This is a genomic window from Nocardioides campestrisoli (genome assembly GCF_013624435.2).
GTDB classification, from domain to species: domain Bacteria; phylum Actinomycetota; class Actinomycetes; order Propionibacteriales; family Nocardioidaceae; genus Nocardioides; species Nocardioides campestrisoli.
This window is the reverse complement of sequence record NZ_CP061768.1, coordinates 2,287,157-2,344,827: the sequence shown is the minus strand read 5'-3', so window position 1 is coordinate 2,344,827 and position 57,671 is coordinate 2,287,157. Positions and strand designations below refer to the sequence as shown.

46 protein-coding genes and 1 pseudogene (2 of these 47 running past the window's edge) are annotated in these 57,671 nt (G+C 71.0%); 31 read left to right on the top strand and 16 right to left on the bottom strand.

Translation table 11 applies throughout. From position 1 onward, the window contains the following. Window positions 1-1,414 carry the 3' portion of a Helicase associated domain protein gene (locus H8838_RS11045; RefSeq protein WP_191465626.1) on the top strand. It extends 1,202 nt beyond the left edge of the window, so 1,414 of the gene's 2,616 nt are visible here — the last part of the coding sequence; its start codon lies beyond the left edge, outside the window; its stop codon occupies window positions 1,412-1,414. A gap of 175 nt (window positions 1,415-1,589) precedes the next feature. Here the strand turns inward: H8838_RS11045 and H8838_RS11040 are convergent. The 5 genes and pseudogenes from H8838_RS11040 to H8838_RS11020 all read right to left on the bottom strand — a co-directional run. Continuing rightward, a pseudogene (locus tag H8838_RS11040) lies at window positions 1,590-2,736 on the bottom strand (IS256 family transposase); the annotation flags it as partial. A gap of 64 nt (window positions 2,737-2,800) precedes the next feature. Then, complete coding sequence (istB, locus tag H8838_RS11035) at window positions 2,801-3,619, bottom strand: IS21-like element helper ATPase IstB (protein WP_185996701.1); 819 nt, start codon at window positions 3,617-3,619, stop codon at window positions 2,801-2,803. Continuing rightward, window positions 3,619-4,863, bottom strand: coding sequence for an IS21 family transposase (gene istA / locus H8838_RS11030; protein ID WP_185996702.1), 1,245 nt, complete (start codon window positions 4,861-4,863; stop codon window positions 3,619-3,621). Before istA ends, istB begins: the two co-directional genes overlap by 1 nt. Window positions 4,864-5,342: 479 nt before the next feature. Continuing rightward, window positions 5,343-9,416 carry an SIR2 family NAD-dependent protein deacylase gene (locus tag H8838_RS11025; RefSeq protein ID WP_185996477.1) on the bottom strand — a complete coding sequence of 1,358 codons (4,074 nt, stop codon included), beginning with the start codon at window positions 9,414-9,416 and terminating at the stop codon, window positions 5,343-5,345. A 190-nt stretch (window positions 9,417-9,606) separates the two neighbouring features. Continuing rightward, entirely contained in the window at window positions 9,607-10,509 is a 903-nt protein-coding gene (locus H8838_RS11020; RefSeq protein WP_185996478.1) for a hypothetical protein, read from the bottom strand. A gap of 176 nt (window positions 10,510-10,685) precedes the next feature. Between H8838_RS11020 and H8838_RS11015 the strand changes: the two genes are divergently transcribed. Both H8838_RS11015 and H8838_RS11010 read left to right on the top strand, forming a co-directional pair. Next, entirely contained in the window at window positions 10,686-10,973 is a 288-nt protein-coding gene (locus H8838_RS11015; protein WP_185996479.1) for a hypothetical protein, read from the top strand. A 618-nt stretch (window positions 10,974-11,591) separates the two neighbouring features. Continuing rightward, window positions 11,592-13,091, top strand: coding sequence for a hypothetical protein (locus tag H8838_RS11010; RefSeq protein WP_185996480.1), 1,500 nt, complete (start codon window positions 11,592-11,594; stop codon window positions 13,089-13,091). Between the two features lie 341 nt (window positions 13,092-13,432). On the opposite strand, the gene H8838_RS11005 is transcribed toward H8838_RS11010, so the two are convergent. Next, window positions 13,433-14,668, bottom strand: coding sequence for a tyrosine-type recombinase/integrase (locus tag H8838_RS11005; protein ID WP_185996481.1), 1,236 nt, complete (start codon window positions 14,666-14,668; stop codon window positions 13,433-13,435). Window positions 14,669-15,041: 373 nt separating this feature from the next. Here H8838_RS11005 and H8838_RS11000 point away from each other — a divergent pair, with 373 nt between their 5' ends. Together H8838_RS11000 and H8838_RS20330 are read left to right on the top strand one after the other, a co-directional pair. Beyond that, window positions 15,042-17,519, top strand: a complete 2,478-nt coding sequence (locus tag H8838_RS11000) for an AAA family ATPase (RefSeq protein WP_224766073.1) — start codon at window positions 15,042-15,044, stop codon at window positions 17,517-17,519. Beyond that, complete coding sequence (locus H8838_RS20330) at window positions 17,471-17,611, top strand: LuxR C-terminal-related transcriptional regulator (RefSeq protein WP_397180576.1); 141 nt, start codon at window positions 17,471-17,473, stop codon at window positions 17,609-17,611. Before H8838_RS11000 ends, H8838_RS20330 begins: the two co-directional genes overlap by 49 nt. On the opposite strand, the gene H8838_RS10995 is transcribed toward H8838_RS20330, so the two are convergent. The 3 genes from H8838_RS10995 to H8838_RS10985 form a co-directional block, all read right to left on the bottom strand. Continuing rightward, entirely contained in the window at window positions 17,584-18,348 is a 765-nt protein-coding gene (locus tag H8838_RS10995) for a YqjF family protein (protein WP_224766072.1), read from the bottom strand. The two genes, H8838_RS20330 and H8838_RS10995, sit on opposite strands and share 28 nt — an antisense overlap. A 214-nt stretch (window positions 18,349-18,562) precedes the next feature. After that, on the bottom strand, window positions 18,563-20,527 hold the full coding sequence (locus H8838_RS10990) for a GMC family oxidoreductase (RefSeq protein ID WP_224766071.1): 1,965 nt from the start codon (window positions 20,525-20,527) through the stop codon (window positions 18,563-18,565). Between the two features lie 102 nt (window positions 20,528-20,629). Further along, entirely contained in the window at window positions 20,630-21,313 is a 684-nt protein-coding gene (locus H8838_RS10985) for a TetR/AcrR family transcriptional regulator (protein ID WP_185996482.1), read from the bottom strand. Window positions 21,314-21,491: 178 nt separating this feature from the next. Between H8838_RS10985 and H8838_RS10980 the strand changes: the two genes are divergently transcribed. The 6 genes from H8838_RS10980 to ctaD all read left to right on the top strand — a co-directional run bounded on the left by H8838_RS10980 (window position 21,492) and on the right by ctaD (window position 29,074). Further along, window positions 21,492-22,739 (top strand): ABC transporter substrate-binding protein, encoded by a 1,248-nt coding sequence (locus H8838_RS10980; RefSeq protein ID WP_181311171.1) that lies wholly within the window; start codon window positions 21,492-21,494, stop codon window positions 22,737-22,739. A 9-nt stretch (window positions 22,740-22,748) separates the two neighbouring features. Further along, the gene (locus tag H8838_RS10975) at window positions 22,749-24,731 is read left to right on the top strand and encodes an ABC transporter permease (protein WP_185996483.1); all 1,983 of its coding nucleotides are present in this window, start codon (window positions 22,749-22,751) and stop codon (window positions 24,729-24,731) included. Next, window positions 24,721-25,485: an ABC transporter ATP-binding protein gene (locus tag H8838_RS10970; RefSeq protein ID WP_181311169.1), complete on the top strand. Its 765-nt coding sequence runs from the start codon at window positions 24,721-24,723 to the stop codon at window positions 25,483-25,485. The genes H8838_RS10975 and H8838_RS10970 overlap by 11 nt, the downstream gene beginning before the upstream one ends. Then, window positions 25,482-26,216 carry an ABC transporter ATP-binding protein gene (locus tag H8838_RS10965; RefSeq protein WP_185996484.1) on the top strand — a complete coding sequence of 245 codons (735 nt, stop codon included), beginning with the start codon at window positions 25,482-25,484 and terminating at the stop codon, window positions 26,214-26,216. Before H8838_RS10970 ends, H8838_RS10965 begins: the two co-directional genes overlap by 4 nt. 178 nt (window positions 26,217-26,394) lie before the next feature. After that, window positions 26,395-27,099 (top strand): GAF and ANTAR domain-containing protein, encoded by a 705-nt coding sequence (locus H8838_RS10960; protein WP_181311167.1) that lies wholly within the window; start codon window positions 26,395-26,397, stop codon window positions 27,097-27,099. A 103-nt stretch (window positions 27,100-27,202) separates the two neighbouring features. Further along, window positions 27,203-29,074 (top strand): aa3-type cytochrome oxidase subunit I, encoded by a 1,872-nt coding sequence (gene ctaD / locus H8838_RS10955; RefSeq protein ID WP_185996523.1) that lies wholly within the window; start codon window positions 27,203-27,205, stop codon window positions 29,072-29,074. On the opposite strand, the gene H8838_RS10950 is transcribed toward ctaD, so the two are convergent. Continuing rightward, complete coding sequence (locus H8838_RS10950; protein ID WP_263458207.1) at window positions 29,071-30,606, bottom strand: long-chain-fatty-acid--CoA ligase; 1,536 nt, start codon at window positions 30,604-30,606, stop codon at window positions 29,071-29,073. The genes ctaD and H8838_RS10950 overlap by 4 nt on opposite strands. Window positions 30,607-30,874: 268 nt before the next feature. On the opposite strand from H8838_RS10950, the gene H8838_RS10945 reads away from it, so the two are divergent. Further along, window positions 30,875-32,047 (top strand): TetR/AcrR family transcriptional regulator, encoded by a 1,173-nt coding sequence (locus tag H8838_RS10945; RefSeq protein WP_181311165.1) that lies wholly within the window; start codon window positions 30,875-30,877, stop codon window positions 32,045-32,047. Between the two features lie 69 nt (window positions 32,048-32,116). Here the strand turns inward: H8838_RS10945 and H8838_RS10940 are convergent, their stop codons facing one another. Beyond that, window positions 32,117-33,322 (bottom strand): oxygenase MpaB family protein, encoded by a 1,206-nt coding sequence (locus tag H8838_RS10940; protein WP_181311164.1) that lies wholly within the window; start codon window positions 33,320-33,322, stop codon window positions 32,117-32,119. A gap of 237 nt (window positions 33,323-33,559) precedes the next feature. Between H8838_RS10940 and H8838_RS10935 the strand changes: the two genes are divergently transcribed. Together H8838_RS10935 and H8838_RS10930 are read left to right on the top strand one after the other, a co-directional pair. Further along, window positions 33,560-35,179, top strand: a complete 1,620-nt coding sequence (locus H8838_RS10935; protein WP_185996486.1) for a succinic semialdehyde dehydrogenase — start codon at window positions 33,560-33,562, stop codon at window positions 35,177-35,179. After that, entirely contained in the window at window positions 35,176-36,336 is a 1,161-nt protein-coding gene (locus H8838_RS10930; RefSeq protein ID WP_181311162.1) for an acyl-CoA dehydrogenase family protein, read from the top strand. The genes H8838_RS10935 and H8838_RS10930 overlap by 4 nt, the downstream gene beginning before the upstream one ends. A 97-nt stretch (window positions 36,337-36,433) precedes the next feature. Here H8838_RS10930 and H8838_RS10925 read toward each other — a convergent pair whose 3' ends face one another. Continuing rightward, window positions 36,434-37,975, bottom strand: a complete 1,542-nt coding sequence (locus tag H8838_RS10925) for an MFS transporter (protein ID WP_219924129.1) — start codon at window positions 37,973-37,975, stop codon at window positions 36,434-36,436. A 64-nt stretch (window positions 37,976-38,039) separates the two neighbouring features. On the opposite strand from H8838_RS10925, the gene H8838_RS10920 reads away from it, so the two are divergent. The 3 genes from H8838_RS10920 to H8838_RS10910 are packed head-to-tail and all read left to right on the top strand — an operon-like array spanning window position 38,040 to window position 41,419. Beyond that, complete coding sequence (locus H8838_RS10920) at window positions 38,040-38,486, top strand: MarR family winged helix-turn-helix transcriptional regulator (protein ID WP_181311161.1); 447 nt, start codon at window positions 38,040-38,042, stop codon at window positions 38,484-38,486. 12 nt (window positions 38,487-38,498) lie between these two features. Beyond that, window positions 38,499-40,694, top strand: coding sequence for a DEAD/DEAH box helicase (locus H8838_RS10915; RefSeq protein WP_224766069.1), 2,196 nt, complete (start codon window positions 38,499-38,501; stop codon window positions 40,692-40,694). Beyond that, window positions 40,631-41,419 (top strand): hypothetical protein, encoded by a 789-nt coding sequence (locus H8838_RS10910; protein WP_185996487.1) that lies wholly within the window; start codon window positions 40,631-40,633, stop codon window positions 41,417-41,419. The genes H8838_RS10915 and H8838_RS10910 overlap by 64 nt, the downstream gene beginning before the upstream one ends. Before the next feature lie 28 nt (window positions 41,420-41,447). On the opposite strand, the gene H8838_RS10905 is transcribed toward H8838_RS10910, so the two are convergent. Continuing rightward, the gene (locus H8838_RS10905; RefSeq protein ID WP_181311160.1) at window positions 41,448-42,608 is read right to left on the bottom strand and encodes an AI-2E family transporter; all 1,161 of its coding nucleotides are present in this window, start codon (window positions 42,606-42,608) and stop codon (window positions 41,448-41,450) included. 121 nt (window positions 42,609-42,729) lie between these two features. On the opposite strand from H8838_RS10905, the gene thrS reads away from it, so the two are divergent. The 6 genes from thrS (at window position 42,730) to pdxS (ending at window position 48,574) form a co-directional block, all read left to right on the top strand. Continuing rightward, complete coding sequence (gene thrS / locus H8838_RS10900) at window positions 42,730-44,754, top strand: threonine--tRNA ligase (RefSeq protein ID WP_181311159.1); 2,025 nt, start codon at window positions 42,730-42,732, stop codon at window positions 44,752-44,754. Continuing rightward, window positions 44,754-45,299 carry an HIT family protein gene (locus H8838_RS10895; RefSeq protein ID WP_185996488.1) on the top strand — a complete coding sequence of 182 codons (546 nt, stop codon included), beginning with the start codon at window positions 44,754-44,756 and terminating at the stop codon, window positions 45,297-45,299. The genes thrS and H8838_RS10895 overlap by 1 nt, the downstream gene beginning before the upstream one ends. Window positions 45,300-45,323: 24 nt before the next feature. Continuing rightward, window positions 45,324-46,121 carry an inositol monophosphatase family protein gene (locus tag H8838_RS10890; protein WP_185996489.1) on the top strand — a complete coding sequence of 266 codons (798 nt, stop codon included), beginning with the start codon at window positions 45,324-45,326 and terminating at the stop codon, window positions 46,119-46,121. 12 nt (window positions 46,122-46,133) lie between these two features. Further along, a complete protein-coding gene (pgsA, locus tag H8838_RS10885; RefSeq protein ID WP_185996490.1) occupies window positions 46,134-46,757 on the top strand; it encodes a phosphatidylinositol phosphate synthase in 624 nt (207 codons plus the stop codon). 5 nt (window positions 46,758-46,762) lie between these two features. Beyond that, window positions 46,763-47,566, top strand: coding sequence for a spermidine synthase (locus H8838_RS10880; RefSeq protein ID WP_185996491.1), 804 nt, complete (start codon window positions 46,763-46,765; stop codon window positions 47,564-47,566). 96 nt (window positions 47,567-47,662) lie between these two features. After that, on the top strand, window positions 47,663-48,574 hold the full coding sequence (gene pdxS, locus H8838_RS10875; RefSeq protein ID WP_181311154.1) for a pyridoxal 5'-phosphate synthase lyase subunit PdxS: 912 nt from the start codon (window positions 47,663-47,665) through the stop codon (window positions 48,572-48,574). 15 nt (window positions 48,575-48,589) lie between these two features. Here the strand turns inward: pdxS and H8838_RS10870 are convergent, their stop codons facing one another. Both H8838_RS10870 and H8838_RS10865 read right to left on the bottom strand, forming a co-directional pair. Continuing rightward, the gene (locus H8838_RS10870; RefSeq protein ID WP_181311153.1) at window positions 48,590-48,988 is read right to left on the bottom strand and encodes a VOC family protein; all 399 of its coding nucleotides are present in this window, start codon (window positions 48,986-48,988) and stop codon (window positions 48,590-48,592) included. 4 nt (window positions 48,989-48,992) lie between these two features. Further along, complete coding sequence (locus H8838_RS10865) at window positions 48,993-49,877, bottom strand: AraC family transcriptional regulator (protein WP_185996492.1); 885 nt, start codon at window positions 49,875-49,877, stop codon at window positions 48,993-48,995. A 124-nt stretch (window positions 49,878-50,001) separates the two neighbouring features. On the opposite strand from H8838_RS10865, the gene pdxT reads away from it, so the two are divergent. From pdxT to H8838_RS10825, 8 genes are all read left to right on the top strand, one after another. Next, window positions 50,002-50,598: a pyridoxal 5'-phosphate synthase glutaminase subunit PdxT gene (gene pdxT, locus H8838_RS10860; protein ID WP_224766068.1), complete on the top strand. Its 597-nt coding sequence runs from the start codon at window positions 50,002-50,004 to the stop codon at window positions 50,596-50,598. Between the two features lie 59 nt (window positions 50,599-50,657). Continuing rightward, window positions 50,658-51,422: a YebC/PmpR family DNA-binding transcriptional regulator gene (locus H8838_RS10855; protein WP_181311151.1), complete on the top strand. Its 765-nt coding sequence runs from the start codon at window positions 50,658-50,660 to the stop codon at window positions 51,420-51,422. A 119-nt stretch (window positions 51,423-51,541) separates the two neighbouring features. Then, on the top strand, window positions 51,542-52,150 hold the full coding sequence (gene ruvC / locus H8838_RS10850; protein ID WP_185996493.1) for a crossover junction endodeoxyribonuclease RuvC: 609 nt from the start codon (window positions 51,542-51,544) through the stop codon (window positions 52,148-52,150). Continuing rightward, window positions 52,147-52,746 carry a Holliday junction branch migration protein RuvA gene (gene ruvA / locus H8838_RS10845; RefSeq protein WP_185996494.1) on the top strand — a complete coding sequence of 200 codons (600 nt, stop codon included), beginning with the start codon at window positions 52,147-52,149 and terminating at the stop codon, window positions 52,744-52,746. The genes ruvC and ruvA overlap by 4 nt, the downstream gene beginning before the upstream one ends. Window position 52,747: 1 nt before the next feature. Continuing rightward, window positions 52,748-53,824, top strand: a complete 1,077-nt coding sequence (gene ruvB / locus H8838_RS10840) for a Holliday junction branch migration DNA helicase RuvB (RefSeq protein ID WP_185996495.1) — start codon at window positions 52,748-52,750, stop codon at window positions 53,822-53,824. A 50-nt stretch (window positions 53,825-53,874) separates the two neighbouring features. Next, the gene (yajC, locus tag H8838_RS10835; protein WP_185996496.1) at window positions 53,875-54,198 is read left to right on the top strand and encodes a preprotein translocase subunit YajC; all 324 of its coding nucleotides are present in this window, start codon (window positions 53,875-53,877) and stop codon (window positions 54,196-54,198) included. A gap of 39 nt (window positions 54,199-54,237) precedes the next feature. Then, window positions 54,238-54,756: an adenine phosphoribosyltransferase gene (locus H8838_RS10830; RefSeq protein ID WP_185996526.1), complete on the top strand. Its 519-nt coding sequence runs from the start codon at window positions 54,238-54,240 to the stop codon at window positions 54,754-54,756. A gap of 85 nt (window positions 54,757-54,841) precedes the next feature. Further along, complete coding sequence (locus tag H8838_RS10825; RefSeq protein ID WP_181311381.1) at window positions 54,842-57,076, top strand: RelA/SpoT family protein; 2,235 nt, start codon at window positions 54,842-54,844, stop codon at window positions 57,074-57,076. A gap of 69 nt (window positions 57,077-57,145) precedes the next feature. Here H8838_RS10825 and H8838_RS10820 read toward each other — a convergent pair whose 3' ends face one another. Next, a protein-coding gene (locus tag H8838_RS10820) for a DUF349 domain-containing protein (protein ID WP_181311146.1) crosses the window boundary here: on the bottom strand, window positions 57,146-57,671 show its final stretch. 713 nt of this gene lie beyond the right edge of the window; the window shows 526 of its 1,239 coding nt (coding positions 714-1,239); its start codon lies beyond the right edge, outside the window — the gene reads right to left on this strand; it ends in the stop codon at window positions 57,146-57,148.

Genomic DNA, 57,671 nt, shown 5'->3' with positions numbered 1-57,671 from the left:
CCGCGAAGGCCACGCCAACGTGCCGTGGGAGCACATCGAGGACGGCTTCCTGCTCGGCAAGTGGGTTGGCGCGAAGCGCGCCCAGCGCCGGCGAGGCCGGATGGCGCCCGACCGGGAGGCGACCCTGACCGCCTTCTCGAGATGGACCTGGGACGCCGTTCAGGACCAGTGGGAAGACGGCTACCTGGCGCTGCTGGCCTTTCTGGACCGGGAGGGCCACATCACCGTCCCGGCGGAGCACCGCACCGACGACGGGTTCCCCCTCGGCTCTTGGGTGCGCTCCCATCGCCGGCCCGGCGGCGGCCGGCGCACCATCACTGTCGAGCAGGCCGCCCGACTCGAAGCCGTACCCGGGTGGACCTACGCATCCAGCAATGACGCTTTCTGGGAGAAGGCCGTGTCGGCGTTCGAGACCTTTGCCTTCCGCGAAGGACACTGCCAGACACCGCGGCACCACCGCGAGGACGGCGTCAACATCGATGCCTGGTCCAAGCAGCAGCGCGCCAAGTTCCACCGCGGTGAGCTACCCCAGGACAGGGTTGCCCGACTGGAGGCCATCTCCAGCTGGTCCTGGTCACCGCAGGCGGACGCCTGGGAGCGGGGGTACGCCGCGCTCGAGAGCCACGTGAACGCCACCGGGTCCGCGCGCGTGGGCCGCGACGGCGTCTGCGCCGCAGTCCCGCTCGGCGCGTGGGTCGGGGAGCAACGGCAGCGGTACACCCGTGGTGCCCTGCCCGACGAACGGCGGGCGCGGCTCGAGGCCCTCCCCGGTTGGAGCTGGGATCCGCACCGCGAATCCTGGGACCGCCACTTCGCCGCACTCACCGGGTTCGTCGATCGAGAGGGCCACGCCAGAGTCCCGACCGACCATGATGAGGAGGGTCTGCTGCTGGGCGCCTGGGTCATCCGGCACCGACAGGACCACAAGGCCGGCACGTTGTCCGTGGACCGCGCGGGATGCCTGGAGGCGTTCCCTGGATGGACGTGGGACGTCCGGGTGGCCCGCTGGCACGCCCACTACGACGCGCTGGCCCGGTACGCCGACCGGAAGGGGCACGCTCGTGCTCCCGGGGACCACCGCGAAGGCGACCTCAAGCTAGGGACCTGGGTGCTCGCGCAGCGACAGCGTCGCCGCAACGGCACCCTGACCGCCGAACGCGCCGCCCTCCTGGCCGCGCTTCCCGGGTGGACGTGGGACATGCGAGAGGCAGCCTGGGAGGCCGGCTTCGAGGCATTGCGCCAGTACCAAAGCCGCACCGGCCACGGTGATGTGCCCCGCGACTGGGTCGAGAAGGGATATCGGCTCGGCCAGTGGGTGGGTGTTCAGCGGGCACTGCTGAAGGCAGGGAAGTTATCCGAGGAGAGGGTCGCCAAGCTGGCCGCCATGCCGGGCTGGGGCGGCGTCAATCGGTGATACCTCGCCCTTCGGGCAGCAGAGCCCGCCTGGATGCAAGGACCATGCGGTTGCGCTAGCAGCCGCCGTGCGACTGGCCGAGGTCCTGGAAGCGACCCCCGCAGGTGGATGTTTCGTTCCTGCCTCTTGGTCAAGTCCCGGGTAGTGGTGTAGCGCTGCGTTCCTTCTCTTGGGTCTAGGCGGTCAGGGCGGGCAGTTGATCAGCTCCGATCTCGGTGTCGATGTCGGGGACGAGGTTGACGCGGCAGCGGGCCAGGAGGTCGAGTCCGAGGTAGCGGCGGCCTTCGGCCCATTCGTCGGTCTGCTCGGCCAGGACGGCTCCGACCAGGCGGACGATGGCTGCGCGGGTGGGGAAGATGCCTACGGCGTCGGTGCGGCGCCGGATCTCGCGGTTGAGCCGCTCGGCGGGGTTGTTGGACCAGATCTGGGTCCATACGTCCTTGGGGAACTCGGTGAAGGCGAGGATGTCGCCGCGGGCGGCGTCGAGGTGGTCGTGGACCTCGGGCAGCTCTGCCGTGGACGTAGTCCAGGAGCCGGTCGAACTGGGCGTGCACCGCGGGACGGTCGGGCTGGTCGTAGACCGAGTGCAGCATCGCCTTGACCGCCGGCCACATCGCTTTCGGGGTCACGCTCATGAGGTTCGCGGCGTAGTGGGTGCGGCAGCGTTGCCAGGCGGCTCCGGGCAGGTTCGCTGCGACCGCTTCGACCAGGCCCTGGTGGGCGTCACTGGTGACCAGACGGACACCGGTCAGGCCGCGGGCGACGAGGTCGGCGAAGAACTCGTTCCACGCCGCCCCGGTCTCACTCGTGGCCACGCGCATGCCGAGGACCTCGCGGTGTCCGTCGCCGTTGACGCCGGTGGCCAGCAGGACCACCGCGTTGATCACTCGGCCGCCCTCTCGGACCTTCATGGTGAGCGCGTCAGCAGCGACGAAGGTGAACGGGCCCGCAGCATCGAGGGGGCGGTGGCGGAACTGCTCGACGTGCTCATCCAGCTCGGCGGCCATCCGGGAGACCTGCGACTTCGACAGGGAGTCGATTCCCAGGGTCTTGACCAGCTTGTCCATCCGCCGGGTGCTGACGCCGGCGAGATAGCAGTCGGCCACCACCGTGATCAGCGCGGACTCCGAGCGCTTGCGGCGCTCCAGGAGCCACTCGGGGAAGTAGGTGCCCTTCCGCAGCTTCGGGATCGCCACGTCGATGGTGCCGACCCGGGTGTCCAACGGGCGGCGGCGGTAGCCGTTGCGCTGCGCCGTGCGGCCCGGCGTGGGCTGCCCGTACTCGGCGCCCACGACGGCGTCGGCATCCGCGGACAGCAGGGCTGTCGACGCTCCCCGAATGTTGGGCCGGTTCTGCTCTTTGGAAGTTAGGCCACTTCGGTGTTGGTCATTGTGCCGTGTTCTCGGCTCGTGCTGAGGGAAGTGTCGCGATGCCGGTGTCCTTGAGTCGGTAGGAGCTGCCCTTCAGCGTGAGGACGTCGGCGTGGTGGACGATGCGGTCGATCATGGCCGCGGCGACGACTTGGTCGCCGAATACGTCGCCCCAGCGGGCGAAGGGCAGGTTGCTGGTCAGGATCAGTGAGGCGTGTTCGTAGCGTGAGGACACGAGCTGGAAGAAGAGGTTCGCGGCGTCTTGCTCGAAGGGGATGTAGCCGACCTCGTCGACGATGATCAGCCCGTAGCGGCGTAGCCGGGCCAGCTCGTTGCCGAGTCGTCCGGTGGCGTGGGCTTCTTGGAGTCGGGTGACCCAGTCGGTGGCGGTTGCGAACAGCACCCGGTGTCCGGCGTGGGCGGCCTTGATGCCCAGTCCGATGGCCAGGTGGGTTTTCCCGGTCCCGGGCGGGCCGAGGAGCACCAGGTTCTGGGCGGCGTCGATGAACGTCGCGGTGGCCAGGTGGGCCACGACGTCACGTTTGAGGGCGGGTTGGTGCTCAAGGTTGAAGTCCTCGAGCGACTTGCGTCCGGGGAACCCGGCGGCACGGATGCGGTGCTCTGCCCCGGCGGCGTCGCGGGCCGACACCTCTCGTGACAGCACCGCTGCCAAGTACTCCTCGTGGGTCCAGGACGCCTCCCTCGCTTGGTCGGCCAGCCGGGTGGCGGCTTCCCGGATCCGGGGCGCCTTCAACGCCCGGGACAGATACTCGATCTGCTTGACCGACTCCACGGACGCGCTCGTCGCGGCGGCGGAGCTCTTCTTGGTGGGCATCAGGCCACCTCGCCGTTGGTGTCGTCCAGTCCGCCCTGGTCGGGCAGGTCGACACCGAAGGCGGTGTCGTAGTCGGCCAGGTCGCGCAGCAGGTCACTACCGGTCGGTGCCGCCGGACGCCCGTAGTCCTCACGCATCCGTCGAGCGGTGTCCACGTGGGCCGGGTCGGTGATGGTCGCGGCAGTGCCCCAGCTGCGGGCATGGTTGGCCACGACCTGGTCCTGGCAGGTGACCTGCACGGTGGACAGGTCGGCATGGACCTCGACCATCCGTCCGATCACGGTCGGGTCGACGGAGTAGTCGTTGCCGGCGACCCGGACGTAGTAGTCGCGTGGCAGCCGGACCCGGGTGTGGAACCCGGTCGCGGGTGGCATCGGGGGCAGAGCCAGCATCGCGGCCCGGTCGATCGCTGCCAGCTCGGCGGGGCGGCCCCCGAGTCGCCGCACGGTGCGGGCGTTGGCGACCGGGAGCCAGGCGGTGAGTTGGGTGTTGAAGTCCGCGGGGCTGGTGAAGGTCCGCCCGGGCAGGAACGAGGTTTCCAGGTAGCGATTGGCGCGTTCCACGATCCCCTTGGACTCAGGGTCGAACGGTTTGAGCTGCACGATCCGGGTGGCCAGGGTGCCGCAGAACCCGGCCACCCCTTCGGCGTAGCGGTTCCGGCGCCCGATGCCTGCCTCGTTGTCCCAGATCAACCTGTGCGGCACCGCACCGAGCTGGGTCAACAACAGCTCCCACATGCCGGCCAGCAGGTCACCGGTCGTACGCGAGGGCAGCATGGTCGCGGTGATGAACCGGGAATACGAGGACACGATCACCAGCACCGGCGGGGCACCAGATTGTCCTGGACCCAGCGGGATCATGACCGGTGGGAACCACAGGTCGCACTGGGCCTGATCGCCGGGCCGGTACTCCAACCGGTCCGCAGGGTCGCGGGGTGCGTAGTCGACCCGCAGCACCGCGACCTGTTTGCGGAACCACGACGTCGACCCTTGCCAGCCCACCCGTTCGGCCAGCACTGAGGCCGGCATCGTCGGGAACTCCTTCAACAGTTCCCGCACCCGCGGCTCGTAGACGTCGAACACCGAGGGCGCCTTCGGTCGGACGTACCGCGGCGGGGCAGGGGAGTTCACCGCCCTCGTGACCGTGTCCCGGGCGATCCCCAGATGCCTGGCTATCGCCCGGATCGACATCTGCTCCTGCGCATGCAGACGCCGGATCTCAGCCCAGTCCTCCACTGTCATCACCCAATCCATCGTGGTCGGGTGGCCTACTTTTCGGAGAGCGCTACTGGCCTAGATTTCGAGGAGCGTCGACACAGGGCGTTGATGATCGTCTGCAGCAGCGAACGCATCAGATCCGGACTCGCCTCGGCCAGGGCTTCACCCAGCAGGCCGGCAGGGTCGAGAATGTGTGGTGCGGTCATCGTGATGACTCCGTTCGAGGGTTCTGTGAGAGGTTCACTCGAAGGATCACGCGGTGGCCGCATCTACGTCTTCCGTACACGCCGGTGACGATCTCGGCGGCCGCGCTACACCACTATCGGGGACTCAACTTGCCTCTTGGCGCGTTGAGTCTGGCGGCCACGGCAGTCGTCCACGCCGGCCTGTCCATTTCCGCCGATGGGCTGGGGTTGGACGTGCTGGTCGCCGGGACGACCTGGCCAGACTCAATCGCTGACGAGAACCTCTCTTGTCTGCAGGAGGCGGCTACCAGGAGCCCCCCGCTACCTGTGGTGAGTCAGTCGCACCGCGTCGACCACTCGACGCGTGAGCTCCTCGTCGGTGATCGCAGCGGGTGGAGAGTGCTGCTCCAGTTGCGCAGCAAGGGCAACGCGTCGTTCGTAGTAGAGAAACGAGGCGCTGGGGATCTCCGGGTCGCGGGAGAGTCGCTCCCAGATGCGTAGTGAGCGCGGGCCGGCAGTCCGGTCCAGCGCTCGGCACAGGGGTTCGAGCTCGTTGGTGGAGACACCCTCCTGCAGGGCTGCCTTGATGAGGTCCGCTAGTGACGATGCTGACTCTGGGCAACGGATGCTGGAGAACCACTCCTCGTCGTAGGCGTTTGGGTGGCGCCTAATGCTGGCCGGGGCCGCGGCCTGTCGTGTGATCATCCGCGCCTCGGCGGCGCAGTCACCCAGGCGAAGAAGGACAGTGTCGGCCCAGACAGTTCCGTGGTGGTCGCGGAGGCTATCGCGGAGCGGGTCTTCGCCCATGCGCTCACCAACAGCGAGGGCGAGGGACGACTTTCTTCCGCTTCTCTCGTCGCTGGTAGCAACGGCCTGCAGAACGCGCTCACCGAGGTCGGGCGCCCACGGTCCTGGCAGAAGCTCGGCCAAGCGAGGCAGGTGTCGAGCGTCCATCTCCGCGATGACCGCCTCGATTCGCTCGCGAGCCGCTTCGGACCACTGGTCGGCCAACCAGGCCTCAAGCTCGGCATCCGACCAGTCGAGGAGGAATCTGAACAGTTGACCGGCTTTCTCGGCGTCCAACGTGAATTCGCGCTCGGCGCCGGCGCGAAGGATGAGCCACAAGCGTTGGCTCACCGCCTTGGTCTCTGGGTTGAAGGCGCGCGCCACGCCCTCGTCCTCGAAGGCAGATCGCAACTCGTCGTCTGACACCTCAGAAGCGGTCTCGGGTTTGCCTCCATCCTCGTGTTGGGTTCGGACACGCCTGGTCGAGGGGAAGGCTGGTGGGTTCCGGCGGGCGTTGAGGGTGCCGCTCAACAGTTCGATCGCGACCTCGACGGTGTCGGCGTCCCACGTCGAGGGGTCGATGGGGACGTCGAGGTCTCCAAGGTGCTCGGAGTCGCGTGAATTCAGGACACCAAGGAGACGTTCGATCTGGGGTTCGTCCATCGCCATGACGAGCCGGCCGCCCAGCTCGTAGCGGAGTTCTTCACCCACAGGATGATCGAGGAAGGCCTGAAAAGCCACGACCGGCTGCTCAGCCAGCACGTCCTGAGCGTCGTGGTGCCAATAGGTGTCGTCATGGCGCTCGGCCACTATGTGGGCAAGTTCGGCGATGTCCGGACTGGCCCAGGGTTGACGGCGGCCAAGAGTGCGATCCTCGACGAGTTCATCGAGCAGGTCGCCGTCGACACTCTCGGCACTCCGCAGCAACGCGAGGAGCCTGCTCCGCGTGACCCTGCGAGCCAACGACATCACAGCGTGACGGCGTAGCTTGCCCGTGGAGGACAAAGCGATCTCCACCGCGCGACCCTCCTGGGCCAGGTCAACCGCGACGCCGATGAGTGTCTCGGCCGCCATCTTGTCGGTGTCGGAGACGGCCTGGTCAGCCATGGCCTCCACGTAGTTCTCCATCAGGGTGCTGTCGGAGAGCAGATCCGGATAGAGGGCAGCCATTGTCCAACCGGCTGCGGCCGCGCGGCGCCGCACCACGTCATCCTCATCGCGAACCGCCGTGACGAGGAGCTGCAGCGCCTCGTCGCGCGGCAGCACATGCGGGACCAGTTCCAGCGCGTTGCCGCGCACGGTGCGTTCCTCGGCGGTAGTGGCAGCGCGAAGTGTGTCGTCAAAGCCAACGGGTACCTCGAGCGATACCAGCCGAACCAGCGCATCGCCATCGCTGGACCCGTTCCCGACGCTGGCTCTACGCTCCAGCCACACACGACGGGCGACGTAGGTTTTCCACAGCAGGTGCACCGCCCAAGCTCGTTGTTCGCTGGTGGCCGCCGGTCCGGTTGCGCGGGCGACGAGACAGGGGTCGAAAGGCACGATCTCCTCGCGCCACCGATCATCGGCGGCGGGAAGTAACAGCTCAAGGACGTTGACCCAGGCCGGGTGAACCGCGCGCACGGGCTGGCCTTCGAGGTCTCGCACCTCAAGCTCGATCAAGACATGGTGGCGCAGGATCTCGAGCCCACGCTCTCCGGCGTCAAGAAGCGCCCGTGCTGCTCGCGCCTCCTTCATGACGTTGGCAGGGAACCTGATGACCCCGGCGCTGTCGCGCAAGAGCGCTCGAGCGGCTAGCTCACCCAACGTCTCCTGGGTCGGCTCCAACTGGTCTAGGTCGGCGTGCAGTCCGCTGTTGACCAGCTCGTCCACTCTCAGTTCGGAAATGCCGCACCTCTGCAGTGCGAGAGCCAAGCGGTCGAGCCATACCCGAACCGTCTCCGGCGCGGCTTGGATGCGGGTGTCGATTCCGAGTCGCCGATCGGCAAGGTCGCAGACGAGTTCCAGGGCGGTGCTTGGTAGCGGCGTGCCGGCGTACACCCGGCTCACGGCTGCAGCTGCGTAGATCGGGATGACGATGAGGTCGCTGACATCGCCGGTGTGGGGGAGAGCCTCTAGGAGTTGGGGCTCGGACACTCCGCGGGTCTCCGCGTATCGGGTCACCCAGGCCATGTCGGTCATCGGTGTCCACCGAACGAAGGTCTCCTGGTCGGTGAGTTCAGGTAGAGGACGTGACGCGATGACGATCCGATGCTGCGGGTAGGTACGCGCGATCTCGGCGAGTAACTGAAGCAGGCGTGGCCTGTTCGCAGCAGGGACTTCGTCCAGACCGTCGAGGAGCAGTGTGTAGCTGGCGTCGCGAAGTCCCTCGAGCGTCAGCTTCGGTACCCCCACCCGGGTTGCGCGGGCGCTGGCCATCCCAGCGACGAATCGTGGACCAGCGTCCGTCCAGCCCGGATCGATCTGGATGTTGACCACGTGCTGCACCAGCGCTGGCTTCGTTGACCGATGCGCGATCTGCAAGAGTTCCTGGCTCTTTCCTGCGCCTCCCTCGGCCTCGATGACGATGTGCAGCTCGGCGTCGTCCAGGTCGGTGCTCAGGATCTGGCCTTCCTGCCAAATCTTTGCCGTGTAGGCACCCAACCCGCCGGCTTCACTCACGAGGCTTGCCTCGGCCATGGGGAGCGGTAGGTAGTTGGCGTCCAACTCGGCAGGGTCAATGAGGGGTGCCTGGTCGGCGGTCTCGACTACCGGGGGCCGCGCGATGGCGTGAGCAGCCCGGACGGCGGCCTGATACTCCTTCTTGGGGTCGGCGAACTGAACGACTTCGATGCGCGCGCTGTTTTCGAGTTCCGCCTTGAACTCGGTCGCCTGCGGATCCGTAGCGGATGCGTTGGTGATCAGGAGATGTGGCTTGCGGGCAGAACTCGCCGCGTCCATGGTCCAGGCCAGGTCACGACGGATGTGCTCTTCTCGTACGTCCAGGCTGTGGCCGAGAAAGACGAACCGGTGCGTGGTTCCAAGAGCGCGCAGAAGCAGCCTCGACTGCTCGCTCGCCAAGATCCTGGCGTAGGAGTCGTTCGTCAGAACAATGGTCCCTGGCAGGGTGCACACGCCGTGAAGATGCAGAACGCGAAGCGCGCCAGAGTCTGACTTCATAGCGATGTCGAATCGGTCGAGAGTCAGGCTTTCGGCCACCATTCCGATGGACCGGGCAGCGACTTCTACGGATAGGTCGTAGTTGGTGGTGATGATGAGTCCCGAGGCCACCTTGGACAGCGCCTGAAGTGCGGGGGTCGTTGCCAGCTCGCATTCCCTGTAGTAGTCGGCTGTCTGTTGCTGAACCCATTCTTCGCCTAGCTCGGCGGCAATGGCATCCACGACGTCGAATGGCGGATCAGGAGCTGAGACGGTGAGATTTGCCGTCATGGCCGCCGCCTGGGTGATCAGGTGCTCGATCAGGGCCGGGAAGCCAGGGGCGCCAGCTGCCTTGGACATTCCTGAGCCGACGACAGGGACGAACGAGGCGTGCTCGTCACGAAGTTCGCTGAAGAAGGTACGTTCGTCCGGTTGCTCGAAAGCCGGCGCCTTTGCCTCGGTCGTGACCACGCCCACCATTCTCGGCTGTTCAGGGGCGCTGTGCGCCGGTATCGGTTTGTCATCACACCTCGACCCTGGTCCAAGGCCGAACTTCTGCGCCGCCGCCCCGTGCGCGGCGCGTCAGAGGGTCGCTCGATGATTCGAACGATGTCCATCTACTGACGAGTCATCCGGACCGGTTGACGCCGTGCGCCTGTCATCACGTGCGTGGGCCGGGCGCACGAGATGGAGGCCGGATCAGCTCCATCCCGTACAGGTCCGAGCTCAGCACCTCACCGTCGCCCAGGTCGACGTCGAAACGGAAGTGAGTGATCTCGTGGCCTTGCGACTTGAAGGCAGTGTGGAACCACCCGAACGTCGCAATCGCGAACATCCAGGTTGCCGACTCTCCACCCTCAATCCGCTTAGGGATGCGTGGGTTCGTACCCACGTAGTCGTCGCGTCCCATTAGCTTGCTCTCGACCGACGGGTCCCCGTTCAGGCGCCAGTAGAGCGAGATGCCCTCGACGGTGATGGGGAGCTCTCCGGTCGACCGAACGGTCAGCGACACAGACTTCTCGACTTCGGAGGTGGTTGCAGGGTAACTACCGAGCGGCACCATGATCAGGCTCGTGCCATTCTCGATCAGCACACTGCTGCGGACCTCGATTGTGGCTGCACGCTCGGCTCGAGCCGAGCGGACTGCGGCCTCCATCAGAGCGCCCAGCCACTCGTCGGTGATGCCGTTCAACTCGATCAGGTCAGCGCCGGTAGCCGACTCCCGAGCAGCCTTCCACTCGCGCAGGACGTCAACGCTGTAGCCGTCCGGCTCCTTGTGGTCAATCAAGTCGTGGTGCGGAACACAGAGAAGGATGAGGTTCGGGAATGAGCGGCGCTCCTCATTGGTCATGTCCGCGCGGTAGCGAGCTGATCCGGGCTCGGCGCCTTCGATGTGAGCGATGTGGACGTTGACCGACGGCTGACCCGGTTTCACGAAGACGGTGGTCTTGGTCCGGCATTCGGGGAAGTAGCACGTTCCCTTCGCCATCTCGAAGAGCGCACTCCTTGTCCCCGAGCGGTACGCGTGAGGGTCCACTGGATCGACGCCTTCCTCAGTGCTCACGATCGGCAGGTTACGCATCCATGCGCGCCTTGTCCGCAATGCTGTCTCCAGGACTCCGCTCGACCTTGCCGTGCGGAGAGCTCCCTCGGCCTGTGTCATCTCACCGCGAAGGTCGCACTCGCCCGGACTTGCCCGCCGCGGGTCACGAGGTGGGTGGGTCGTGGCAGTCTGCGGCTGTGACCGAGCCGAATCCCTGGGCAGACGCTGCCACCTACACCTGGGAGCAGGACATGCGACGGGGGAGTTGGCCGACTCCTCGAACGGCGAAGATGCCTGAGCCGCCGTGGCCAAGCCCCGACAATCCGATGCTCGCGGCGCTGCTGTCCGACGCGCGCAAGAACATCGACTCGCTCGGCATCGACACCGCACTCATTCAACTGGCGCCCCGCTCTTGGTTCGGGGGCGGCATTGAGGCCTACGACCGTGGCCAGCGCGATGCTCGTGGAGGGCCCGGCGAAGACTGACAGGGGGATTCGACCCGGTACCGCTTACGGTCCACATTGGGCCCGCGCTACTCGGTGCCAGGCCGGGTATCCTGAGATCGGAAGCGTGGGCGCATCCCTCATCGCACCGTGCGAATCGGTAGTTTCCAACGCAGGACCACAGTAGGTCGCGACGCCCGTGACGGCGCCCAGAGGGGCTAGGTTCAAGTCCCCAGCCTTCGGGCCACAACCTTCGCCCCGACCTGCCTGCTTCCGAGGCGACCCGGCAACGGAAGACTCAGTCGTGTGCGGGTGCTCCGTTCTGGTGCCTTTCGTCGGCGGGGGAGTGCCAGCCCTTTTGACGCGAGCCTCGAATGCACTCCACGCGCTGCGGCCGTTTGCGACCGTCGGCAGGAGGGCTCGGATTGGGCTCCCTTTCATTCGCAAAGCCCCGCAACGAGGTGCCGCTGTCACCAGACGTTCAAAACGGCATCGCAGCAGGTCACGGGCTCGTTCGGCCCCGTGAGCGCAGGCGCACGCAAGCGATCGCCCCTTCGCTCAGGGCCATGAACGTCTTCCCGATGACGCACCACGCCGAATGCGTCGCGTTGCTGGAGCGAACCGGCCCCGGGCCGTCCTGACCTCCACTAGGATCGAGGTGTGCGTCTGGTCTCGGCAGTCCTGGGCTTCGCGCTCAGGAAGGCAGGGTCGCTGCTCGCCGTCGTGCTCGCCTTGTTCGTCGGGCTTCTGCTCGTCCAGGCCGCGGTTCCCGCGATCAAGGACGCGGTGATCGACCGCGACCGCCTGCGGCAGGTGGCCGAGGAGCGCGCCGCGCTCGAGGATGAGCTCACCCGGCTGCGAGCCGACCTCGCGGAGGCGCAGCGCGAGGAGGTCGCCTCGCGGCTGGAGAGCATCGATGCCGAGGTCGAAGCGCTCGGCGAGCGGGTCTCGGCCAAGCGCTCCGAGGTCGCGGAGAAGGTGACGGAGAGCGAGGAATGCGGTCGCCTCCGCTCCATCGTCGAGAACCTGCCCGTTGTGCCCAACACGTGCGACCTCAAGGAGCGGGCCGCCGAGTCGGCGCAGGAGTCGCTCGAGACCCTTGAGTCGAGCCTTGCTGAAGCCGAGACCGCGGCTTCGGTGATGGGTGACCCGGACCTGACGCCCCAGCAGAAGCTCGAGCAGGTCGGTGCGGACGCCACGTTTGCCTCCTCGGCGCGGGAGATCGACGCCGCCGAGTCGGAGTTGGCCCAGAAGCAGGCGGAGGAGCGCAGCCTGGAGCAGACCCAGGGGTCGGGCATCGGGTGGGTCGTCGACCAGTGGGCGCGGTCGTGGCGCTGGCTGGCCGTCGTCGCCCTGCTCGTGCTGCTCCTGCCGCCGGTCGTCAGGACCATCGCCTACTTCGTCCTGATGCCACTGGTCCACCGCGTGCACCGGCGGATCCGCCTCGCCGGGCAGGAGGGTGAGGCCGGCGAGGTCCGGACCTCACCGGCCGAACGAACGTTGACGGTCGAGCTCGGTCCCAGCGAGTTGCTGTCCGCCCGCTCGGAGCACGTACGGCCGGTGCAAGGGCGGGTACGCAGCCACCTGCTTTACGACTGGTCCTCGCCGTTCATCAGCTTCGCCGCCGGTCTCCACGGCCTCAGCCGCGTCACGGGCGACGAGCGCGTCACGGCGGCGACGTTGTCTACGCCAGACGACCCGGACTCCTACCTGATGCGCATCGACTTCACCGACCACCCCGGCCTAGTCATGCGCCCGCGTCACGTCGTGGGCGTCATCGGCACGCCCCGGCTCGAGACGCGCTGGCGGTGGGGGATCCAGGCGTTTGCCACTTGGCAGGTGCGCTACATCCTGTTCGCCGGCACCGGGAGCCTCGTCGTGCAAGGCCACGGCGCCGTAGAGGCGACGAATCCCCGCGGCGGCACCACGCGGATGGAGCAGCACCTGCTTATGGGCTTCGACTCGCGGCTGCACGTGGGCGTCGATCGCACCGAGGTGTTCTGGCCCTACCTGTGGGGTCGGACACCGCTGGTTGACGACGAGTTCACCGGCTCGCACCCTCTCTTCTGGCAGAAGGCGAGCTCGGAGGGTGCCCGCAACCCGCTGGCGCGGGCGTTCGACGCCTTTTTCTCGGCGTTCGGCAAGCTGCTGGGTTTCTGAACTCCGAGAGTGCCGACGACCTGTTTCCGATGACGCATCACGCCAAATGCGCGTAGCTGCTGGAGGAGGTTAAGGCTACCCAGCAACGGGCGATTCGCGACTGTCGACGGCGTCAAAATTGGGCCACTTCGGTCTTGGCAGGGCCATGGGGCGCAACCGGTGTTCACGGTTGTTTGGGAACACACCCGCGACACACGCCAACGAAAGACGATCTCTGACGCTGGAGGACGTTGGGAGGTGTCTTCGCAGGTCAGGGGCCGCCTTCGGGCACCTAGCTGGTGGGCGTCGCCACGCGTGACTAGATGTCCTAGGAGGGCTCGAACCAAGGTGATGGGACGTGCTCACCCCGCATCCGCTTTCCAACCCCGGGCTTCTGCTCGCTTTCGCGCGAGCTCGGCGAGTCGGTCGGAGGCGGCCTGTTGATAACGCATGGCCGCGTGGCTGGTGGAGTGTCCGCCCAGTGCCATGAGCTCGGCAAGAGTGGCGCCGTGCCGTGCGGCTTCGGTGAGGGCGCCATGGCGCAGGTCGTGGAAGCGCAGGTCCTCGCGGCCAGCCAGTCGGCGCGCCTCGAACCAGCCGAAGCCCTGGGTGTCGGGCTTGCCGCGGCGCTTCTTGGAGACCTTGCCGTAGAACGCGCTCGGCGCCAGATGGTTACCGTTGGCGCCCGGGAACATGAGGCCCTGGTGGCCCGGGGCGGCGTGCTGGGTCTTGTGCTCCATGATGGCGTCGATGATGTCGGGGGGAATGGGGACGTCGCGGATCCCGGCTTCGCTCTTGGGCGCCTTGGCCACCACGCCGGCGGAGACCGAGCGAACGACGCTGCGGCGGACGTGGATGACGGCGTTCTTCACGTCGACGTCCATGCGGCGAAGCTCGGCGAGCTCACCGAACCGCAGGGCGCAACTGTCGGCGAGAAGAACCATGAGCCGGTGTTGCTCGGGCATGTGCGACACGATCGTGATGATCTCGTCGAGCGAGGCGGGTCGAATGTTGCGCTTCTTCCCGGAGGTGCCCCCGCCTGAGATGCCGCAGGGGTTGTAGGGGATCAGGGGAGTGCCGTTGTGCTTCGTGGGGTCGGCAGCGGTCCGCATGATGGCCCGGAGCAGTGAGTACGCGTGGGCTCGCATGGTGGGCCGGTCCGTAGCGGTGGTGTCGTACCAGTCGGCGACAGTTTCGGGGGTGATGTCGCGTAGTTGCATGGACCCGAAGGACGGTAGGAGGAACCGCTTGAGTGCGTACTGGTAGTGGTCGATGGTGCGGGCGGCCAGCGGTTGGCCCTTCACCTTGCGGTTCTTCAGCCAGCGCTCGGCGTAGACCGCGAACGTCTCGGTGGCCCGTGCGCGCTCCGCGCGCCGCACCGACGGTGCCGTCCAGGTATCTGCGACGATCAGCCGACGTTCGTCGGCCAGCCACGCCTCCGCGTCACCCTTCGTGTCGAACGTGTGAGGGGCGCTATGGCGAAGCACTTCACCATCGGCTGTCAGGCGTCCGTCGGGATCGGCGTACCGTGCTCGGTAGCGGCCGCTGGGCAGCTTGCTGATCTGTCCGAACTGCCGTCGTTCCGCTCGTCGAGGCATGGTCCCGAGACCTCATTTCGTGTCCACTACGTGTCCATAGATCCGGGTTTCGTGTCCATAAGTGCTCAGATCTGGACAAGGCTGGAAATCAGCATAACCGCAGGTCAGAGGCCATTTTGGCACGCGAAACGAGGGTGGTCCAGAACCCCTTACCTCGACTTCGAACCCAGTATCGCCCACAAGATGAACCGCCTCAGGGCTGCGAGAGCAGCGCTGAGGCGGTTCGCATTTCGGCCTTCTCTTCCCTGGCTGGCGTTTCCGGCGACGCCGTTCCCGACCCAGCAGAGTCCACGTGTGCTTCCCGTTCGTTGCCCGGCAGGTCCGCGTCTGTGAGAATCACGTGCTCCGAGTCGACCGCACAGGAGCGTTAATCGTGAAACTCGTGGGCCGGCACGCAGAGCTCACGTCGATCGACCAGTTGCTCGGCCAGGCGCGGGCTGGTCGCAGCGCGGTGCTGACGGTTCGCGGCGAAGCGGGGATCGGCAAGACCGAGCTCCTGCGCCACGCGCGCGACGTCGCGGAGGCCGGGGGGATGCAGGTGACGTCCTCAGTCGGGTCGGAGTCGGAGACGCAGTTCGCGTTCGCCGGGCTGCACCAGCTGTGTGCCCCCTTGCTGGCCCGCGCCGGCTCGCTGCCTGCGCCTCAGCAGTCGGCCCTCGGCGTGGCCTTCGGGCTCGAGGGAGGTGCCGCCCCGGACCGGTTCCTGGTGGGTCTGGCGACCCTCAACCTGTTGGCCGAGGTCGCCGAGGAGAAGCCGCTGGCGTGTCTCGTCGACGATGCGCAGTGGTTGGACCAGGCCTCGGCCCAGGTCCTCGCCTTCGTGGCCCGGAGGATGCAGGCGGAGCGCGTGGTGCTGCTCTTCGCCGTCCGGGAGCCCGGGGGAGACGCGCACCCGTTCATCGGACTGCCGGAGATGCGCGTCGCCGGGCTCACCGACCGCGATGCGCGTCAGGTGCTGTCCGCGGCGATCGGAGCGCCGGTGGACGACGGCGTGCGCGACCGGATCGTCGCCGAGGCACGAGGCAACCCGCTCGCGTTGATGGAGCTGCCCGGGAGCGTGCAGCCGGCGGCCCTGGCGGGGGGCTTCGCGACACCACACACCCAGGACATTCCGCGCCGCCTCGAGCAGAGCTTCTCGCGCAGGTCGAAGAGCCTCCCCGCCGAGACGCAGCTGCTGCTCCTCACAGCGGCGGCGGAGCCCACCGGCGAGCCGGCGCTGCTGTGGCGCGCGGCGGACCAGCTGGGCATCGCCCGCGAGGCGGTCGCCCCCGCCGAGGATGCCGGCCTGCTGGAGCTCGACACCCGCGTGCGGTTCCGGCACCCGCTCGTCCGTTCGGCGATCTACGCGGCCGCTGCACCCTCGGACCGCCGCCGCGCCCACCACGCAGTGGCCGCGGCCACGGACCCGCAGGTCGATCCCGACCGGCACGCCTGGCACCGTGCCCAGTCCGTGATGTCCACCGACGAGGAGGCCGCCCTGCAGCTCGAGCGCGCGGCCGGACGGGCGCAGGCCCGCGGCGGCGTGGCCGCGGCCGCGGCGTTCCTGCAGCGTGCGGCCGAGCTGACCCCCGATCCGGAGGACCGCGCGCACCGCGCGCTGCGTGCCGCGGCTCTGAAGCAGGAGGCTGGTGCGTGGGATGCCGCGCTGCAGCTGCTGGCCGTCGCGGAGTCCAGACCGCTCGCGCCGTTGCAGGACGCCCAGGTCAAGCTCGTGCGAGCCCAGATCGCGTTCCACCGGTCACTCGGGCGCGAGGTTCCCGCGGTCATGCTGGAAGCCGCCACCGCGCTGGCCCCACTCGACGCCGGTATGGCGCGCGGCGCCTACCTGCACGCCCTCAACGCGGCGATCATCATCGGCCCGCAGGACGGGCGAGGCTTCCGCGAGGTCGCCGAGGCGGCCCTCGCCGCACCCGCGGCCCCCGTGCCGCCGCGGCCCTTGGACCTGTTGCTGGACGGGCTGGCACGTACCTACACCGAAGGCATCGAGTCGGGCGTCCCGGAGCTGCGCCGGGCGCTTGAGTCCTTCCGCGCGGACGTCTCCCGCGCCACGTCGGTGAACGTCAGCGAGAGCCAGCTGTGGTGGTTCGCCAGTCGGACCGCCATGGTGCTGTTCGACGACGACCTCGTCGAGGTGCTCACCAGCCGCAACGTCCGGCTCGCCCGCGACTCCGGCGCCATCTTCGCGCTCCCGGCCGCACTCCTGATCCGGTCCATGGCGCTGGTGCTCGCCGGGGAGCTGTCCCAGGCCGAGGAGCTGGCTGCCGAGCAAGCGGCGATCACCCAGGCCATCGGTGGGACGCCCCTTCGCCTCGACCGGCTCATGCTGGCTGCCTGGCGCGGGCGCGAAGCCGAGACCGTCGCGCTCCACGCCGACATCGCGGCGCAGACGACGGGCCGTCCGGGGGGCACTGAGGCCATGCTGGCCAACTACATCCTCGCGGTGCTGCACAACGGCCTGGGCGACTATCCGGCCGCGGCGAAGGCGGCGGCGCAGGCGTGCGGGTCCCGCGAGCTGGGGCACAGCAGCATGGCCTTGCCCGAGCTCGTCGAGGCGGCCGCGCGAGCCGGCGACCTGGAGCTCGCGGCCGACGCGCTCGGCCAGCTGGACGAGCGTGCCCGCGCCAGTGGCACGGAGTGGGCGCTCGGCTCCGTACCGCCCACCGGATGCTCTCGGACATGGTTGCGGAGGCGTTCGCGACACGTGCGGCCCACGAGCTGTGAGCGACGGGGGAACGGCCGCGCAAGCGCACCGCTCACCCCGTCGATGCCCTCACGGCGCAGGAGCTGCAGATCGCGCGACAGGTGGCGACCGGGGCCACCTCCCGGGAAGTGGCCACGCACCTGTTCCTGAGTCCTCGCACCGTGGAGGCACACCTGCGCAGCATCTTCCGCAACCTGGAGATCAGCTCGCGCCGTCAGCTGGGGGAGATGCCCCTGGCGTGAGCCGCGTCCGTAGGCAACCCGAACCTGGTGCGCACACCGGGGCTGAACGCGACGTGGTCCGGCGGGAAGGTGGCCAGGCCGGGCAGCCCCACCGAGGCCAGCAGGTTGTCGTCGAGACTGAGCACCTCGGCGTCGTGCACCGGCCAGGGCTCGTGCTGGTTGGGGATGTAGAGGGTTCGGCCCCGGTGGCGCACGTGCAGTCCCCAGCGGGCGCTGAGGAAGTGGTCCAGCTCCGTGCCCTCGCGCCGGGCGCCCTTCCGGACCACGAGGTGGCTCTGGACGCGGGCGCCGGGGCGACGCAGCCGAGCGTCGTAGGTGTGCACGTCGCCGCTCGCCCGATGGCGCATCCGCGCCAATCGATAGGGCATCCCGAACACTGCGCGGGCAACGGCTACCACCGCGGCCCGGTCAGCGTCGAGGCTGAGGAACACCACGCCCCGCCGTCCGGTGTCGTCCACGGAGTAGAGCCGGACGTTGGTCTCCAGGAAGGAGCCGAGCCACGGGACCGCCGGCCCGCCGACGAGGCCTGAGCCGACGGTCCGGAACGGGATCATCCCGACGTAGGTGACTCCGTCCAGGGTGTCGGGCCGCACGCCCGGCGGCATCCGGTGAGCGACCTGCTCCGGGTCGATCGCCCAGTGCAGGAAGGTCACGTCCAGCCAGCTCTGGTGGAGCATCACCGGGCCCGCCAGAGCCGGGGCCTGGGAGGTGATGGGCTCCGCTGGCACGTGGCTCACCGGTCCAGCCTAGAGCGGGGGACGCGAGCCCCGCAGAAGGTCACGAGCTCACGAGAAGTCGTACCCCCGATGGTCCGTGCCGCTCAGCGTGAGGTCCATGAGCTTGTTGATCTCACCGGTGTCAGGCGTTCCAGACGTAGCGGATCCCGGGGTACCTCTCGACGCCGTCCACGACCTGCCCCCGGCGTGCTGAGCCACCGGGTCTCGCTGGGCATCACCCCAGCCGAGCCGCCAGCCGCGTCGCGTTCATGTACGCGATCGCCTGCACCGAGATCATCGGGTTGACCCCCGAGGCGGTGGGGAAGGTCGACGCGTCGGCCACGACCAGGTTGGGGACCTCCCAGGTGGCGCCGTCCGGGTCGAGGGCGGAGGTCGTCGGGTCACCGCCCATCCGCACCGAGCCCATCAGGTGGAGCGCGGCCATGGCACACCGTCCGGGGTCGTAGCCGCTGGCGAGTGCCTCTGCGGCGAAGGTCTCCAGGCTGCCGCGCCGGCCCGGCTCGAAGCCCGCGCCGGACTGGTGGCCGGAGAAGATCGTGTGCGCACCGGCGGCCTCGGCGAGACGGGCGGCACCCACCACCCCGTGGTGCAGGTGGTCGCGGTCGCGCGCGGAGAGCCGGTAGCGCACCACCGGTTCGCCGTCCTTGCCGACCTCGACGTGCCCGGAGTCGCGGTCCCGGGTGATCACGCCGATCACCCCGGCGTGCGGCAGCTGGCGCATCATGTCGAGGTGCTGGCGCCCGCCTCGCCAGTTGAGGAAGGCCAGGGCGGCGGCCGGGTTCGAGGGCCCGGTCTCGTAGATCACGCCGTACCCGTCGCCGTCGAGGTCGACGTGCTCGTCGCAGTACCGCGTCTGGAGCGCACCTTCCCAGGGGTTGATCACCTCGTGGTGCAGGGCCCAGACCGCGGTCGCCGGGTGGAGGCGCAGGTGGCGGCCGATGTTCGGGTTCTCCAGCCCCGAGCGACGCAGCAGGGCGGGGGTCTGCAGCGACCCGCCCGCAGCCACGACCGCGCGGGCCCGCACCGTCAGCGTGTGGCCGTCCGGCCCGACCGCCTCGACCCCGGTGGCGCGCCCGTGCTCGACGACGACCCGGCGGGCGCTGGCGCCCACGACCAGACGGGCGCCGTGCTCGGCGGCGTCGGCGAGCCAGGTCTTGGTGGCCGACTGCTTGGCCCCCAGCCGGCAGCCGTAGCCGCAGCGGCCGCAGTCGATCCCCTGGTCGCAGCCCTGGACGTTGCGGGGCATGGCGTCGACGTGCCAGCCGAGCACCTTGGCGCCGCGCTCGAGTGCCTCGTCGCGCGTCGAGGGCACGTTGTGGTCCCGGTTGACGCCCAGCCGGCCGGTCACCGCGGCGAGGGCGGCGGAGTACTCCTGGTCGGTGAACTGGGCAGCCCCCAGGGCGGCCCACTCCTCGCGCACCCGGTCCGGCGTGGCGAAGCTGGTCGTCCAGTTCACCACCGTGCCGCCGCCCAGGCAGGCGCCCTCCAGCAGCGAGAGCTGGCCCTCGGCGGTCGCGGTGGGGCCGCTCGCGTAGAGCCGGGTCAGGCCGGAGAGCTCGCCACCGTCGAAGTCGGCGTCGTCGTAGTAGTCCCCGCGCTCCAGCACCACCACGTCGAGGCCCGCCTGCGCCAGGACCGCCGCCGCCGTGCCGCCGCCGGACCCGGAGCCGACGACCACCACGTCGCAGTCGAGCGTGCGTTCGGCCGTGACCCGCTCCACCGTCAGGGGAGGGGGTGGTGCGTCCGGGCGGGTGCCGAGCGGCCCGGGGTAGCCGATCGCGTCCCAGACGGGGGAGTGCCCGCTCGGTCCCGGCACCAGGTAGTACGCCAGGGTGGTCGCGCCCTTGAGCGCACCGAAGGCGGTACGCCGCAGCGGCACCCGCGACTGCGACATCGCCACGAGTACGGCCTCCCGGTCGGCGGCCGTGAGCGCCGAGAAGGCGCGGGGTCTCCCGGTGAGCAGGAAGCCGCCCACCCGGGTGTCCAGCAGGTCGAGCAGTCGGGTGAACGTCGCCCGCTCGGCCGCGCGCGGGTTCCCGGCGACCAGACCGAGCACCGCCTCCGGTACGCCGAGGGCGCTGGCCGGCGGGACGGTGCCGTCCCCGGGTGCGAAGGTGTCGCAGATCAGCCGCAGGACCTGCTCCTGCCGCTCGTTGAGCTCCATCGGACCGTGGGTCATGAGGCACCTCCGCCGGACGCGTCCGCGGCCGGACGGCGCGCGGGGTGAACCGGACCCTAGGGGGTGCGCACCCGCGGGAGCCAGGGAAAGTTGAGATCTACCTCACTTTTCTTGGCCGGGACGCTGGTAGGTGCCCAGACCGAGGGCCCGCTCCCAGATCCCGTTGATCGCCGCGACCATCGCCTCCTCGTCGTAGTCGGCCCGGCCGGTCAGCCAGGCCATCGCCACGCGCTCGACCATGTAGGTGAGCGCGTGCGCCGTCAGCACGGGGTCGAGATCGGGATAGACCAGACCCTCGGCCTGCCAGCGGCGTACCGCGTCGACGGCCCGGCCCTGCAGGTGGTCCACGATCTCGTCGCCCTGGTGCCGGACCCCCTCGTCGGCCTCGCGCACCTGGTACATCAGGGTCATCAGCCTGGCGTTGCGGCGGATGGCGCGGACGTAGACCCGGTTGGCCTCGCGCAGGCGGGCGACGGGATCCTGGTTGCCGCTGACGTGGTCCGGCGTCACCCCCGTCACCTCGCGGACCACGTCGGCCATCACTGCGCCGAAGATCTCGTGCTTGGAGCTGTAGTAGCGGTAGAGGGTCCCCGAGGCGACCTTCGCCTCGTCGGTGATGTCAGCGAGCCGAGCCTCGAAGAACCCGTCCCGCTCGAAGACCACCCGAGCCGCGGCGATCAGCTTCAACGGGGTCTGCTCCCGGCGCGGGTCACGGCGGCGGCGTGGGACGGGCGTCGCGGTCGAGCCGTCGTCGGCCTCCGGCGTGGGGCTCGAGCGTGTGGGCATGGGTTCCTCCGAGGGTTGGCGGCGCCAGCCTAGGACCGGGGCGGGTGGGTCCGAGGTCGGGTCGGCGCGATCCATCAAAACTAAGGTTGACCTCAGTCTCACTTTTACCCTACGTTCCGCGAGTGAGCCACGTCACATCGTCGTGGTCCCCGAGCCCGGGTCACTCGAAAGGCACCTCATGCGATCGACACGACGTCCCACCCGAAGGGCGGTGCCGGCCCTGCTCGCGGTCGGCCTGCTGCTGACCGCCGCGGCCTGCGGCAGCTCGTCCGAGACCGACGAGGTCGCCGACGACCAGCCGACCGGCGACCCGGTCCGGATCGGCTTCTTCGATCCCTCCGCCGGCGGCTACAAGTCCCTCGGTGTGGGGGTCGGTGCCCGGGCCGCCGAGGACTACGTCAACACCGAGCTCGGCGGGATCCACGAACGACCCGTCGAGCTGGTGACCTGCGCGACCGACGGCACCCCGGAGACCACGATCTCGTGCGCGAACAAGTTCGCCGAGGAGAAGGTGGTGGCCGCGCTCGACGGGTTCAACACCACCTCCAGCGCGGCCGTCGACATCCTCACCACGGCGGGGATCCCGCTGGTCGGCGGGATCCCGTTCGACTCCGCGACCGGCGCCGAGGTGGACAACCGGGTCTTCTTCAGCGCCCCGCAGGCGGCCTTCCTGATCGGCGCGCTCCAGGCCTTCGGCGAGCAGGGCAAGAAGTCGGTCACCCTGGTCGCGGCGGACATCCCCGCGACCCACCAGAGCGTCGACCTGGTGCTCAAGCCGGTGGGGGAGGCGCTCGGCATCGAGGTGGAGGGCCTCTACTTCTCGCCCACCAACCCCAACTTCAACGCCATCGCCGCCACCATCGCCGAGAGCGACCCGGACGTCGGCGGGCTGATGGCCGCCCCCGACCCCTCAGCCTGCACCCAGCTCGTGCAGGGACTGCGCCAGCTCGGCTACGACGGGACCATCTTCACCGCCGCGTGCACCGAGTTCATCGAGCAGGCCCCCGCCGAGGCGGAGGGCGCCGCCCTCTACTCCTCGCACTGGCTCCCGCGTGCCTCGGAGTTCGCCCCCGAGGACGTCCAGGAGGAGCTGGAGGTGGCCGAGCAGGCGATCGGCGAGGAGGGCGGCACGGCCGACTACTACGCGTTCGCCCAGTTCGCGGTGACGGTCACCCTGGCCCAGGCGCTCAACGCCTCGCCGGACGCCGGGCTCGACGGGCCCACCATCCTCAAGACGCTCAAGGCGCTCGAGGGCTTCGACTCCTTCCTGGGCCCGGAGCTGTCCTGCGGCGGGAAGACCACGCCCAACTGCACCTCCCAGATGCTGCTCTTCGACGTCGACGCGCAAGGCGCCACCGAGCCGGCCACGGGCGACTGGATCACGCCGATCCCCGACGTCATGGCCAAGATCCCCGGCGCCTCCTGAGCCGCGGCCATGGACCAGGTCCTCCAGTTCGCCGCGCTCGGTCTCTCCACCGGAGCGGTCTACGCGGTGCTCGCCAGCAGCCTGGTGGGCGTCTACGCCGCCACCGGGATCATCAACTTCGCCCAGGGCTCGATCGCGCTGTGGGCGGTGTGGCAGGTGGCCGCGCTGCGGCACGACGGAACCCTGGTCCTGCCGGTCGGCAGCGTCTCCCTCGGCGAGGGGGCGCTGGCGGCCTGGCCGGCCGTGGCCATCGGGGTGGTCGCCGGGGTGACCTGGAGCCTGCTGGCCCACCTGCTGGTCTTCCGGCCGCTGCGGCGGGCGCCGGTGCTCGCCCAGGTGGTCGCCTCGATCGGACTGATGCTCCTGCTCCAGGGCCTGGTCGCGATCCGCTTCGACACCGCGGCGATCGCCTTCACCCCCGCGCTGCTGCCGGCCGGCACGGTCGAGGTGGGCGGGGCCGTCCTGGCCCGCAGCGACCTCCTGCTCGCCGGGCTCGCGCTCGTGGTCGCTGCCGCCCTGGCCGCCTACTTCCGCTTCACCCCGCTCGGAGTGGCGACCCGGGCCGCGGCCGAGTCCGAACGGGCCGCCCGGTTGACGGGTCTCTCCCCGGACCGCCTGGCCGCCGTGGTCTGGACCCTCACCGGCGCCGCCTCCAGCCTGGTGGTCGTCCTGGCTGCTCCGTCGATCGGGCTGGACCCGACCAGCTTCGCCTTCTACGTCGTCCCAGCGCTCTCGGTGGCCCTCGTCGGTCGCCTCACCTCGGTGATGACCGCCGCGGTGGCCGGGCTGGTGCTGGGCTGCCTGCAGACCGAGCTGTTCTACCTGAGCACCAAGGCGTGGTGGCCCGACTGGGCGCAGGCGGGGGTCGGGGACGCCGTCCCGTTCCTGGTCGTCGTCGTGGCCCTGTTCGTCCTCGGCGGCCGGATCCCCGCGCGCGGCGCCACCGGGGAGGTGGCCATGCCCGAGGTGGTGCCCCCGCGGATCCGCCCGGTGACGGGCAGCCTGTTCGTGGGCGCCGTGGTCGTCGCGCTGCTCCTGAGCTCGGCCACCTGGCGCTACGGCCTGATCAGCTCGATCATCATGACGCTGCTGGCCCTCTCGCTGGTGCTGCTCACCGGCTACCTCGGCCAGATCTCGCTGGCCACCATGGCCTTCGCCGGCACCGCCGGCTTCGTGCTCTCCAAGGCGGGCGCCTCGTGGGGCCTGCCGTTCCCGCTGGACGTGGTGCTGGCGGTCGCGGCGGCCACGCTGGCCGGCGTCCTGGTGGGGATCCCCGCGCTCCGCATCCGCGGCGCCCAGCTGGCGGTCGTCACCCTGGCCGCGGCGATCGCGCTGCAGAGCTTCGTCTTCGGCAACCCCGCGCTGATGCCGTACGAGGGACACCGGATCGCCGAGGTCGAGATCTTCGGCCTCTCCCTCGGCATCCGGCACGGCACCACCCTGGTCACCATGAGGTTCGCCCTCTTCGCGCTGGCCGTGGTCACCGTGCTCACCGTGGCGCTCGTGCTGGTGATGCGGGGCGCCACCGGACGCGCCTTCCTGGCGGTGCGGTCCAACGAGCGGGCGGCCGCCTCGGCCGGGATCGACGTCGCCGGCACCAAGCTCCTCGGCTTCGCCCTGGCGGCGCTGCTCGCCGGTGTCGGCGGCTGCCTGATCGGCTACAGCCGGGGGCAGCTCTCGGTGGCGTCCTTCTCGGTCCTCACCGGACTCGTGCTCCTGGCCCTGACCTACGTCGGCGGCGTCACCAGCGTCGGCGGCGCGGTGGTCGCCGGACTCGTCGCGCCGCTGGGCGTGGTGCACACCTTCCTCAACGACACCCTCGAGGTCGGCGAGTACTACCAGGTCGTCGCCGCCCTGCTGCTCGTGCTCACCGCCGTGGCCAACCCGACCGGCATCGCCGGGTCGGTGCGGGCCGCGGCCACCCACCTGCGGGGCGCCCGTGCGGGCTCACCCCGCGAGACGTCCGCGAAGGAGCCTGCCCATGTCGGCTGACGACGTGCCCGCCACCGAGCCGCTGCTCGCAGCCGAGCGGCTCACCGTGCGGTACGGCGGGGTGATTGCGAACGACGCCGTGAGCCTGCGGGTGCACGCGGGAGAGGTGGTCGGGCTGATCGGACCCAACGGTGCGGGCAAGACGACCTTCGTCGACGCGGTCACCGGCTTCACGCCGTCGACGGGCGAGGTGACCCTCGCCGGGCGCCGGCTCACGGGGGCGCCGCACCGTCGTCGCCGTGCCGGACTGGGCCGCACCTGGCAGGCCGGGGAGCTCTTCGACGACGTCAGCGTCGCCGACAACGTCGCCGTCGCGGCCCGCACCGTCGGGCTCCGCACCCTGTTGCAGGACCTGACCGGGCGCAGCGGACGCCGTCGGCCCGAGGAGGCCGAGGCGCTCGCCCTGGTGGGGCTGGGGGCCGAGGCGGACCGCCGTCCCTCGGAGCTCTCCCTGGGACAGCAGAAGCTGGTCGGCGTGGCCCGCGCCGTGGTGGGCGGCACCCGGGTGGTGCTGCTGGACGAGCCCGCGGCCGGGCTCGACACCCACGAGAGCCGCCAGCTCGGGCACGACGTACGGCGGGTGGCGGGGTCGGGCCGCGGCGTGCTGCTGATCGACCACGACATGGCTCTGGTGCTGGAGCACTGCGACCGGATCTACGTGATGGACTTCGGTGTCGTCATCGCCGCGGGGACCCCGGCGCAGGTCCGGGAGGACCCGGCGGTGCTCGCGGCCTACCTCGGCGGCGTGGCATGAGCGCCGCGCTGCGGGTGCAGGGTCTCAGCGCCGGACACCACGGACTGCTGGCCGTGCGGGACCTCTCGTTCGAGGTCGAGGCGGGCACGGTGCTCGCGCTGCTCGGGCCCAACGGCGCGGGCAAGTCCACGACCCTGCTCGCGATCGTCGGCGCGCTGCGGCGCGCGGCGGGGGAGGTGACGGCCTCCGGTCGGGTGCTGGGCCGGCGCGTGGAGGAGAACGCGCGGGCCGGCGTGACCCTGGTGCCCGACGACCGCGGCGTCTTCCACCGGCTGACCGTGGCCGAGAACCTGCGGCTGGCCCGGAATCCGGGCGGCCTGGAGTCGGTGCTGACCGACTTCCCGAGGCTGCGGGCTCTCTGGTCGCGCCGGTGCGGGCTGCTCAGCGGTGGCGAGCAGCAGATGCTGGCGCTGGCCAAGGCGCTGCTCCAGCAGCCCAAGGTGCTGCTGGTGGACGAGCTGAGCCTGGGGCTCGCCCCCCGGGCCGCCGGTGAGCTGATGCCGATCCTGCGGCGCCAGGTCGACGAGCGCGGCCTGGCCCTGGTCCTGGTCGAGCAGCACGTGGACCTCGCCCTCTCGATCGCCGACCGGGCGGCCGTGCTGCACCACGGCCGCATCGCCCTGATGGACGACGCGGCCGCGCTGCGCGAGGACCGGCCTCGGATCGAGGACGCCTACTTCGGGCGCAGCCCGCAGGACCGAGGCGACCCGTCGCCGCACCGCCGCGGGTAGGCGCGGGTGCGGCCATCGGACTGAGAACCCGCCGGGCCTCGCGCCTGGGGGTGCGCAATGCGGGCCTGCCTCCTGCTCGGCGGGGGCTAGCATGAGGAACGGCTTCAGACCGCAGGCCGTGCTCGCAGTCTCTCGTGTCCTCCGGCGCCGTGGCTGTCCCTCGTTGCCAGGAGAAGTCATGTCCACCGAGTCGCCCAGCATCGCCCGCGCCCTCACCGTCGCCGCCGAGAGCATCCACCGGCCGACCTCGCTGGAGGAGACCCTCGACACGATCGTGCAGTCCGCGGTGCTCGCCCTGCCGGCGTTCAACCACGCCGGGATCTCCATCACCCACCGGGACGGCCGGATCGAGACCATGTCGGGCACCGACCAGATGGTCTGGGAGTTCGACCAGAAGCAGTACGAGCTCCGCGAGGGGCCCTGCGTCGAGTCCATCAGGTCGGATCCGGTGGTGGTGGTCGAGCACGCTCGGCACGACCAGCGCTGGCCCCGGTACATGCCCTGGGCGGTCCAGCGGGGACTCCGCGCCCAGCTCGGGCTCCGTCTCTACCTCGAGAGCGAGACGCTCGGCGGGCTCAACCTCTACTCCACCGCGTCCGAGACGATCGACGACGAGTCCCGGGAGATGGCCGAGCTGTTCGCCACGCACGCGGCCATCGCTCTCGGTCGTGCGCGCAAGGAGGACCAGCTCAACGAGGCGATCGCGACCCGCAAGGTGATCGGGCAGGCGATCGGGATCGTCTCCGAGCGCTACCAGCTGACCGAGGACCGTGCCTTCCAGTTCCTGACGCGCGCCTCCCAGACCAGCAACATCAAGCTGCGCACCATCGCGCAGGAGATCGTGGAGTCGACCAACGAGAAGTACGACCGGACCCAGCACTAGGGACCCGGAGGGCTGGACCGGGGCAACCCGGCACCCTAGCCTGATGGGGGACGTCCAGCCTCGGCGTCCACCGGCACCACGCCCCGAGGAGCCCCTCGTGACGATGGCACTCAGGACCGACCGGACCACTCGAGGTCCCGTCGCCCGCCCCGGCAGTCTGGGACAACTCCTGCGGACGCTGCTGACCACCACCGATCACAAGGTGATCGGGAAGACGTACCTGGTCACCTCCTTCACCTGGTTCCTCCTGGGCGGCGTGATGGCGATGGTGATCCGCTCCGAGCTGGCCTTCCCGGGCCAGCAGGTGGTCAACGAGGAGCTGTACAACCAGCTGTTCACGATGCACGGCACGATCATGCTGCTGCTCTTCGCGACCCCGTTGTTCTTCGGGTTCGCCAACGTGATCATGCCGATCCAGATCGGCGCCCCGGACGTCGCGTTCCCGCGGCTGAACATGTTCAGCTACTGGCTGTTCCTCTTCGGCGGGCTGATCGCCGCCTCGGGTTTCCTCACCTCCGGGGGCGCGCCCAGCTTCGGCTGGACGGCGTACACCCCGCTGAGCGACGACGTCCGGAGCCCCGGCGTGGGTGGGGACCTGTGGGTGATGGGCCTCTACCTGGCCGGTCTGGGCACGATCCTCGGCGCGGTCAACTTCATCACCACGATCATCACGATGCGGGCGCCCGGCATGACCATGTTCCGGATGCCGATCTTCGTCTGGAACACCCTGATCACCTCGATCCTGGTGCTCTTCGCCTTTCCCATGCTCGGCGCGGGACTGCTGATGCTGGCGGCCGACCGGCTGGTCGACGCGCAGGTCTTCGACCCGTCGCACGGGGGCCCGATCCTGTGGCAGCACCTGTTCTGGTTCTTCGGCCATCCGGAGGTCTACATCATCGCGCTGCCGTTCTTCGGCATCGTCTCCGAGATCCTGCCCGTCTTCAGCCGCAAGCCGATCTTCGGCTACATCGGCCTGGTCGGTGCCACACTCGCCATCGCGCTCTACTCGGTGGCGGTCTGGGCGCACCACATGTTCGTCACCGGGGCGGTCGACCTGCCGTTCTTCTCCGGGATGACGTTCATCATCGCGATCCCCACGGGGGTGAAGTTCTTCAACTGGATCGGCACGATGTGGGGTGGGTCCCTCTCGTTCGACACCCCGATGCTCTGGTCGCTCGGCTTCCTGGCCACGTTCCTGCTCGGGGGGCTGACCGGCGTGATCCTGGCCAGCCCGCCGCTCGACTTCCACGTCCACGACTCCTACTTCGTGGTGGCGCACTTCCACTACGTGGTCTTCGGCACCGTGGTGTTCGCGATGTTCGCCGGCTTCTACTACTGGTGGCCGAAGTTCACCGGTCGGATGCTCGACGAGCGCCTGGGCAAGCTGCACTTCTGGCTGCTCTTCGTCGGGTTCCACACCACGTTCCTGGTCCAGCACTGGCTGGGTGTCGAGGGCATGCCGCGCCGGTACGCCGACTACCTGCCCGAGGACGGCTTCACCGTGCTCAACCAGGTCTCGACGGTCGGTGCGTTCCTGCTGGCCGCCTCGACGCTGCCGTTCCTGTGGAACGTCTACAAGTCCCGCAACGCGCCGCTGGTCGGTGTGGACGACCCGTGGGGCTGGGGCCGCTCGCTGGAGTGGGCCACCTCGTCCCCGCCGCCGCGGCACAACTTCACCCACCTGCCGAAGATCCGCTCGGAGTCCCCGGCGTTCGACCTCCACCACCCCGAGGTGGCCGTCCAGGAGCTTGAGGAGAACCCCCGCCAGCGCAGCGACGCGGACTCGATGATGGTCGACGCGCCGGACCAGTCGGGGCGGGCCGAGATGCTCGGCATGGAGGGCGGTGGCGAGAAGACGACCGAGGGCGGCGACGGCAAGCCCGCCACGAAGCGGCTCCTCACGGCCCTCTTCGTCCTGGTGGCGATCGGCTTCGCGCTCGGCTCGATGCTGCTCATCGCCGTGCTGGGACGCTAGGGGGCCGGGACTCCAGGAGAGGGATCCGCGCGCAGCGCCCCCTTGAGGATCTTGCCGCCGGCGTTGCGCGGCAGCTCGGGGAGCACCACCAGGTCCTTCGGCATCTTGTACGAGGCGAGTCGTCCGCCCAGGAAGCCCACCAGCTCCTCCAGGGACAAGTCGGCCTCTGGTGCGGTGGAGACGACCGCGACGGGCACCTGGCCCCACCGTTCGTCGGAGCGGCCGATCACCGCCACCTCGCGCACCGCGGGGTGGGCGGCCACGGCGTTCTCGACCTCCACGCAGTAGATGTTCTCGCCGCCCGAGATGATCATGTCCTTGAGCCGGTCGACCACCCAGACGAAGCCCTCGGCGTCCTGCCGGACCAGGTCGCCGGAGTGGAACCAGCCGCCCGCGAAGGCCTGCGCGGTCTCCGCCGGCATGTTCCAGTAGCCCCGCATCACGGTCGGGCCGCGATAGACGATCTCGCCCACCTCGCCCGGTGCGACGTCGTTCATCTCGTGGTCGACCACCCGGTACTGCAGGGTCGGGATCGGCTGCCCGACCGAGCCCAGCTTGCGCAGCGAGTCGTCGCCGCGGAGCACGCAGGTGATCGGGGAGGTCTCGGTCTGCCCGAAGACGGCCACGTTGAGGGCGTCCGGGAACGCCTTCGCCATCGCGCGCAGGGTCGCGTCCGAGGCCGGCGCCGCGCCCCAGCTGATGATCCTCAGCCTGAGGTCGCGCCGGTCGATGTCGGGCTGGGCGCAGATCAGGTCCCACTGCATCGGCACGTTGAAGACGACGGTGGCCCGCTCGGCCTCGTAGGCGTCGAGCACCGCGGCCGGGTCGAAGGCCCCCAACGGGTGGATGACCACCGTGCTGCCCACCACGATGTTGGCCACGATCGACCCGAGGCCGGCGATGTGGAAGAACGGCGCGGTCAGGAACCCGATGTCGGAGTCGTCGACCATCTCCATCGCCCGGATGCAGGTGAGCGCCTGCACCTGCATGTTGCGGTGGGAGAGCATCGCGCCCTTGGGTCGTCCGGTCGTGCCGGAGGTGTACATGACCAGCGCGGTGGACTCCTCGCTGACGTCGGGCAGCTCCATCGGCTCCTGCGCCGCCAGGAACTCCTCGTAGCCCACCACGTGCTCGGGCTCGTCCTGCAGGTCGGCCTCGCCGATCACCACCACGGTGCTGATCGCCGCCGAGGCGCCGGCGGCCCGGAGCAGCGGCAGCAGCGGCGCGTCGACGAAGACCGCCGCCGGCGCGCTGTCGCGGAGGATGTAGTCGAGCTCGGGGGCCGCCAGGCGGAAGTTGAGCGGCACCGCCATCGCGCCCAGGCTGTTGGCGGCGAAGACCGCCTCGACGAACCACGGGTGGTTCAGGGTGAGCAGCGCCACCCGGTCGCCCTCGGCCACGCCACGGGCGGCCAGGGCCGCCGCACCGCGCAGCGACCGCTCCGAGAGCTGGGCCCAGGTGGTCGTCTCGCCCCGGTACCGCAGCGCCGGCTTGTCGGGCCTCATGGCCGCGTGCGTGGCTGCCTGAGCCATCCAGTGGTGCCGGAAGGTCCAGGCAGGGGGGTGGGCTGCTGCGGTCTGCATGGTGGGCTCCAGGAGCTCTCGAGGACGTGGATGAGCGTCAGTATGCCCAGGACCGGGCCTCAGGGGAATGCTGGAAGTTAACCGGAATTCACATTCTTGTGAACGCGGATTCACTGAGACGGTGGGGACGTGGGCTGGTCGGCGGCATGGTTGACTTGCCCCTGACGCGGACAGCAGGACGCGAGGAGCCGCGAGGGCACAGACACGGGGGGCACCGATGACGGTCGACGAGGTGACCGCGCGCCGTCGTCCGCGCAACCGCCGACAGCTGATCGTCGACGCCGCCGGCCCGGTCTTCAGTGCCCGCGGCTACCACGGCGCCTCGATGGAGGAGGTCGCCGCCGAGGTGGGCATCACCGCCGCGGCGCTCTACCGGCACTTCCCGAACAAGTACGCCCTCTTCGTCGAGTGCGCCAACCTGATGGTCGACCGGCTGCTCCGCGTCCTGGAGGAGCAGTCCGACGCGGTCGGGCTGCCCGGTCTGCTCCGTGCCCTGGCGGAGGAGACGCTGGACCACCGGGCCTCGGGTGGGGTCTACCGGTGGGAGGCCCGCTACCTCGAGGCGGAGGACCGCGGCGAGCTGAGGGGCAAGTTCGCCGCCGTGGTGGACGGCGTCACCGACGCCGTCGAGCGTGAGCTGGGCGGGACGCAGCCCAGGCTGCGGGCCGCGGCGGCGCTCGGCGCCATCGGCTCGATCACGTTGCACCGCACGCCGATCGCCCGTCAGCGCGCCGAGGACCTGCTCGTCGCCGCCGCGCTGGGAGTGGCGGAGGCGGAACCGGGAGCGGCACCCGCCTCCGGCTCGCTGGTGCACCTGCCGAGCAGGCCCGAGCCCGCCAGCCGGCGCGCCGAGATCCTGCAGGCGGCGATCCCGCTGTTCGCCGAGCGCGGCTTCCCGCAGGTGAGCATGGGCCAGATCGCGAGGGCCGTGGGGCTGAGCCCGTCGGCGATCTACCGGCACTACCCGGTCAAGGCCGACATCCTCGCCGCGGCCTGTCTGCAGACCGCGGGGCTGCTCGAGCAGGCCGTCGGGCAGGCGCTGCAAGGCGTACGCGGTCCGCGGGACTCGGTGGCCGCACTGGCGGCCGCCTTCGTGGCCTACAGCTTCGAGAACACCGAGCTGATCAGCGTCGCCGAGGCGGAGATCGTCGGGCTGCCGCCCGAGCTGCAGCGGCCGGTGACGCTGGCGCAGCGCGAGCACGTCGCGGTCTGGGAACGCTGGCTGGGGCAGGTGCGCCCCGAGCTGGACGCGCGCCAGACCCGGACCCTGGTGCACGCGGGGTTCGGGGTGGTGGTCGAGGCCGGCCGCGGCCTGCACTGGCAGGACACCGGGGAGCACCGGGACGGGGTGACGGCCCTGCTGCTGGGTGCCCTCGGCGTACCGGCCTGACGCCGGCCAGGTCTCGGGTGGCCCGGCGTCAGGCCGGAGTCAGGTGGGCGCGCGCCCGGCTCGATCCTGTCAGGGCCGGTTCATGTCCGGGATCTCGATCGGCGTCGTCTTGGTGTCCTGGCCGCGGTTGAGGAAGAACATGGCGAACGCCCGGACGAACTGGTCGAACGCGTAGTAGGTGACCGGGAGGATCGGGATGGTGCCGCGCCGGAACGCCATGTAGATCGGCCACGCCGTCCTGATGAACGCGGCCGCCGCGTAGTCGCGCCGCAGGCCGAGCCAGTCGCCGACCTGGTCGCCGAGCAGGAACCGGACGAACTCGTTGAGGACGCCGCGGGTCACGCCGAAGTCGATCTGGGCGGTCAGGCCCAGCAGCTGCTCGGCGAGGTTCCGGCCCTCCTGGGTGGGGGCGAGGATGGGGGTGAGGATCTGCGCGGACTGCGCCTCGGCCGCGGCCCACGACGACGGGATGTACTCGTCGCGGACGCCGAGCTGGCTCAGCGCGACCTGCCAGGAGTGGAGGAAGGCGTAGTCGTCGTCCTTGTTCCGCAGGAACCCCCACTCCTTGAGCTTCATGTGGGCGAACGTGCCGGTGGAGTGGAAGGTGACCAGGATGTCGTGGTTGCTGATCGGGATCGTCTCGTCGGCGACCGCGCGCCAGTGCGGGGACTGGGGGAGGAGGTGCCGGACGGCGGCGTGCACGATCCGGGTCTTGTTGGCGGTCACCAGGAACTGGCCCTCGGGCTCGTAGCCTCGCAGCTCGGCCATGTCGTAGCCGAAGGTGAACGTCTTCGCGGCCCGGTCCTGCATGTCGGCCCCGCCCTTGGACCAGTAGACCGACTTCGCCTCCCGCGGGATGACGGTGCTCATGATGCCGCCGCCGACGCCGTAGAGGATGAGGAAGTGGGTGTCCAGCTTGCGGTTGACGTCACCGGAGCGCAGCAGGAGGTTGCGGTCGGCCCAGTCGGGCAGGCGGGTCTTGCGCTCCAGCCAGTCGCGCAGGTCGGACGGCAGCTCGCGGGGGACCGTCTGGCCGTTGTCGACCCAGCGGCGCAGCGCGGTGTTGGTCGAGGCGGTCTTCCCGCTGGTGATCAGGTCGGCCATGATCTGGTCGATCTCGGGGTCCCAGACCCACTGCGGATCGACCCCCGTCCCGCTGCCGGCGATCGACTGCGAAGGAGCCCAGGACCAGGCCTGCGTGGCGGGGTTCAGGGCTGTGGTCAGTCCGAGCGCGGCGCCGAGACTCAGCACGTTGCGTCTGCTCACGGTGGTCATAGGTGGTCCGCCTTCCGAGGGGCCGGACGCCTCGGAAGGCAGTGCGGCCGGCGGTGCGCCGCCGTACGGACTCCCACTCGGGCATCCACGAGTGATGTGAATTCTCATTAACATAGGAGCGTGGAGACGCCCTTGGCAAGGGGGTGGAGAAGTCATTGACTTGCGGGAGGCCAGGACCTAGCGTCCCAACAGATCGTGACGTGCGTCACGGCCTCTCGACGACCTCAGGAGCCGTCCATGACCACCGAGCTCACCCCGCCTCCGCGTCAGAGCGTGAGCCCGCCCGCGCGGGCCGCCCGGCCGCCCTGGGTGGACGCCGACGTCCTCCGCGAGTGGAGCGGCTGGGTGCGCCGCGAGACCGAGGCGGACGAGGTGCCCCTGCAGACGGCGTCCGCCCCGTTCACCCTGGAGCCGACCGCCTCGGTCCCGCAGTGCTCCGCACCCGACGTGGCCGCCGCGGTGGCCCGGGCACGGGTCGCCCAGCGGGACTGGGCGGGCGTCGCCGTCGGCGAGCGCGCCCGGCTGGTGCTCGCCTTCCACGACCTGCTGCTCGAGGCGCAGGAGCAGGTGCTCGACCTGATCCAGTGGGAGACCGGCAAGGCCCGGTTCCACGCGTGGCAGGAGGTCGGCCAGGTCGTCGCGCTGGCCCGCCACTACGGCCGGCGCGCCGAGCACTACCTCAAGCCCGCCCGGCTCCGGGGCATGGTGCCCGGGGCGACGGTGGTCAAGGAGGTCCGGGTCCCCAAGGGGGTGGTGGGCATCATCTCGCCGTGGAACTACCCGCTCTACCTGGGCGTGGGCGACGTGCTGCCGGCGCTGCTCGCCGGGAACGCGGTGGTCTCCAAGGCCGACGCCCAGACTCCGTTGACGCTGCTGTGGACCCGCGCGCTGATGGACCGCGCCGGCCTGCCGGCCGACGTGTGGCAGGTGGTCACCGGCGTCGGTGAGGTCACCGGCCCGGCGCTGGTCGACGCGGTCGACTACGTGGCGTTCACCGGCTCCACCGCGACCGGCCGCGAGGTGGCCCGACGCGCCGCTGGCCGGCTGGTCGGGGCCTCGCTCGAGCTGGGTGGGAAGAACCCGCTGGTCGTGCGGCGCGACGCCGACCTGGCGGCCGCCGCGCACGGCGCCGCGACCGCCGCCTTCGCCAACACCGGGCAGATGTGCATCCACGTCGAGCGCGTCTACGCCCACGAGGACGTGTACGACGAGTTCCGCGACGCCCTGGTCCGGGCGACCGAGGAGCTGCGGCTGGGCAGCGCGTACGACTACTCCGTCGACGTCGGGTCCCTCACCTCCCTCGACCAGCTGGAGCGGGTCACTGCCCACGTCGAGGACGCCGTCGCGCAGGGAGCCAGGGTGCTCACGGGAGGTCAGGCACGCCCCGATCTGGGACCGCTCTTCTTCGAGCCCACGGTCCTGGAGGGCGTCACCTCCGCGATGAGGATCTTCTCCGAGGAGACCTTCGGTCCGGTCGTCTCCCTCTACCCGTTCGCGAGCGACGCGGACGCCGTGGCGCTGTCCAACCAGGGGACCTACGGGCTCTCCGCCTCGGTCTGGTCCCGCGACGTCGGGAGCGCCGAGCGGCTCGCGGTCTCCCTGCGCGCCGGCGCGGTCAACATCAACGACGGCGCCGCCGCGGCCGCGGGCAGCGTCGAGGCCGGCATGGGCGGCATGGGGGAGAGCGGGCTGGGCCGGCGCCACGGCGCCGAGGGGATCCGCCGGTTCACCGACGCCCAGACCGTGGCGCGTCAGCGCCTCATGCCGTTGGGGCCGCCACCCGGCAAGCCGGTGGAGGCCTTCGTGCACCAGACCAACCGGCAGCTGGCGCTGATGCGCCGGCTGAGGCTGCGATGAGCGGCGTGGTGGGACCGCGGTCCCTCTACGACGCGGACCACGAGTACCTGCGCGAGACCGTGCGTGCGTTCGTGGCGAAGCACGCGGAGCCGAACGCCGAGCGCTGGCGCGCCGAGGGGAAGGTCGACCGCTGGCTCTTCACCGAGGCCGCCTCCGCCGGCCTGCTCGGGTTCAACATCCCCGAGGAGTACGGCGGCGGCGGGACGACCGACTTCCGGTTCAACGCGGTCATCGGCGAGGAGCTCGCCCGCCACCCCGTCTCCGACGGGATGGCCTGCGTCGGCCTCTCCAGCGACATCGTCATCCCGTACTTCACCGACCTGACCGACGACGAGCAGAAGGCGCGCTGGCTGCCGGGCATCGCGGCCGGCGAGCTGGTCGTGGCGGTGGCGATGACCGAGCCCGGCACCGGCAGCGACCTGTCCGGGATCACCACCTCGGCGGTGCGGGAGGGCGACGAGTACGTCGTCAACGGCAGCAAGGTCTTCATCTCCAACGGGCAGAACGCCGACCTCGTGGCCACCGCCGTCCGCACCGGCCCCCACCCGCACCACGGGATCAGCCTGCTCGTGATCGAGGCCGACCGGCCGGGCTTCTCGCGCGGGCGCAACCTGGAGAAGGTCGGTCTGCACGCCCAGGACACCAGCGAGCTGTTCTTCTCCGACGTACGGGTCCCGGTGGCCAACCTGCTGGGGGAGGAGGGCACGGGGTTCGCCGGGCTGATGCGCAACCTGCCCCAGGAGCGGATCGCGATCGCCGCCAACGCGGTCGCCTCGGCCGAGGGGGTGCTGGAGCGCACGCTGGCCTACGTCAAGGAGCGCACGGCGTTCGGCAAGCCGATCGGCAAGTTCCAGAACACCCGGTTCGAGCTCGCGGAGATGGTCACCGGCGTCCGGGTCTCCCGGGGCTACGTCGACGGACTGCTGGAGCGGCACACCCGCGGAGAGCTCAGCGCGGCCGACGCCGCGGCGGCCAAGTTCTGGTGCACCGAGCAGTACGTCGACGTGGTGCAGCGCTGCGTCCAGCTGCACGGCGGCTACGGCTACATGCTGGAGTACCGGATCGCGCACGACTACCTGGACTCCCGGATCTCCACGATCTACGGGGGCACCACGGAGATCATGAAGGAGATCGTGGGGCGCGACCTCGGCCTCTGAACGCACCAGGACTCTGAAAGCCCGAGGACTCTGGAAGCAGGAGGCCTCTGAGACGCACTGACCCCGGCACGTCGTGCCGGGGTCAGTGGTGCACGGGTCAGAGGTGGCCGGCCGAGCCCTCGACCGTCTCCTCGAGCACGGTGGCGACGTCGTGGTGCCGGGGCTCGCGGACCACGGTCATCACCAGGGCGGCCACGACCGCGCAGAGCACTCCTGCCACCACGAGTCCGACGTGGAGTCCGCCGACGAAGGCGGAGCTGACCTCGGGCAGCCCGTCGAAGGTGACCCCGGCGGCCGCAGCCTCCTGGGCACCCTCGGGCAGGCCCGAGGCGAGCACGGCAGGTGCGACCTTGGCCGCGATGATGGCCGAGAGCACCGCGGTGCCGACCGCGCCGCCCACCTGGATGCAGGTCGTCTGGAAGCCGCTGGCCACACCGGCGAGGTGCACCGGGGCGCCGCCCACGATCAGGTCCGCGCCGGAGGGGATGGCGAAGCCGGAGCCGAGCGCGACCAGGACGAACGGGACCGCCATCGACCAGTACGACGTGTCGACGTCGACGCGGGTGAGGAGCAGCAGGCCGACCGCCATCAGCCCGAGGCCGAGCGCGGCCACCCGGCGGGGTCCGAACCTGGCGGTCAGCAGGGCGCCCATCGGGGCGGCCGGGATCGCGACGGCGCTGAGCGGCAGCATCAGGATGCCCGCCCGGGTGGTGGAGTTCCCCAGGGTGTTGAGCAGGAAGAGGGTGATCAGGAACGTGACACCGAGCATCGCGAAGAAGTTCGCCACGAAGACCAGGCCCCCCACGCTGACGCCCGCCGAGCGGAACATCCCCAACGGGAGCAGGGGGAACTCGACGCGCGACTCGACGCGGATGAAGAGCGCGAGCAGCACGAGCGAGGCCGCGAAGATGCCGATCGTCGCGGCACTGCCCCAGCCCCAGACCTGCGCCTGGACCACGGCGAAGACGACGCCGAAGAGCACCAGGGCCAGGAGCAGCACGCCGGCCAGGTCGAGGCGTCCCTCGACCACCTTCGGGGTCTCCCGGATCACCAGGGCGCCGAAGACGAGGCCGATCAGGGCGATCGGCGCGTTGATGTAGAAGACCCACTCCCAGCCGATGCTGTCCACCAGCAGGCCGCTGACCAGCGGGCCGCCGGCGATCGCGACCGACGAGACCCCACCCCACACGCCCACGGCCATGCCGAACTTCTCGCGGGGGAAGGTGGCGCGCAGCAGGGCGATGGTCTGCGGCATCAGCATCGCGGCGCTGAGTCCCTGGAGTGCCCGGAAGACCAGGACGCCCTCGGTGCTGCCGGCCAGGCCGATCGCGACGCTGGCCACGGCGAACAGGGCGACGCCGAGCAGGTAGAGCCGCTTGCGGCCGAACCGGTCGCCGAGCTTGCCGCACGGGATCAGGAAGACCGCCAGGGCGAGGAGGTAGGAGTTGATGATCCACTGCAGCTCACCGAAGGTGGCGCCGAGATCGGCCTGGATCGCCGGGTTGGCGATGTGCACGACGGTGGAGTCGAGACCGACCATGAAGAGGCCGAAGCAGACGGCGACGAGCGTCAGTCCTGGCCGGCCGGGGGGACGGGAGGTGTCGGGTCCGGACACGGTGCCCGGAGCGGTGACTGCCACGAAGTGAATCCCTTTCAGTAACGATTATGATTTCACAACTATAACATCTGGGTAGGGTGGGAGCATGCCGACGACGTCGCCACCGACCAACGCCGACCTGGTCGAGCTCGCAGACGTGCTGCTCGACCTGGCGCACGGGTTCGACAGCCGCAACCCGGAACTGCGCGACGTCGTCCCGCTCACCGGCACGGAGGTCGCGGTGATCCGCGAGATCCACCGGCGTCCGCGATCGAGCCCGAGTCAGGTCGCCGAGGCGACGGGGCTGCAGCGCAGCAACGTGAGCGCCGCGATCCGGACGCTCGTCGCGGGCGGCCTGGTGGTCCGGGAAGAGGTCGCCGGCAACGCCCGGTCGGTGGCGCTGGTGCCCACCGAGCTGGCCGAGGAGAGCGTCGCCAACCTCCACGCGTACTGGACCAGGCGCCTGCGGCAGGTGCCCGACGAGCTGCTCCGCGAGGTCGTCCGGGCGACCCCGGCGCTGCTCGACCTCGCCGGCCGGCTCAACCGTTCCTGACCCCCGTCGTCCGTGCCCGACCCTCGAATCGCCGTGCCCGCCACCAGTCCGCCGTCTCCGCAGGACCCCGCGGAGACCGTGCCGCCCCGCCCTGACGGAGACGCCTCGCGCCCACCGCTGCGGACCCACCAGGCCCGGGCGCTGGACGCCCTGGCGCAGAGCCGGCAGGAGGGTCGGCGTCGCGCCTGGGTCGTCCTCCCGCCGGGTGCGGGCAAGACCCGCGTCGGCCTGGAGACCGTCGCCGAGGCGTACGCCGAGGGGAGCATCACCCACGCGGTGGTGCTCTCGCCGAACACCGCGATCCAGGCCCAGTGGGTCCGCGGTGCGCGCGAGCACGGCCTGAGCGCGAGCACCTCGCGTGACCTGGACGCGCAGGTCGCGTGCCTGACCTACCAGGCGCTGGCGGTCTTCGACGCCGACGCCGAGGTGGCCGACGACCCGGACGAGGCAGGCTCGGTGATCGGGCGGCTGCACCCGAACGGCGCGGCCCTGGTCGAGCGGCTGCGCGCCAGCCCCGGGCTGCTCCTGGTGCTCGACGAGTGCCACCACCTGCTCGACGCGTGGGGGCGCCTGCTCGGCGAGATCCTGCGCGAGGTCGCCGGCGCGCAGGTGCTCGGACTCACCGCCACCCCGCCCGACGCCCTCACCGGCGAGCAGCAGGAGCTGGTCGAGGAGCTCTTCGGCGGCGTGGTGTTCCGGGCGGGCGTCCCCGCGGTGGTCCGCGAGGGGCACCTCGCCCCGTTCGCCGAGCTCGCGTGGCTCACCACCCCCACGCCGTCCGAGGTCGAGTGGCTGGACGAGGAGGCCACCAGGTGGCGAGAGCTCGTCGCCTTCCTGAGCGACCCGACCTTCGGCTCGGTGCCGTTCCTGGAGTGGATGCGGCTGCGGTTCGTCGAGCCGGTCCCCGGGCAGCTCAGCTGGGCCGCGCTCGCGGCCGCCGAGCCTGCCCTGAGCGACGCCGCCCTGCGGCTGTGCCACCACGGTCTGCTGGCGCTGCCGGAGGGGGCGCGGCTGGCCGAGAAGCACCGGCGCGAGCCGGACGCCGACGACTGGGTCGCGCTGCTGGACGACTGGGCGCTGGCCCACCTGGTGCCGAGCCCGGACCCGCGGGACGCCGAGGTGCTGGACCGGGTCCGGGCGGCGCTCCCGTCGGTGGGCTACGTCCTGACCAAGCGCGGCGTGCGCCGCGGCCGGACCCCGGTGGACCGGGTGCTGGCCCGGTCCCACGCCAAGACCCTCGCGGCCGCGGACATCGTCGCCGCCGAGCACGACCTGCTGGGGGAGCGCGCCCGGCTGCTCGTGCTGTGCGACCACGAGCAGGCGTCCTCGACCCTGCCGACCGGGTTGCAGGGAGTGATCGACGTGCAGTCGGGATCGGCGTACGCCGCCCTGGAGACCCTGGTGACCGACGCCAGGACCGAGCCGCTGTCCCCGTTGCTGGTCACCGGCCGGACCGTGGCCGGCGCGCCGCTGACCCTGCTGGCGCTGGTCGACTGGGTGGGGCGCCGCGACCCCGGCCTGGCGGCGCGGCTGCAGGTCGAGGGCAACGGTCCGGTGGCACGGCTCGAAGGCCCCTGGACGTCGCGGACCTGGGTCGCGCCGGTCACCGAGTTCTTCGAGGCCGGACACACCCAGGTGCTCGTCGGCACCCGAGGTCTGCTGGGCGAGGGCTGGGATGCCCGCCGGATCAGCGGGCTGGTCGACCTGACCACGGCGACCACGCTCACCGCGGTGGTCCAGACCCGGGGCCGGGCGCTGCGCACCGACCCGTCCTGGCCGGAGAAGGTGGCGGTCAACTGGTCCGTGGCCTGCGTCAGCGAGGCGCACCCGCGCGGCGGGAACGACTGGGCCCGGCTGGTGCGCAAGCACGAGGGCTTCCACGGCGTGGACGACGACGGCGACGTCGTGGACGGCGTCTCGCACATCGACCCGACCTTCTCGCCGTACGCCCCGCCTCCCGAGCAGCTGTTCGAGGAGATCAACCGCCGGATGCGCGCCCGGGCCGCCGAGCGCGACGAGATCCGCACCCGCTGGCGGATCGGCACCCCGTACCGGGACGAGGTCGCACCGACGCTGCGCGTCCTGACCCGTGACGCTGCCGGGGCGGGGCAGGGACGGACCCAGACGGGGCCGGAGTGCTCCGGGTGGTCGCGGAACGTTCCCCGCTCACCCTCGAGCGCGAGGGGGCCGTCCTCGGACCGACCCTGACCCCGCCGGACGACGACCGGCGGGCCCGCGCCGTGCTCGTGGCGTCCGTGACGGCAGGTGCCGCGTCTGCTGCCGCTGCCCCGGCGGTCGGCTGGCCGGCAGCAGCCGGGGTGGTGGCCGGACTGGCGGGTCTCGTCGCGGTCCCCACGCTGCGGGCTCCGTACCGGCGTGCGCTCGCCCGATGGGTCTCCGAGACCGTCGCTGCCGCGGCGTCCGGCCCGACGCCGGTGCAGGTCGCGACCGCAGTGGCCGAGGCACTGCGGTCCTGCGACCTGGTCGGCGTGGGCGCCGAGGGGGTCGTGGTCGAGGTCCACCTGGGAGGCGAGCACCGGTGCCGGCTGGAAGCGTCCCAGGCCGAGGCACAGCTGTTCGCGACGGCGCTGGACGAGGCGCTCGGGCCGGTCTCGGCGCCGCGCTACCTGGTCTCGCGCTACACCCTCGACCCGGCCACGGCGTTGCCGCGGGGGCTCCGGGTCCGCACCGGGGACGACGCGCGGCGGGCGCTGCGTGCGCTCCGTCCGGCCGGCGAGGTCTGGCACCCCGTGCCGAGCGTCCTGGGCGTGAACCGCGGCCGAGCGGAGCACTACCTGGCCGCCTGGCGGCGCTGGGTCGGCGGCGGAGCGCTGGTTGCCGCCGCGAGCCCGGAGGGAGCGGGCGTGCTCGCCGCGCAACGGGGCGCCGACCCCTTCGCTGTCAGCACCGTGCTGCGACTGCACTGGCTGTGAGCCGGCCACGTCGCCGCCCGGCCGGTCCTCAGGTGGCCTCGGCGTCGGGCGGCCGCGCCGGCTCCGGCGCCGGGCTCCCGGAGATGAGGGGAACCAGCCACCGGCTGGCGGGGTCGGCGTCCACCAGGACGGAACGGGCCAGGAGCGAGAGCGGCACGGCCAGGATCGCCCCCAGCGGCCCGACCACCCAGGACCAGAACAGCACCGAGAGGAAGGTCAGGGTCGCCGAGAGCCCGACCGTGTCGCCCACGATCTTGGGCTGGATCACCGACTGGATCACGAAGTTGAGCACCGAGTAGACCACCACCACGGCGACCATCAGCCACGGACCGCCCTCGAGCAGGCCGAGCACCGCGGGCGGCACCAGCCCGATCACGAAGCCGATGTTGGGGATGTAGTTGGTCAGGAAGGCCAGCAGCCCCCACACCAGGGGCGCCGGGATCCCCATCAGCTCCAGCGCGACCGTGTCCAGGGCGGCCACGACGAACCCGAAGACGGTCGAGACCAGCAGGTACTGACGGGTTCCGGAGGCGAATCCGGTGAGGGCGTCCGCGAGGTCGGGCCGGGACCGGCGGACCACGGCCAGGTGGCCGGGGAACGAGCGTCCGTCCAGGACCATGAACAGCACCAGGGTCAGCATGAAGATCACGCTCGTCACCACGCCGTAGGCACCGGAGAGGGCGCCGGACAGCGCGTCGGTGACCAGCCCCGCGACCTTGCCCAGGTCGAGACCGTCCAGGAGCCGGTCGAACTGGTCGCCGGAGACACCCAGCCGGTGCAGCGCGGCCTCGCCCGAGCGGAGGAGATCGTGGAACTCGTCGCGGTAGCGGGGGAGCAGGCCCGCGAACCTTGCGGTCGCGACCACCAGGGCGAAGGCGAGCCCCAGCACCAGCCCGGTGACCAGCAGGACGCAGAGCGTGGCCGAGACCCAGCTCGGCATCCACCGCTCGAGCCGGACCCGGAGCGGGTGCACGGCGATGGTGAGGACCAGCGCCAGGAACGCAGAGCCGATCAGGCCCGAGGCACTGCGCATGCCGGAGATCACCAGGAAGGCCGCCGCGAGCCCGACCAGCACCACCAGGGCCCGCGGGACCACGTCCCGAGCACGGCCCGGCGGCTGCGGTGGTGGTGGCGCTGCTGCCGCCGGTGGCGTGGGGGAGTCGGGCGGCGGGATGTCGGGTTGCTCCATCGGCAGGGCTCCTCCCGGGGCAGTGCGGCGACTGCACGTGCACCGACGACCATACGGGGCGGATAGCATCGGCAGGGAGTGTCATCCGCACACCAGCCAACGCGACAAGCAGGAGTCAGCCGTGCCCGAGATCAAGGTCGTCCGCAGCCACGCCGGTGAGCGCGAGGAGCGGACCACCGCCACGGGCACCAAGGCCTGGGAGCTCTTCGCCGACGACCCGGCGGTGATCGCCGCGCGGGTCTCGACCGGCTCGGCCGACGAGGACAGCGCGCTCAAGGACCTCTCCTACGAGCTGGCCGACGGCGACGTCGTGGAGTCGGTGGTCATCGACAGCGCCGACGGCCGCGACATCCTGCGGCACTCGACCGCGCACGTGATGGCCCAGGCCGTCCAGCAGCTCTTCCCCGAGGCCAAGCTCGGCATCGGCCCGCCGGTGGAGAACGGGTTCTACTACGACTTCGACGTCGAGACCCCGTTCGTGCCCGAGGACCTGGCCAAGATCGAGACCGCGATGCGGAAGATCATCAAGGAGGGCCAGCGCTTCGAGCGCCGGGTCACCACCGACGCCGAGGCGATCGACGAGCTCCAGGACGAGCCCTACAAGATCGAGCTGATCGGGCTCAAGGGCGGCGGAGCCTCGACGGGCTCGACCAGCGAGGCGGTCGAGGGCGCCGCGGTCGAGGTCGGCGCCGGCGAGCTGACCATCTACGACAACGTGCGCCGCAACGGCGACGTGGCCTGGTCCGACCTGTGCCGCGGCCCGCACCTGCCCACCACCAAGCGGATCCCGGCGTTCAAGCTGATGCGCACCGCGGCGGCGTACTGGCGCGGCGACGAGAAGAACAAGCAGCTCCAGCGGATCTACGGCACCGCGTGGGAGTCCAAGGAGGCCCTCGAGGAGCACCTGCACCGGATCGAGGAGGCCGAGCGGCGCGACCACCGCAAGCTCGGGCGCGAGCTCGACCTGTTCAGCTTCCCCGACGAGATCGGGTCCGGACTGCCGGTCTTCCACCCCAAGGGCGGCGTGATCAAGCGGGCGATGGAGGACTACGTCCGGCAGCGGCACATCGAGGAGGGCTTCGACTACGTCGGGACGCCGCACATCGCCAAGGAAGGGCTCTTCCACACCTCCGGGCACCTGCCGTACTACGGCGAGGGGATGTTCCCCGCCCTCGACGTCGACGGCATGGACTACCGCCTCAAGGCGATGAACTGCCCGATGCACAACCTCATCTACCGCTCCCGGCAGCGCTCCTACCGGGACCTGCCGCTGCGGCTCTTCGAGTTCGGCAGCGTCTACCGCTACGAGAAGTCGGGCGTGGTGCACGGACTGACCCGCGTCCGCGGCTTCGCCCAGGACGACTCGCACTCCTACTGCACTCCCGAGCAGGCGCCCGACGAGGTCGCCCACCTGCTTGACTTCATGCTCAGCGTGCTGCGCGACTTCGGCCTCGACGACTTCTACCTCGAGCTCTCCACCCGGGACGCGGCCAAGGACAAGTTCATCGGCTCCGACGAGGACTGGGAGACCGCCACCCAGGTGCTCCAGGACGTCGCGACCCGGACCGGGCTCGAGCTGGTGCCGGACCCGGGCGGCGCGGCCTACTACGGCCCGAAGATCTCCGTGCAGGCGCGCGACGCGATCGGCCGGACCTGGCAGATGGGCACCGTCCAGTACGACTTCAACCAGCCCTCCGCGGACCGGTTCAACCTCGAGTACGTCGCCGCCGACGGCTCCCGCCAGCAGCCGGTGATGATCCACTCGGCCAAGTTCGGCTCGATCGAGCGTTTCCTCGGCGTCCTGGTCGAGCACTACGCGGGCGCCTTCCCGCCCTGGCTCGCGCCCGTGCAGGTCCAGGCGATCCCGATCGCCGAGCGGCACAACGACTACCTCTTCGAGGTGGCGAAGCGGATGAAGACGCTGGGCCTGCGCGTCGAGGTCGACGACTCCGACGACCGGATGCAGAAGAAGATCCGCAACGCGCAGCTGCAGAAGGTGCCGTTCATGATCATCGCCGGCGACCAGGACGTGGAGGCCGGAGCGGTCTCGTTCCGCTACCGCGACGGCCGCCAGGACAACGGCGTGCCGCTCGAGGAGGCCATCGAGCGGGTGGCCAGTGCCGTGACGAGCCGCGAGCAGGTCTGATGGCCCCGGCCCGGAGCGCCCACCAGGACGGGATCGGTCGGCCCGACGAGCTCGAACGGCTCTGGACGCCCTACCGGATGGCCTACATCCGCGGCGAGAACAAGCCGACCGACCCGTCGAGCCAGGAGTGCCCGTTCTGCCGGGTGCCGGGGCTCGAGGACCCGGACGGGCTGGTGGTGCACCGCGGCGAGACGGCGTACGTGGTGCTCAACCTCTACCCGTACTCGTCGGGCCACCTGATGGTCTGCCCCTACCGGCACATCGCCGACTGGACCGAGACCACCGACGAGGAGGCGGTCGAGATCGGCCGGCTGACCAAGGAGGCGATGCGGACGCTGCGTCGGGTCTCGCGCGCCGAGGGGTTCAACATCGGGATGAACCAGGGCACCGCCGGGGGTGCCGGGATCGCCGCCCACCTGCACCAGCACGTGGTGCCCCGGTGGGTCGGCGACGCCAACTTCATGCCGATCATCGGCCACACCAAGACGCTGCCCCAGCTGCTGACGGACACCCGGGAGCTGCTCGCCGGCGCCTGGGACGCGTGAGCCCGGACGCATGAGCCACGACGCATGAGCCAGGTCGCAGGGACCGCCGCAGGGACCGACGACGCCGCCCTGGCCTCCCGCCTGGTGCGCGAGGCCGCCGAGCTCGCCGCCCGGATGCGCGCCGAGGGGCTGGCAGTGGAGACCAAGACGTCGGTCTCCGACGTGGTCACCGCAGCGGACCGGGCGGCCGAGGAGCTCATCGTGCGCTCCCTGCGCCGACTGCGCCCCGACGACTCGATCCTGGGGGAGGAGGGTGCCGACCACGTCGGCACCAGCGGTCGCACCTGGGTGATCGACCCGGTCGACGGCACCTACAACTTCGCGGCCGGGCTGGACTGGTGGTGTTCCGCCCTGGCCCTGCGTGAGCGGGCCGGCGACGGCGACCGGCTGCTGCTCGGCGCCGTGCACCACGAGGCCTCGTCCTCCACGTACGTCGGTGGTCCGGACCTGGCTCCGGCGGTGAACGGCCGCCCGATGGCCCCGCTGGTGGACCGTCCGCTGGCCGAGTCGTGCCTGACCACCTACCTGCACCCGCCGTTCTACGGCGGTCCGGTGGGGGAGGCGTTCGGGCGGATGGCCAACGGTGCCGCCACGGTGCGGATGCTGGGGTCGGGCACGATGGACGCGATGGCGATCGCCTCGGGCCGGCTGCACGTGCTGTGCCAGCACTCGGTGCCGCCCTGGGACGAGCTGCCCGGGGCAGCGATCATCCGCGGGGTGGGAGGCCGGACGGTCCGGCTGAGCGTCGCCGGGGTGGAGTGGTACGTCGCGGGCGCGCCGACGGCCGTGGCCGAGGTCTGCGCCGCGCTCGAAGACCGATAGCCTGCCCACGCCATGCTCGAACATCTCCGGGGTCTCATCACGAAGATCCTCATCGCGCCCATCGCCCGTCTGCTGCTGCGCCTGGGCCTGGGCCCCGACGCGATCACCGTCATCGGGACCGTGCTCACCTGTGTCTCCGCGCTCTGGTTCGCCCCGCGCGGGCAGCTGATGACGGCGCTGGTGCTGGTCACCGTCTTCGCCCTCTTCGACCTGCTCGACGGGACGATGGCCCGGCTCAGCGGGCGCACCAGCGCCTTCGGTGCCTTCCTCGACTCCACGCTGGACCGGATCGCGGACGCGGTGGTCTTCGGCTCGGTGATGCTCTACTTCGCGGGGCCGGGCGACTCCCTCTTCGGCCAGGCGATGGCGCTGTGGTGCCTGGTCACCGGCGTCTCGACCTCCTACGCCCGGGCGCGCGCCGAGTCCGTGGGGTTCACCGCGCGGGTCGGCATCATGGAGCGCGCCGACCGGCTGGTGCTGCTCGGCCTCTCGGCGGTCGTGGCCGAGATCGCCGGCGAGCCGCTGGTCTTCGCCTGGGGGCTGGCGCTGCTCGGCGCGCTGAGCACCGTGACCGTCCTGCAGCGAATCTTCAGCGTCCGCCGCCAGGCGCTCGCCGCGACCGACGCCCCGGGCTGACCACGGTGGGCGACCCCCACGGCGGTGCCGAGATCGTCCCGACCGAGCGGCGCTCGGCGCTCGTGCTGCGCCTGGACGGCCAGGCGCAGTCCTACGTGGACCTGGACGACCCGGAGTTCCTCGCCTTCGACTACGTCCGCCGGCTCGGCGACGTGCTCGACGGGTTCGCCCCACCGGGACGCCCGGTCCGGGTCGTCCACGTCGGTGGGGCGGGGCTCACCCTGCCCCGCTACGTGGCCGCCACCCGTCCTCGCTCCCCGCAGGTCGTGCTGGAGCCGGACGAGGAGCTGACCGCACTCGTCCGCTCCCAGCTGCCACTGCCCCCGCGCAGCGGGATCAAGGTGCGGCCCCAGGACGGGCGTACCGGCCTGGCGGCGCTCCGGGACGACAGCGTCGAGGTGGTCCTGGTGGACGCCTTCGCCGACGGCCGGGTGCCCGGGGACCTGGTCACCTCGGAGTGCTTCACGGAGGCAGGACGCGTTCTGGAGCCGGGTGGGCTGCTGCTGCTCAACCTGGTTGACCGGGCTCCCTTCCCGTGGATCCGACGGGTGCTCGCCGGGCTCCACACCACGTTCGGTGCCGCCTCGGTCCACCTGGAGCAGGCGACCCGGCGGGGGCGCCGCGCGGGGAACATCCTGGTGGTCGCGGGGGAGGACCCGGGACCGGTGGACCGGGTGACGGCCCACCTCCGGACCCGTCCCAGCGACTTCGCGGTGGTGGCCGGTCGCCACGTCGGCGACACCTTCGGCGGCGGCCGGGCGTTCACCGATGCCGACACCGAGCCCTCACCGCGGCCGACCGCGTCCTAGCGGGCGCAGTCAGGCGCGTGGGCCTGCTGTCGGACGCGAGCATCCGGTCGACGGACGAGGCCACCGCCTGACCCGGGCGGCCCCTAGTGTCCTGGTATGACTGAGAACGCCACGGCGACGACTGCGAGCACCACCGGCACCACGCGCGTGAAGCGCGGCATGGCCGAGATGCTCAAGGGGGGCGTGATCATGGACGTGGTCACCCCCGAGCAGGCCAGGATCGCCGAGGACGCGGGCGCGGTGGCCGTGATGGCGCTGGAGCGGGTCCCCGCGGACATCCGCGCCCAGGGCGGGGTCTCGCGGATGAGCGACCCCGACATGATCGAGGGGATCAAGCAGGCGGTCTCGATCCCGGTGATGGCCAAGGCCCGGATCGGCCACTTCGCCGAGGCGCAGGTGCTGCAGAGCCTCGAGGTGGACTACATCGACGAGTCCGAGGTGCTCTCCCCGGCCGACTATGCCCACCACATCGACAAGTGGGCCTTCACCGTGCCCTTCGTCTGCGGTGCGACCAACCTGGGGGAGGCCCTGCGCCGGATCGCCGAGGGCGCGGCGATGATCCGGTCCAAGGGCGAGGCGGGCACCGGCGACGTCTCCAACGCGGTCACCCACATGCGTACGCTCCGCGCCGAGCTGCGTCGGTTGCACGGCCTGTCGCCCGACGAGCTCTACGTCGCGGCCAAGGAGCTGCAGGCGCCGTACGAGCTGGTCCGGGAGGTCGCCGAGGCCGGGCGACTGCCTGTGGTGCTCTTCACCGCCGGCGGCATCGCCACCCCCGCCGACGCCGCGATGCTGCGACAGCTGGGGGCCGAGGGGGTCTTCGTGGGCTCCGGCATCTTCAAGTCCGGTGACCCCGCGCGGCGCGCTGCGGCGATCGTCGAGGCGACCACCTTCTTCGACGACCCGGACGTGGTCGCCAGGGTCTCTCACGGGCTGGGTGAGGCGATGGTCGGCCTCAACGTCGACGAGGTGGCCCAGCCGCACCGGCTCTCCGAGCGCGGCTGGTGAGCCGCCGCGACCGCCTCAACGGCGTCGCGGCTCCCCGGCGTAGGTGCCGAATGACCACTGGTTCCCCTCGGGGTCGCTGAGCCGGAACTCGCGACCGCCGTAGTCCTTCTCCTCCACCTTGCCCGGCTCGAGCCCGGCGTCCACGGCGCGCTGCCAGACCGCGTCCACGTCGGTGGTCACGACGTACGCCGAGGTGGTGCCCGGCTGCTGGGTGAACGGACCCTCGGGCTTGTGGCAGCCGAGCATCACCCCGCCTCCCTCGGGCCAGTCGAGCTGGGAGTGCTGGACGATGCCGTCGTCGTCGCGGTAGACCGCGGTCTCCTCGAAGCCGAGGGCGACCAGGGTGCGGATCAGCAGGTCGGGGTCGTGGGCCTGGAAGGCCGGCCAGACAGTGGGTTCGTGGTGGTTGCTCATGCCCTCAGGCTGCCCCGTCGCCCTGCTGCCCGACTTGGAGATTCGGGAACTCCTGCGCTCCCCGCTCCGCGGCCAGCCAGGCCGTGGGACCCAGCCCGGCGAACTCGTGGAAGTCGCGCACCAGGTGCGACTGGTCGTAGTAGCCGACCCGGGCGGCGACCTGCGCGAGCGGGTCGCCTGCGCTCGAGGCACGTGCCACGGCACGCCGGGCCGCGTCAAACCTGGCCAGCCGCTGGACGGTCTTGGGGCCGTGCCCGACCTCGGCGGCGAGCAGCTGACCGAGCCGTCGACGGCTGTAGCCGACCTCCGCGGCGACGGCCTGGACCGGGCGTGCGGGCTCACGCGTGAGCAGCCGCCACGCGTGGCGGACCTCGGGACGGGGCACGGGCGGCTCGGCGCCGCGGGCGACCGCCCGCCGTCGCCGTCCGAGGAACGCCAGCACCGCGGCGTACCGGTCTGCCCAGTCGGTGGCGGCGTGCAGCTCCTCGACCACCCGGTCGACCTCGGCACCCAGGAGGTCCCGGGCGTCCCAGCTGCCCACCGGGAGCGCGGCCGCAGGCGCGCCCAGCAGCCCGCGGGCCCCGAGGGGGTGCAGGGTGAGCTGCACCCCGAGCCACCGCCCGGGGTTCTCGACCATCGCTGCCCGGGTGTGCAGGCCGCCCAGCGAGACCCACTGCGCGTCCCGGACGCCACGGGCCCAGTCCTCCTCGCTGGGGGCGGTGCGCAGCGGCTGCTCCAGGCTCAGCACCAGGGTCAGGCCGTGCGAGGGGAGACCGCGGTGGACGCCGGGCGTCAGGCCGTCCGCGGAGTAGCCGAACATCGCGTCCACGTACGGACGCAGCGACGCCGGTACCCGCGCCGCCGGAGGGTGCCCCCAGACTCCGCCCATCCCGCGAGTGTGCCGCACGTCGGCCCGCCACGTCACCAGGTGGAGGCACCGTGCCGGACAGGGTGCGGGACGCGGCTCTGGACACGGCGCGGGACAGGCCGGCGCCGCCCTAGGATCGGCGTCCGTGACCCCCACCATCGGCGTGCTGGCGCTCCAGGGCGACGTCCACGAGCACCTGACCACGCTGGGTGCCCTGGGGGCTCGCGCCCGGCCGGTCCGGCGTCCCGCCGAGCTAGCCACCTGCGACGGGCTGGTGCTGCCGGGCGGGGAGTCGACCACCATCGCCCGGCTCGCCGGCCTGACCGGTCTGCTCGAGCCGTTGCGGGAGGCGGTGCGTGCCGGCCTTCCCGTCTTCGGTACCTGTGCCGGGATGGTCCTGCTGGCCGACCGGGTGGCCGACGGCGCCGCCGGTCAGCAGACCGTGGGCGGGCTGCACGTCACGGTGCGCCGCAACGCGTTCGGCCGCCAGGTCGCCTCCTTCGAGGAGCGCCTGGCGGTGTCGGGGCTGGTGGACCCGGTGCCCGCCGTCTTCATCCGGGCACCCTGGGTCGAGGACGCCGACGACGACGTGGAGGTGCTGGCTCGGGTCGGCACGGGTCCGGCCACGGGTAGGATCGTGGCGGTCCGTCAAGGCTCCCTGATGGCGACCTCGTTCCACCCTGAGGTCGGCGGCGACGACCGGATCCACGGCCTGTTCGTGGACCTGGTGCGATCGGCCTGAGGACGCACCGACCCCAGCTGCACCCCGAGAAGCCGTTTCCGACACTGATAGAGGGACTCATGTCAGGCCACTCCAAGTGGGCAACGACCAAGCACAAGAAGGCCGCGATCGACGCCAAGCGCGGCAAGCTCTTCGCCAAGCTGATCAAGAACATCGAGGTCGCGGCGCGCCAGGGCGGCGGTGACCCCGCGGGCAACCCGACGCTCTACGACGCGATCCAGAAGGCCAAGAAGTCCTCGGTGCCCAACGACAACATCGACCGCGCCGTCAAGCGCGGCTCCGGTGCGGAGGCGGGCGGCGCCGAGTACCAGACGATCATGTACGAGGTCTACGGCCCGCAGGGCGTGGCCTTCCTGGTCGAGTGCCTCACCGACAACCGCAACCGGGCAGCGATGGAGGTCCGGACCGCGGTCACCCGCAACGGCGGCACGATGGCCGACCCCGGCTCGGTCTCCCGGCTCTTCTCCCGCAAGGGCGTGGTGATGGTGCCCAAGGACCAGGAGGGGCGCCAGGTCGGCGAGGACGACGTGCTCGAGGCCACCCTCGAGGCGGGCGTCGAGGACGTGAACGAGTTCGACGAGTCCTTCCAGGTGCTGGCCGAGGCCACGGACGTGGTCGAGGTCCGCACCGCGCTCCAGGCGGCCGGCATCGACTACGACTCGGCCGAGGTCGAGTTCGTGCCGAGCATGGAGATCCCGGTCGACGCCGACGCCGCCGGCAAGGTGATGCGGCTGATGGACGCGTTGGAGGACCTGGACGACGTGCAGAACGTCTTCGCCAACGTCGACGTGCCCGACGAGGTGATGGCCGAGCTCGAGGGCTGAGCCGAGCCCGACCCCGATGTGGCCCGGCCCCTGGCGGGGCGCCTCGCGTGTCGCCGCCGGGGGAGGGCCGGTTCGGGTTAGCGTGGCGTGCGAACACACGTTCGGACGAGAGGGTGGCGATGCGTGTCCTGGGGATCGACCCTGGCCTGACCCGGTGCGGCATCGGGATGGTCGAGGGCGAGGTCGGACGGCCGCTGAGCCTGGTCGACGTCAACGTGCTGCGCACCAGCTCCACCCTGCCGATCGCCGAGCGCCTGGTCACGATCGAGCGCGGCATCGACGCCTGGCTCGACGAGTACCAGCCGGACGCGGTGGCGGTGGAACGGGTCTTCGCCCGCTCCGACTCGAGCACCATCATGGGGACCGCGCAGGCCAGCGGGATCGCGCTGGTCGCCGCGGCCCGCCGCGGGCTGCCGGTCGCCCTGCACACCCCCAGCGAGGTCAAGGCCGCGGTCTCGGGCAGTGGGCGCGCGGACAAGGCCCAGGTCGGGGCGATGGTCACCCGGATCCTGCGGCTGGACGCGCCGCCGAAGCCCGCCGACGCCGCCGACGCCCTGGCGCTGGCGATCACCCACATCTGGCGCGGCGGGGCGAGCTCACGCCTGGCGGCCGCCGCCGAGGCCCAGGCCGCCCAGCTCGCGGCCGCCGTCAGGACCGCGGGCCGGTCCGGCCAGCGGGCGCCGGCGCGCGCGGCCGTACGACGCCCCACCACCAGGAGACCTGCATGATCGCGTTCGTCCGGGGCCGCGTCGCGGCCGTCACCCTGTCCAGCGCCGTGCTGGAGGTGGGCGGCGTCGGCCTGGAGCTGATGTGCGCGCCCGGCACCCTGGCCACCCTGCGCACCGGCCAGGAGGTCACCCTGCCCACCAGCATGGTGGTGCGGGAGGACTCGCTGACCCTCTTCGGCTTCACCGACGAGGACGAGAAGACCTGCTTCGAGCTCGTCCAGACCGCCAGCGGGGTCGGGCCCAAGCTGGCCCAGGCGATCCTCGCCGTGCTGAGCCCCGACGTGCTGCGCCGGGCCATCGGCACCGAGGACGTCAAGACCCTCACCCAGGTGCCCGGCATCGGGCAGAAGGGCGCCCAGCGGATCATCCTCGAGCTCAAGGACCGGATGGGGGTCGTCGGCCCCACCGGACCGGGGCAGGCCGTCGTGCCGGCCGAGGCGCCCTGGCGGGCCCAGGTCCAGCAGGGCCTGGTCGGGCTCGGCTGGTCGGTCCGCGAGGCCGACCGGGCCGTCGAGGAGGTCGCCGACCAGGCGGGCGACCAGCCGGACGTCGCCGCGCTGCTGCGGGCTGCCCTGCAGACGCTGAGGAAGGCCTGAGATGGACCCCGAGGAGATGCTCCGTGCCGGCGAGGAGGAGTACCTGCGCTCGCTGACCGCGGCCGAGGCGGACGGCGACGAGCGGGCGGTCGAGGCCGCGCTGCGTCCGCGCTCCCTGGACGAGGTGGTCGGCCAGGCCCGGGTCCGGGACCAGCTGGGCCTGGTGCTGGAGGCTGCCCGCCAGCGCGGCCGGGCGCCCGACCACGTGCTGCTCTCGGGTCCCCCCGGGCTGGGGAAGACGACGCTGGCGATGATCATCGCGGCCGAGATGAGCGTGCCGCTGCGTCTGACCAGCGGGCCCGCCATCACCCACGCCGGCGACCTGGCGGCGATCCTCAGTGCGGTCAACGAGGGCGACGTCCTCTTCGTCGACGAGATCCACCGGATGTCGCGGCCGGCCGAGGAGATGCTCTACATGGCCATGGAGGACTTCCGGGTCGACGTGGTCATCGGCAAGGGACCGGGGGCGACCGCCATCCCGCTGGAGATCCCCACCTTCACCCTGGTGGGGGCCACCACCCGCGCCGGGCTGCTCCCCGGACCCCTGCGCGACCGGTTCGGGTTCACCGCCCACCTGGAGTACTACGAGCCAGCCGAGCTCGACCGGATCGTCCACCGCTCTGCGGGTCTGCTCGGGGTCGACCTCACCGACGGCGGCTCGGCCGAGATCGCCTCGCGCTCGCGCGGCACCCCCCGGATCGCCAACCGGCTGCTGCGCCGGGTCCGCGACTACGCGCAGGTGCGCGCCGACGGCGTGCTGAGCCGCGAGGTGGCCCGGGCCGCGCTGGACCTCTACGAGGTCGACGAGCTGGGCCTGGACCGGCTGGACCGCGCGGTCCTCGACGTCCTGTGCCGACGCTTCGGCGGAGGTCCGGTCGGGGTCTCCACCCTGGCGGTCGCCGTGGGGGAGGAGCGGGAGACGGTGGAGGAGGTGGCCGAGCCGTTCCTGGTGCGCCAGGGGTTCCTGGCCCGCACGCCCCGGGGTCGGGTGGCCACGGCGGCGGCCTGGCAGCACCTGGGCCTGCCGCTGCCTGCGTCGGCCGCCCTCCCGGCCGACGGAATCCTCTTCGAGGAGTAGGGCGACGTAGACTCACGAGAGCACACCGTCCCCGTTCGAGAGGTCATCTCGTGGAGTTCCTGCCCCTGGTCGCCATCGCCCTGGTCTTCTGGCTGCTGATCGTCCGTCCAGCCGGCAAGCGCCAGAAGGAGATCGCCAAGCTCCAGGCGGCGCTGAAGGTGGGGGACCGGGTGCTGCTGAGCTCCGGGATCTTCGCCGTCGTCCGGGAGACCAGCGAGGACCGGGTCCGGGTCGAGATCGCCGACGGCGTCGTCGTCGAGGTCGCCCGCGGTGCCGTGGCCGCGATCGAGCAGGCCTCGGTCGAGCAGGCCTCCGTCGACGAGGCCCGCTCCGGGGACGACGGGTTCAACGGCCCGACCACCCCCGGAGCCTGAGGCGTGGTCTCTCCGGCTGCCGTGGCCGCCCGCGAGGCGATGACCCGGCTGGTCGTCGACGTGCCCGACTACCCCGAGCCCGGGGTGATCTTCAAGGACATCACGCCCCTGCTCGCGGACCACACCGCGTTCGAGCAGACCATCACCGCCCTGGCCGAGGCCGGTCTAGACCAGTCCGAGCACGGGGTGGTCGACAAGGTCGTCGGCATGGAGGCGCGCGGGTTCATCCTCGCGGCCCCGGTGGCGCTCGCCCTGGGGGCCGGCTTCGTGCCGGTGCGCAAGGTCGGCAAGCTGCCCCGCGCGACGCACCAGGTCTCCTACGACCTGGAGTACGCGTCCGCGACCCTGGAGCTGCACCAGGACGCGATCAGCCCCGGCGACCGGGTGCTGCTGGTCGACGACGTCCTGGCCACCGGCGGCACCGTGGCCGCCACCCGCGAGCTGGTCGCCTCGTGCGGCGGAACGGTGGTCGGGGTCGCGGTGCTGATGGAGATCGCCGTGCTCGACGGTCGCGGCTCCTGCGACGGGGTACCCCTGACGGTCCTTCAGTCGGTCTGAGCCGGACTAGACTGACCCGGTGACCGAGCAGCAGGGGACGACACCGGAGCAGGGCAGCAGCGAGCTGCCCGTCTCGGCGCGCTCGATGCGTGCCCGCCTGGCTCGGATCGGCACCCGGAGCGTGCCCGGGAACCCCGTGCTGGAGCCGTTGTTCCGGGCGGTGCGGGCCAACCACCCGAAGGCCGACCTCGCCCTGCTCGAGCGGGCGTACGTGACCGCCGAGCGGATGCACGGGACCCAGACCCGCAAGAGCGGCGACCCCTACATCACCCACCCGCTCGCAGTGACCACGATCCTGGCGGACATCGGGATGACCGAGCCGACGCTGGTGGCCGCGCTCCTGCACGACACGGTCGAGGACACGCCGTACACCCTCGACGAGCTGCGCGCCGACTTCGGCGACGAGGTCGCGGTCCTGGTGGACGGCGTGACCAAGCTGGACAAGGTCAAGTACGGCGACGCGGCGCAGGCCGAGACCATCCGCAAGATGATCGTGGCGATGTCCCGCGACATCCGGGTGCTGGTGATCAAGCTCGCCGACCGGCTGCACAACATGCGCACGCTGCGCTACGTGCCGCAGGCCAGCCAGGAGCGGACCGCGCGCGAGACGCTGGACATCTACGCCCCACTGGCCCACCGCCTGGGCATGAACACGCTCAAGTGGGAGCTGGAGGACCTGGCGTTCGCCACGCTGCACCCGAAGATCTACGACGAGATCGTCCGGATGGTGGCGGAGCGGGCGCCCTCCCGCGACCAGTTCCTCACCCAGGTGATCGCCCAGGTCAAGCAGGACCTGAAGAACGCGCGGATCAAGGCGAAGGTCACCGGACGGCCGAAGCACTACTACTCGATCTACCAGAAGATGATCGTCGGCGGCCGGGAGTTCTCCGACATCTACGACCTGGTGGGGATCCGGATCCTGGTCGAGGAGGACCGGGAGTGCTACTCGGTCCTGGGCGTCCTGCACTCGCGGTGGAACCCGGTGCTGGGTCGCTTCAAGGACTACGTGGCGATGCCCAAGTTCAACATGTACCAGTCGCTGCACACCACCGTGATGGGTCCGTCCGGCCGGCCGGTCGAGGTGCAGATCCGTACCTTCGGCATGCACCGCCGGGCCGAGTACGGCGTGGCGGCGCACTGGAAGTACAAGGAGGACTCGCGCAACGGGGTCGACACCGACCGGGCCGGCGACATGGACGACATGCACTGGCTGCGCCAGCTCATGGACTGGCAGAGCGACGTCGAGGACCCGGGCGAGTTCCTGGAGTCCCTGCGGTTCGAGATCAACCGGGCCGAGGTCTACGTCTTCACCCCGCGCGGTGACGTGATCGCGCTGCCGACCGGCGCCACCCCGATCGACTTCGCCTACGCGGTGCACACCGAGGTCGGGCACCACACCATCGGCGCCCGGGTCAACGGCCGGCTGGTGCCGTTGGAGTCCACGCTGGACAACGGCGACGTGGTGGAGGTCTTCACCTCCAAGTCGCCGACCGCCGGCCCGTCCCTGGACTGGCTCAACTTCGTGAAGTCGCAGCGGGCGCGGTCGAAGATCCGTCAGTGGTTCACCAAGGAGCGGCGCGAGGAGGCGACCGAGCGCGGCAAGGACCAGATCGCCCGGCTGATGCGCAAGGAGGGCCTGCCGCTCAAGCGTGTGCTCTCCCACGAGTCGCTGACCGAGGTGGCGCTGCACTACAAGCTCGCCGACGTCTCCGCGCTCTACGCCGCGGTGGGCGAGGGGAACCTCTCGGCCCAGGCGGTGGTCCGCCGGGTGATCGAGCTGCACGGGGGCGACGAGGGTGCCGCCGAGGACCTCGCCGAGGGCGTGACGATCACCGGTCGCCGCAGCCGTCCGCCGAAGGTCGCCGCCGCCGGCGACTCCGGGGTGGTCGTCCAGGGCACGGGCGACGTGTGGGTCAAGCTCGCCAAGTGCTGCACGCCGGTCCCGCCTGACCCGATCCTGGGCTTCGTGACCAAGGGCGGGGGAGTCTCGGTGCACCGGCGCGACTGCACCAACGCCGAGAGCCTCCAGTCCCAGCCCGAGCGGCTGATCGAGGTGGACTGGGCCCCGAACGCGCACTCGACGTTCCTGGTCAACATCCAGGTCGAGGCGCTGGACCGGGCCCGGCTGCTCTCCGACATCACCATGGCGCTGGCGGACACCCACGTGAACATCCTCAGCGCCACGCTGCAGACCACCCGCGACCGGGTCTCCAAGAGCAGGTTCACCTTCGAGATGGCCGACGCGACGCACCTGGACAGCGTGCTGCGCGCCGTACGCGGTGTGCCCGGCGTCTTCGACGCCTACCGGGTCACCCAGTAGCCGGACACGACAGCGGCCCCGCACCTCTGTGCGGGGCCGCTGTCATCTCTGCGGCGGGAAGGCCTCGGCTCAGCCGGAGAACTCCTCGGCGGCCCGGCGGGCCATCTCCAGGAAGGCCTGCCGGGAGGCGAGGTTCTCCTCGAGCTCACGGACCTTCTTGTCCTGGCCGGCGTCCCGGGCCTTCGCCAGCTGCGCCTCCAGGTCGTCGATCGCCGCCTGGAGCTTGCCGACCATGTCGTCGGCACGGGCCGACTTCTCCGGGTCGGTGCGGCGCCACTGGTCGTCCTCGGCGCCGCGGATCGTCTGCTCGATCACGCGCATCCGGCCCTCGAGCTCCTTGATCCGGTCCCGCGGGACCTTGCCCGCGGCGTCCCAGCGCTCGGCGAGGTCGCGGAACGCGGCCTTGGCGGCCTCGAGGTCGGTGATCGGGAGCAGGGCCTCGGCCTCGACCAGCAGGGCCTCCTTGACCTCGGCGTTGCTGGCGAACTCGGCGTCCATCGCCGCGTTGGCCGCGTCGCGGTTGCCGAAGAACTTGTCCTGGGCGCCGCGGAACCGGCGCCAGAGCTTCTCGTCGACCTCGCGCGGCGCGGGGCCG

Bases quoted from the DNA above. Each gene is read 5' to 3' on its own strand.
- istB (WP_185996701.1), bottom strand. From the start codon at position 3,619: ATGCCCACCAAGAAGAGCTCCGCCGCCGCGACGAGCGCGTCCGTGGAG.
- H8838_RS11005 (WP_185996481.1), bottom strand. From the start codon at position 14,668: ATGCCTCGACGAGCGGAACGACGGCAGTTCGGACAGATCAGCAAGCTG.
- H8838_RS10990 (WP_224766071.1), bottom strand. From the start codon at position 20,527: ATGACCCACGGTCCGATGGAGCTCAACGAGCGGCAGGAGCAGGTCCTG.
- H8838_RS10985 (WP_185996482.1), bottom strand. From the start codon at position 21,313: ATGCCCACACGCTCGAGCCCCACGCCGGAGGCCGACGACGGCTCGACC.
- H8838_RS10980 (WP_181311171.1), top strand. From the start codon at position 21,492: ATGCGATCGACACGACGTCCCACCCGAAGGGCGGTGCCGGCCCTGCTC.
- H8838_RS10975 (WP_185996483.1), top strand. From the start codon at position 22,749: ATGGACCAGGTCCTCCAGTTCGCCGCGCTCGGTCTCTCCACCGGAGCG.
- H8838_RS10970 (WP_181311169.1), top strand. From the start codon at position 24,721: ATGTCGGCTGACGACGTGCCCGCCACCGAGCCGCTGCTCGCAGCCGAG.
- H8838_RS10965 (WP_185996484.1), top strand. From the start codon at position 25,482: ATGAGCGCCGCGCTGCGGGTGCAGGGTCTCAGCGCCGGACACCACGGA.
- H8838_RS10960 (WP_181311167.1), top strand. From the start codon at position 26,395: ATGTCCACCGAGTCGCCCAGCATCGCCCGCGCCCTCACCGTCGCCGCC.
- ctaD (WP_185996523.1), top strand. From the start codon at position 27,203: ATGGCACTCAGGACCGACCGGACCACTCGAGGTCCCGTCGCCCGCCCC.
- H8838_RS10950 (WP_263458207.1), bottom strand. From the start codon at position 30,606: ATGGCTCAGGCAGCCACGCACGCGGCCATGAGGCCCGACAAGCCGGCG.
- H8838_RS10945 (WP_181311165.1), top strand. From the start codon at position 30,875: ATGACGGTCGACGAGGTGACCGCGCGCCGTCGTCCGCGCAACCGCCGA.
- H8838_RS10940 (WP_181311164.1), bottom strand. From the start codon at position 33,322: ATGACCACCGTGAGCAGACGCAACGTGCTGAGTCTCGGCGCCGCGCTC.
- H8838_RS10935 (WP_185996486.1), top strand. From the start codon at position 33,560: ATGACCACCGAGCTCACCCCGCCTCCGCGTCAGAGCGTGAGCCCGCCC.
- H8838_RS10930 (WP_181311162.1), top strand. From the start codon at position 35,176: ATGAGCGGCGTGGTGGGACCGCGGTCCCTCTACGACGCGGACCACGAG.
- H8838_RS10920 (WP_181311161.1), top strand. From the start codon at position 38,040: ATGCCGACGACGTCGCCACCGACCAACGCCGACCTGGTCGAGCTCGCA.
- H8838_RS10905 (WP_181311160.1), bottom strand. From the start codon at position 42,608: ATGGAGCAACCCGACATCCCGCCGCCCGACTCCCCCACGCCACCGGCG.
- H8838_RS10895 (WP_185996488.1), top strand. From the start codon at position 44,754: ATGGCCCCGGCCCGGAGCGCCCACCAGGACGGGATCGGTCGGCCCGAC.
- H8838_RS10890 (WP_185996489.1), top strand. From the start codon at position 45,324: ATGAGCCAGGTCGCAGGGACCGCCGCAGGGACCGACGACGCCGCCCTG.
- pgsA (WP_185996490.1), top strand. From the start codon at position 46,134: ATGCTCGAACATCTCCGGGGTCTCATCACGAAGATCCTCATCGCGCCC.
- pdxS (WP_181311154.1), top strand. From the start codon at position 47,663: ATGACTGAGAACGCCACGGCGACGACTGCGAGCACCACCGGCACCACG.
- H8838_RS10870 (WP_181311153.1), bottom strand. From the start codon at position 48,988: ATGAGCAACCACCACGAACCCACTGTCTGGCCGGCCTTCCAGGCCCAC.
- H8838_RS10865 (WP_185996492.1), bottom strand. From the start codon at position 49,877: ATGGGCGGAGTCTGGGGGCACCCTCCGGCGGCGCGGGTACCGGCGTCG.
- H8838_RS10855 (WP_181311151.1), top strand. From the start codon at position 50,658: ATGTCAGGCCACTCCAAGTGGGCAACGACCAAGCACAAGAAGGCCGCG.
- ruvC (WP_185996493.1), top strand. From the start codon at position 51,542: ATGCGTGTCCTGGGGATCGACCCTGGCCTGACCCGGTGCGGCATCGGG.
- ruvA (WP_185996494.1), top strand. From the start codon at position 52,147: ATGATCGCGTTCGTCCGGGGCCGCGTCGCGGCCGTCACCCTGTCCAGC.
- ruvB (WP_185996495.1), top strand. From the start codon at position 52,748: ATGGACCCCGAGGAGATGCTCCGTGCCGGCGAGGAGGAGTACCTGCGC.
- H8838_RS10830 (WP_185996526.1), top strand. From the start codon at position 54,238: ATGACCCGGCTGGTCGTCGACGTGCCCGACTACCCCGAGCCCGGGGTG.
- H8838_RS10825 (WP_181311381.1), top strand. From the start codon at position 54,842: ATGCGTGCCCGCCTGGCTCGGATCGGCACCCGGAGCGTGCCCGGGAAC.